The 43504-nt window shown below is 63.1% G+C and carries 39 protein-coding genes (1 of these 39 running past the window's edge); 12 read left to right on the top strand and 27 right to left on the bottom strand.

Annotated features, from left to right (window positions below; all coding sequences use genetic code 11):
• Positions 1-223 precede the first annotated feature (223 nt).
• Positions 224-787: a glutathione S-transferase C-terminal domain-containing protein gene (locus POF53_RS12070; protein ID WP_498967850.1), complete on the top strand. Its 564-nt coding sequence runs from the start codon at positions 224-226 to the stop codon at positions 785-787.
• A gap of 194 nt (positions 788-981) precedes the next feature.
• Here POF53_RS12070 and POF53_RS12065 read toward each other — a convergent pair whose 3' ends face one another.
• The gene (locus tag POF53_RS12065) at positions 982-1887 is read right to left on the bottom strand and encodes a DMT family transporter (protein WP_254463814.1); all 906 of its coding nucleotides are present in this window, start codon (positions 1885-1887) and stop codon (positions 982-984) included.
• Positions 1888-2020: 133 nt separating this feature from the next.
• Between POF53_RS12065 and POF53_RS12060 the strand changes: the two genes are divergently transcribed.
• The 3 genes from POF53_RS12060 to POF53_RS12050 all read left to right on the top strand — a co-directional run bounded on the left by POF53_RS12060 (position 2021) and on the right by POF53_RS12050 (position 5237).
• A complete protein-coding gene (locus POF53_RS12060; RefSeq protein WP_050706624.1) occupies positions 2021-2458 on the top strand; it encodes an Lrp/AsnC family transcriptional regulator in 438 nt (145 codons plus the stop codon).
• 497 nt (positions 2459-2955) lie between these two features.
• Positions 2956-4491, top strand: a complete 1536-nt coding sequence (locus tag POF53_RS12055) for an NCS1 family nucleobase:cation symporter-1 (protein WP_203651711.1) — start codon at positions 2956-2958, stop codon at positions 4489-4491.
• A gap of 17 nt (positions 4492-4508) precedes the next feature.
• Complete coding sequence (locus tag POF53_RS12050; protein ID WP_028692810.1) at positions 4509-5237, top strand: aspartate/glutamate racemase family protein; 729 nt, start codon at positions 4509-4511, stop codon at positions 5235-5237.
• A 109-nt stretch (positions 5238-5346) separates the two neighbouring features.
• On the opposite strand, the gene POF53_RS12045 is transcribed toward POF53_RS12050, so the two are convergent.
• From POF53_RS12045 to POF53_RS12020, 6 genes are all read right to left on the bottom strand, one after another.
• Positions 5347-6540 (bottom strand): D-amino acid dehydrogenase, encoded by a 1194-nt coding sequence (locus tag POF53_RS12045; protein WP_498967847.1) that lies wholly within the window; start codon positions 6538-6540, stop codon positions 5347-5349.
• A 137-nt stretch (positions 6541-6677) separates the two neighbouring features.
• A complete protein-coding gene (locus POF53_RS12040) occupies positions 6678-6845 on the bottom strand; it encodes a hypothetical protein (protein ID WP_232856558.1) in 168 nt (55 codons plus the stop codon).
• 87 nt (positions 6846-6932) lie between these two features.
• Positions 6933-7415: a hypothetical protein gene (locus tag POF53_RS12035; RefSeq protein WP_232856557.1), complete on the bottom strand. Its 483-nt coding sequence runs from the start codon at positions 7413-7415 to the stop codon at positions 6933-6935.
• A 331-nt stretch (positions 7416-7746) separates the two neighbouring features.
• Positions 7747-8409: a histidine phosphatase family protein gene (locus POF53_RS12030; RefSeq protein ID WP_232856556.1), complete on the bottom strand. Its 663-nt coding sequence runs from the start codon at positions 8407-8409 to the stop codon at positions 7747-7749.
• Between the two features lie 213 nt (positions 8410-8622).
• The gene (locus POF53_RS12025) at positions 8623-8961 is read right to left on the bottom strand and encodes an FKBP-type peptidyl-prolyl cis-trans isomerase (RefSeq protein ID WP_203651705.1); all 339 of its coding nucleotides are present in this window, start codon (positions 8959-8961) and stop codon (positions 8623-8625) included.
• A gap of 73 nt (positions 8962-9034) precedes the next feature.
• On the bottom strand, positions 9035-9448 hold the full coding sequence (locus POF53_RS12020; RefSeq protein ID WP_203651704.1) for a GFA family protein: 414 nt from the start codon (positions 9446-9448) through the stop codon (positions 9035-9037).
• A 255-nt stretch (positions 9449-9703) separates the two neighbouring features.
• On the opposite strand from POF53_RS12020, the gene POF53_RS12015 reads away from it, so the two are divergent.
• The 4 genes from POF53_RS12015 to POF53_RS12000 all read left to right on the top strand — a co-directional run bounded on the left by POF53_RS12015 (position 9704) and on the right by POF53_RS12000 (position 18565).
• Positions 9704-11500 carry a hypothetical protein gene (locus tag POF53_RS12015; protein WP_498967844.1) on the top strand — a complete coding sequence of 599 codons (1797 nt, stop codon included), beginning with the start codon at positions 9704-9706 and terminating at the stop codon, positions 11498-11500.
• Between the two features lie 258 nt (positions 11501-11758).
• On the top strand, positions 11759-13981 hold the full coding sequence (locus POF53_RS12010; RefSeq protein WP_232856553.1) for an autotransporter outer membrane beta-barrel domain-containing protein: 2223 nt from the start codon (positions 11759-11761) through the stop codon (positions 13979-13981).
• Positions 13982-14190: 209 nt separating this feature from the next.
• Positions 14191-16221 carry a hypothetical protein gene (locus tag POF53_RS12005; RefSeq protein ID WP_232856552.1) on the top strand — a complete coding sequence of 677 codons (2031 nt, stop codon included), beginning with the start codon at positions 14191-14193 and terminating at the stop codon, positions 16219-16221.
• Positions 16222-16519: 298 nt separating this feature from the next.
• The gene (locus tag POF53_RS12000) at positions 16520-18565 is read left to right on the top strand and encodes a hypothetical protein (protein ID WP_498967842.1); all 2046 of its coding nucleotides are present in this window, start codon (positions 16520-16522) and stop codon (positions 18563-18565) included.
• Between the two features lie 62 nt (positions 18566-18627).
• On the opposite strand, the gene POF53_RS11995 is transcribed toward POF53_RS12000, so the two are convergent.
• The 12 genes from POF53_RS11995 to ccmA all read right to left on the bottom strand — a co-directional run bounded on the left by POF53_RS11995 (position 18628) and on the right by ccmA (position 27973).
• Positions 18628-19416, bottom strand: coding sequence for a PhzF family phenazine biosynthesis protein (locus tag POF53_RS11995; RefSeq protein ID WP_498967840.1), 789 nt, complete (start codon positions 19414-19416; stop codon positions 18628-18630).
• Positions 19417-19544: 128 nt separating this feature from the next.
• Positions 19545-20483, bottom strand: a complete 939-nt coding sequence (locus POF53_RS11990) for a 2-hydroxyacid dehydrogenase (RefSeq protein ID WP_498967838.1) — start codon at positions 20481-20483, stop codon at positions 19545-19547.
• Positions 20484-20630: 147 nt separating this feature from the next.
• Positions 20631-21053, bottom strand: coding sequence for a hypothetical protein (locus POF53_RS11985; protein ID WP_028691025.1), 423 nt, complete (start codon positions 21051-21053; stop codon positions 20631-20633).
• 12 nt (positions 21054-21065) lie between these two features.
• The gene (gene ccmI / locus POF53_RS11980; RefSeq protein ID WP_498967835.1) at positions 21066-22253 is read right to left on the bottom strand and encodes a c-type cytochrome biogenesis protein CcmI; all 1188 of its coding nucleotides are present in this window, start codon (positions 22251-22253) and stop codon (positions 21066-21068) included.
• On the bottom strand, positions 22246-22722 hold the full coding sequence (locus POF53_RS11975) for a cytochrome c-type biogenesis protein (RefSeq protein ID WP_475859151.1): 477 nt from the start codon (positions 22720-22722) through the stop codon (positions 22246-22248). Before POF53_RS11975 ends, ccmI begins: the two co-directional genes overlap by 8 nt.
• A complete protein-coding gene (locus POF53_RS11970) occupies positions 22719-23255 on the bottom strand; it encodes a DsbE family thiol:disulfide interchange protein (RefSeq protein WP_498967833.1) in 537 nt (178 codons plus the stop codon). Before POF53_RS11970 ends, POF53_RS11975 begins: the two co-directional genes overlap by 4 nt.
• Positions 23252-25225 carry a heme lyase CcmF/NrfE family subunit gene (locus POF53_RS11965; protein ID WP_234560352.1) on the bottom strand — a complete coding sequence of 658 codons (1974 nt, stop codon included), beginning with the start codon at positions 25223-25225 and terminating at the stop codon, positions 23252-23254. The genes POF53_RS11970 and POF53_RS11965 overlap by 4 nt, the downstream gene beginning before the upstream one ends.
• Positions 25226-25236: 11 nt before the next feature.
• The gene (ccmE, locus tag POF53_RS11960; RefSeq protein WP_028691020.1) at positions 25237-25692 is read right to left on the bottom strand and encodes a cytochrome c maturation protein CcmE; all 456 of its coding nucleotides are present in this window, start codon (positions 25690-25692) and stop codon (positions 25237-25239) included.
• Positions 25689-25865, bottom strand: coding sequence for a heme exporter protein CcmD (ccmD, locus tag POF53_RS11955; protein ID WP_011534872.1), 177 nt, complete (start codon positions 25863-25865; stop codon positions 25689-25691). The genes ccmE and ccmD overlap by 4 nt, the downstream gene beginning before the upstream one ends.
• On the bottom strand, positions 25862-26629 hold the full coding sequence (locus tag POF53_RS11950; protein ID WP_232856545.1) for a heme ABC transporter permease: 768 nt from the start codon (positions 26627-26629) through the stop codon (positions 25862-25864). Before POF53_RS11950 ends, ccmD begins: the two co-directional genes overlap by 4 nt.
• 46 nt (positions 26630-26675) lie before the next feature.
• Complete coding sequence (gene ccmB / locus POF53_RS11945; protein WP_028691018.1) at positions 26676-27344, bottom strand: heme exporter protein CcmB; 669 nt, start codon at positions 27342-27344, stop codon at positions 26676-26678.
• Positions 27341-27973 carry a cytochrome c biogenesis heme-transporting ATPase CcmA gene (gene ccmA, locus POF53_RS11940; RefSeq protein ID WP_232856544.1) on the bottom strand — a complete coding sequence of 211 codons (633 nt, stop codon included), beginning with the start codon at positions 27971-27973 and terminating at the stop codon, positions 27341-27343. The genes ccmB and ccmA overlap by 4 nt, the downstream gene beginning before the upstream one ends.
• A 267-nt stretch (positions 27974-28240) precedes the next feature.
• Between ccmA and fliK the strand changes: the two genes are divergently transcribed.
• The 4 genes from fliK to POF53_RS11920 all read left to right on the top strand — a co-directional run bounded on the left by fliK (position 28241) and on the right by POF53_RS11920 (position 35797).
• On the top strand, positions 28241-29803 hold the full coding sequence (gene fliK, locus POF53_RS11935) for a flagellar hook-length control protein FliK (protein ID WP_234560325.1): 1563 nt from the start codon (positions 28241-28243) through the stop codon (positions 29801-29803).
• Positions 29800-30144 (top strand): EscU/YscU/HrcU family type III secretion system export apparatus switch protein, encoded by a 345-nt coding sequence (locus POF53_RS11930; RefSeq protein ID WP_203651676.1) that lies wholly within the window; start codon positions 29800-29802, stop codon positions 30142-30144. Before fliK ends, POF53_RS11930 begins: the two co-directional genes overlap by 4 nt.
• A 123-nt stretch (positions 30145-30267) precedes the next feature.
• Entirely contained in the window at positions 30268-32976 is a 2709-nt protein-coding gene (locus POF53_RS11925) for a dermonecrotic toxin domain-containing protein (protein ID WP_498967828.1), read from the top strand.
• Positions 32977-33091: 115 nt separating this feature from the next.
• A complete protein-coding gene (locus tag POF53_RS11920; protein WP_475859158.1) occupies positions 33092-35797 on the top strand; it encodes a dermonecrotic toxin domain-containing protein in 2706 nt (901 codons plus the stop codon).
• A gap of 32 nt (positions 35798-35829) precedes the next feature.
• On the opposite strand, the gene POF53_RS11915 is transcribed toward POF53_RS11920, so the two are convergent.
• From POF53_RS11915 to POF53_RS11880, 8 genes are all read right to left on the bottom strand, one after another.
• Entirely contained in the window at positions 35830-36225 is a 396-nt protein-coding gene (locus POF53_RS11915) for a DUF2802 domain-containing protein (RefSeq protein ID WP_023630608.1), read from the bottom strand.
• Between the two features lies 1 nt (position 36226).
• Positions 36227-36706: a chemotaxis protein CheW gene (locus POF53_RS11910; protein WP_003254393.1), complete on the bottom strand. Its 480-nt coding sequence runs from the start codon at positions 36704-36706 to the stop codon at positions 36227-36229.
• A gap of 67 nt (positions 36707-36773) precedes the next feature.
• Positions 36774-37694, bottom strand: a complete 921-nt coding sequence (locus tag POF53_RS11905) for a CheW domain-containing protein (protein ID WP_498967825.1) — start codon at positions 37692-37694, stop codon at positions 36774-36776.
• Positions 37694-38482 (bottom strand): ParA family protein, encoded by a 789-nt coding sequence (locus tag POF53_RS11900; RefSeq protein ID WP_203651672.1) that lies wholly within the window; start codon positions 38480-38482, stop codon positions 37694-37696. The genes POF53_RS11905 and POF53_RS11900 overlap by 1 nt, the downstream gene beginning before the upstream one ends.
• 78 nt (positions 38483-38560) lie before the next feature.
• Positions 38561-39418 (bottom strand): flagellar motor protein MotD, encoded by an 858-nt coding sequence (gene motD, locus POF53_RS11895; RefSeq protein WP_203651670.1) that lies wholly within the window; start codon positions 39416-39418, stop codon positions 38561-38563.
• Between the two features lie 3 nt (positions 39419-39421).
• Positions 39422-40162, bottom strand: coding sequence for a flagellar motor protein (locus tag POF53_RS11890; RefSeq protein WP_186735477.1), 741 nt, complete (start codon positions 40160-40162; stop codon positions 39422-39424).
• Entirely contained in the window at positions 40162-41286 is a 1125-nt protein-coding gene (locus tag POF53_RS11885) for a protein-glutamate methylesterase/protein-glutamine glutaminase (RefSeq protein ID WP_203651668.1), read from the bottom strand. The genes POF53_RS11890 and POF53_RS11885 overlap by 1 nt, the downstream gene beginning before the upstream one ends.
• Positions 41287-41331: 45 nt before the next feature.
• Positions 41332-43504 carry the 3' portion of a chemotaxis protein CheA gene (locus POF53_RS11880; RefSeq protein ID WP_203651666.1) on the bottom strand. It continues 53 nt past the right edge of the window, so 2173 of the gene's 2226 nt are visible here — the last part of the coding sequence; its start codon lies off the right edge, out of view — the gene reads right to left on this strand; its stop codon occupies positions 41332-41334.

The following is a 43504-nucleotide window of genomic DNA, read 5'->3' as shown; positions in this document are numbered from 1 at the left end:
CCCCCCCCCCCCCCCCCCCCCCCCCCCCCCCCCGCCCCCCCGCCCCCCCCCCCCCCCCCCCCCCCCCCCCCCCCCCCCCCCCCCCCCCCCCCCCCCCCCCCCCCCCCCCCACGACCAGGGCTGGGAGTTCGACGAGCACGACCAGGACCCGCTGCACAAGGACGTCACCCTGCTGTCGAGCCTGTACGAGCGTTCGCGCCCGGGCTTCACCGGCAACCAGTCGGTGCCGGTGCTCTGGGATCGTCAGCAGAACCGTATCGTGCACAACGATTCGGCGGAGCTGGCGCTGCAGATGGCCACCCGCCTGCTGCCCCTGGCCAAGACCCCGATCGACCTGGTGCCCGACCGCTCCAGCTGCGACATCGTCGAGCTCAACCAGTGGCTGCACACCAACATCAACCGCATGGTCTACCACATGGGCTTCGCCCCGGACCAGGAGAGCTACGACCAGGCCTTCCAGCAGTTCTTCGCGGCCATGGACACCCTCGAGCACCGGCTGCGCAAGCAGCCGTACCTGGTGGGCGGCAAGCTGAGCCTGTCGGACCTGTTCCTGCTGCCCACGCTGATCCGCTACGAGGCGGTGTACTACGTGCACTTCAAGACCAACCACAAGACCCTGGCCGAGTACCCGGCGCTGTACCAGTACCTGGTGCGCCTGACGCAGATCCCGGCGATCTATCGCACCATCGACATGGCGCATATCAAGCTGCATTACTACTACTCGCACAACCACATCAACCCGACCCGGATCGTGCCCCAGGGGCCGGCGTTGAGCTGGTTGAACTGAGCAGTCGGCGTTTGCGGTCTTTTCGCGGCACAAGGCCGCTCCTACAGGAAGCGCATCCCCCTGTAGGAGCGGCCTTGTGCCGCGAAAGGGCTGCCTCGCAGCCCCGGCGGTTGAAGCCGAATACCGACTCCGGACGACTTCAACACCTTGAGGCTGTTACACGCCAAGACCACGCCGATCTTACAAACTGAACCTCATTCAGGCCTTGCCACGCCGCGGCCGCTGGCCGGCCGGAACCACCAGCCCTGCTGCATGCCCGCCGCCGCCAGCAGGATCAGCCCCACCCCCAGCCACTGCACCGCCGCCAGGCGATGGTCGAAGGCCACCCAGTCGACCAGGATCGCCGCGATCGGGTAGATGAACGACAGCGCCCCGGTCAACGCCGTGGGCAGGCGCTGGATGGCGCTGTACAGCAGCACGTACATCAAACCGGTATGCACGATCCCCAGCGTCACCAGGCTGCCGAGCGCCGGCAGTTCACCCGGCAGTCCACCGAGCTTAACCCAGGGCGCCAGCAGCAATACGCCGGTGCTCACCTGGATCAGCGCGATCAAGTGCGGTGGCGTGCCGGTCAGGCGCTTGATGATCAACGCCGCCACGGCGTACAGGAACGCCGCGCCCAATGCCAGGACAATGCCCAGCAGGTACTCGTCGCCACTGGCCTGCCCCGCGCCATGGGCACTGACGATGGCCAGCATGCCGAGGAACGCCACGCTCAACCAGGTCAGCTTGGCCGGGGTGATCTTCTCGCCGAGGAACAGCGCGGCCAAGCCCACCAGCATGAACGGCTGAACGTTGTACACCGCCGTGCCGATGGCAATCGAAGCCCGCGAATAGGAGGCGAACAGCAGCACCCAGTTGCCGACGATCGCCACCCCGCTGGCCACCGCCAGCAGGAAGGTGGCGCGGGTCAGCACGCCCGGCTTGAGAAAGCCCATGGCCGCGCAGATCAGCAACAAGGTGCCGGCGCCGAACACGCAGCGCCAGAACACCACTTCCAGCACCGGCTGCCCGGATATCAGCACGAACCAGCCGATGGTCCCGGATATCAGCATGGCGGCGATCATTTCCAGCGAGCCACGGCGCAGCGAATTGTCCATCTCACACCTCCTGTCGACGATGGGCACAGTATGCGGAGGGTCGAGGGCGACCTTCCAGCGGATAACCAAGGCATATCTGTGCTCTCGCCTTTACTATCAAGGCATATCTTGAAAATCACCTAACGAGGCAGCCATGACTGATGCCATCGACCAGTTGCTGATCAACGCCCTGATGGAAGACTCGCGCCGCTCGCTCAAGGCCCTGGCGCAGATCAGCGGATTGTCGGCGCCCAGCGTCAGCGAGCGCCTGCGCCGCCTGGAAGAGCGCGGCGTACTGCGCGGCTATACGGTGGAGGTGGACCCGCGCTGTTTCGGCTACCAGTTGCAGGCCATCGTGCGCATTCGCCCGCTGCCGGGGCAGTTGCAGGAGGTGGAGCGGCAGATCATCGCCATTCCCGAGTTCACCGAGTGCGACAAGGTTACCGGCGAGGATTGTTTCATCGCCCGCCTGCATGTGCGCTCGATGGAGCAGCTGGACACGCTGCTCGACCGCCTCAACGTGCTGGCCGAGACCAATACGGCGATCATCAAGAAGACGCCGGTGAAGCGGCGGTTGCCGCCGATGGCGTGAGGGAGGTTTTGCAGTTGCAGGCCTTATCGCGGGGCAAGCCCGCTCCCACGCAGTCGGCCCGGCCAAAACTTGTACACATGAATGTCACCATAAGTGCCATTTTTGTGTGCACTTTTGACCGGTAACGCCCCATTAAGTTACATACTCCAATCAACTAAATCTGACCATTCGATCAACTAAAATGTCGAGCAAAAAATATTACCTGTTCATTTGGTCAGCTTATATTTCCTTTATTTCATCCACTTATCTTTCAAATAGATAGATTCAAAATAGTAGCAACCTGAAAGCGAGTTGATCGCTGGCATGGAACTGGCTTTTATGTGTTTGCGTTTTGTATACAAGTTTGACGAAACATAAATACACAAGAACCCGCAGCGTCGCCCCACCGGCGACCGTTGCGCCCAGAACCCAGTGATGCCAACGCCTGCACCGACGAGATGGCGAGCCCGTGCGCCAGCGCCCGCTCATCGCAGTCACACGCATCAGGAGCCGCCGGAATGAGTAGCAGCCTCCCCCTTGCCCCTGAACTTTCCGTTGCCAGCACCCATCCCTCGACCACCGCCCTCGAAGGCCTTCCGGCCGATCTCGAACTGAGCCCGCGCCTGCATAACCGCGACCTCGCCCCGACCAAACTGGCAGGCCGCCGCTGGGGCGGCTACAGCATCTTCGCGTTGTGGACCAACGACGTGCACAACATCGCCAACTACTCCTTCGCCATGGGGCTGTTCGCCCTCGGCCTGGGCGGCTGGCAAATCCTGCTGTCGCTGGCGATCGGCGCGGCGCTGGTGTACTTCTTCATGAACCTGTCCGGCTACATGGGGCAGAAGACCGGCGTGCCGTTCCCGGTGATCAGCCGCATCGCCTTCGGCATCCATGGCGCGCAGATCCCGGCGCTGATCCGCGCGGTGATCGCCATCGCCTGGTTCGGTATCCAGACCTACCTGGCCTCGGTGGTGCTGCGGGTGCTGTTGACCGCCGTGTGGCCGCAGGTGGCCGCCTATGACCACGACAGCATCCTCGGTCTGTCGAGCCTGGGCTGGGTGTGCTTCGTGGCGATCTGGCTGGTGCAGCTGGTGATCCTCGCCTACGGCATGGAGATGGTGCGCCGCTACGAGGCCTTCGCCGGGCCGGTAATCCTGCTGACCGTGGCCAGCCTGGCAGTGTTCATGTACTTCAAGGCCGATGCGCGCATCGCCTGGTCGGTCGCCGAGCCCCTGAGCGGCTACGAGATGTGGCGCAACATCTTCGCTGGCGGCGCGCTGTGGCTGGCGATCTACGGCACCCTGGTGCTCAACTTCTGCGACTTCGCCCGTTCCTCGCCGTGCCGCAGGACCATACGCGTCGGCAACTTCTGGGGCCTGCCGGTGAACATCCTGGTGTTCGCGGCGATCACCGTGGTGCTGTGCGGCGCGCAGTTCCAGATCAACGGCCAGGTCATCGACAGCCCGACGCAGATCGTCGCCAGCATCCCCAGCACCGCATTCCTGGTACTGGGCTGCCTGGCCTTCCTGATCGTCACCGTGGCGGTGAACATCATGGCCAACTTCGTCGCCCCGGCCTTCGTGCTCAGCAACCTGGCGCCGCGCCACCTGAACTTCCGCCGCGCCGGGCTGATCAGCGCCACCCTGGCGGTGCTGATCCTGCCCTGGAACCTGTACAACAGCCCGCTGGTGATCGTGTACTTCCTCTCGGGCCTGGGCGCCCTGCTCGGCCCGCTGTACGGCGTGATCATGGCCGACTACTGGCTGCTGCGTAAGGGCCGCATCAACGTGCCCGAGCTGTACAGCGAGAACCCCGCCGGCGCCTACCACTACACCCGCGGCATCAACCTGCGCGCCCTGGCCGCGTTCATCCCGGCCGCGCTGCTGGCCATCGTCCTGGCCCTGGTGCCCAACTTCCACGGCATCGCGCCGTTCTCCTGGCTGATCGGTGCCGGTATCGCCGCCGCCGTCTACCTGCTGATCGCGCCACGCAACCGCCAATACCTCGATGTCAGCGGCGAATGCATCGCCGTCGACCACAGCAGCCACTGATTTCAGGGAGATCCGTCATGCGTATTCTGATCGCCAACGTCAACACCACCGAGGCCATCACCGAGGCCATTGCCGAGCAAGCGCGCAGCGTGGCCGCGCCCGGTACCGAGATCGTCGGCCTGACCCCGTGGTTCGGCGCCGAGTCGGTGGAGGGCAACTTCGAGAGCTACCTGGCCGCCATCGCAGTGATGGACCGGGTGCTGGCCTACGACCAGCCCTTCGATGCCGTGATCCAGGCCGGCTACGGCGAGCATGGCCGCGAAGGCCTGCAGGAGCTGTTGGACGTGCCGGTGGTGGACATCACCGATGCCGCCGCCAGCACTGCCATGTACCTGGGCCACGCCTACTCGGTGGTGACCACGCTGGACCGCACCGTACCGCTGATCGAGGACCGCCTCAAGCTCTCCGGACTGTATGAGCGCTGCGCCTCGGTGCGCGCCAGCGGCTTGGCGGTGCTCGAGCTGGAAAGCGACCCACGGCGCGCGGTGGAAGCCATCGTCGAGCAGGCCGAACGGGCTGTGCGCGAGGACAAGGCCGAAGTGATCTGCCTGGGTTGCGGCGGCATGGCCGGGCTCGACGAGCAGATCCGCCAGCGCACCGGGGTGCCGGTGGTGGACGGTGTGAGCGCGGCGGTGACCATTGCCGAATCACTGGTGAGGCTGGGGTTGAGCACCTCCAAGGTGCGCACCTACGCTACGCCGCGGGCGAAGAAGGTGGTGGGCTGGCCGATGCGCTTCGGCCGCTGATCTACCAGTAGAGCCCGTCGCAGGGCACGCCCACTCCCCTGGCGTCAAAAGCAATCCGTGGGAGCGGCGATGCGGCGACCCGACTTGCCCCGCGATGAGGCCAACAAGGTCAGCGCAACAGCCTCGCCAGCCGCTCGCCACTGCCACACGCCAAGGTGAACCCCAGCGCACCATGCCCCAGGTTCAGCCACAGGTTGCGATACCGTGTGGCCTCGATGATCGGCACTCCGGTCGGCGTCGCCGGCCGCATCCCAGCCCACTCCACCGCCTGCTTGTAATCAGCGGCCTCCGGCAGGGTCTCGCGCGCCAGCCGTCGCATGCTCGCGAGCCTGCCGGCATCCACCGACTCGTCGTAACCGACGATGTCCACCATCGCCGCCACACGCAGCTGATCCTCCAGCCGGGCATAGACGATCTTGCGCTCGTAGTCGGTGATACTCACATCGGGCGCCCGATGCGCGGCGCCAATCGGCGCGGTCAGGCTGTAGCCTTTCAAGGGATAGACCGGCAAATTCAAGCCCGGCAATGCCAGGCCGGCGCTACGGTGCCCGGCGCAGAGCACCAGGTGCTGCACTTCCAGCCGTTCGTTGCCCAGCTCAAGGGCCAGCACCTGATCATCGTGCGCTATCAGCCGTGTCACCGGTCGCCCCAACAGCAACCTGCATTGTCCCGACGCCTCCAGGCGCTCGGCCAGACGCAGGCAAAAACGGTGGCAATCGGCGACCTCTTCGTCCGGGGTGAACACGCCGCCAACGAACGGTGCATCGAAAAGCGCCGGGTCGAGTTCGCGCAGTTCGGCGGCATCCAGTGTTCGCTGGCTGTGGGAATCAAGCAAGTTTTGGCGCCCGTGGTCGAATGCACGCTGGGTACGGAATGCGACCAGCTTGCCATTGCGCCGCCAGGCGAAATCATCGAGGCCGTCCTGCTCGCGCCAGCGCCGCAAAGCCGCCTGGCTTTCGAGCGCCAGACTCAGCAGCCGAGCGGCATTACGGCGATTGACGGAGGTACGGCAGGCCATGACGAAAGCCGCCAGCCAACGCCACTGCGCTGGGTCCAGACGCAACCGAAGGCGCAACGGCGAGTCCCCCTGCAACAACCAGCCAAGCGCCTGCCACGGCACACCGGCATCGGCCAGTGGCGCCACGTAGCGGTACGAAAGCTGCCCGCCGTTGGCAAAACTTGTGGCGCTGGCCAGGCTGTCGCGGGCCTCGACCAGGTCGACCTGCCAGCCGTCGCGCACCAGCGCATAAGCCGTCGCCAGGCCGACCACCCCGCCGCCGATCACTGTCACCCGCTGGTTCATGCATCCATTCCCGTCCAGGCCTGATGGCCAGACAGTAACAGCAGGTCAGGTCGGGCAGCCAGGCTTGCATCCTTGGACAATAGAAAATGCCGCGGAAGCGACGCGAAGGCTTGAATCAGCGCACTGCGCGAACGCTGTCATTCCACATGCTTATAGCGGTCACGATAGACAACCAGGCACACACCCAGCACGATGGCGAAGGACTTCCACAACACCACATCAACCCCATTGAGCGTTTCACGGTGCAAGAACAGCATGCCGAGCGCCCCGGCAATGAGCAGACTCACGCCAAGCCAGGTACGCATGCGGGGTGACCTCAGCCAACGATCAATGGCGAAGCCTATGAATAGCGACAGGATGATCTGAACAGGATCCTCGTACATTAACGATTCTCACGCTGTGACGATCATCGAGATCGAAGTGTGTTGAGGGCCAATACCACCTTTGACCTTGGCATCGATTGAAACCAGAACATCACCCGAGTGATAGGTTGGCAGACGATCCGCCACAAATGCAGCAGTAGCGGTTTTGGCAAGACCACCCGATATGAAACCGCCAGCGAGCAACCCGACCGTCGAACCCACGGCCGCCGACACCAACCCGGTTACAGTCCAACGCTGAGCATTCAACGCATCGCCCTGAATGCGGTTCAGAGGCAGCGATATAGCGACTGAGACGAAACACGGAAGTACTCCCGCTTGCATCCGGTCATACACCTCCATCACCTTTCTGACGATTTGATAGTTGTGCTGACGTGCTGTCGAAAAGCACAGCTCATTGAGTCGACAACGCTCAAGAGGTTTTACGGTGAACTCGAATATATTGAATGCCACGCCGTGGTGTGCGACGACGTGATAGGTCCTTTCAAATGGCATGCGGAGCATTTCCTGCGTAAGGCTCTGGACAACGATCCAGGTGAACTTGCGACGATAGCTCCGGACATACCTCTTAAGGCACCAGTTGACGTCTGATATTCCGGTGGGAAACTTCCTAAATCAAACAATTAGCACCGCGGCGCCAGGCCTTCATAACCCGGTTCCTTGGCATGGCGCACATTGAAGGGCTGGATGCCCCAGATTTTCTACCTTTTGTTCAACCGGTAGGAATGCATTGGCTATACCGAAGACCGCCTGCCAACGCCACTGTCACCCGCTGGTTCATGCATCCGTTCCCGCCCAGGCCTGATGGCCAGACAGTAACAGCAGGTCAGGTCGGGCAGCCAGACTCGCCGTGATCGAGCCCCTGGCGCAGGTTACGGCTGAGCAGGGTCGCCTTGCCATCGCGCCAGGTCAGCGTGAGCACGTACAAGGTATCGAAGTCGTCGCGATGCCAGTCTTCGGTGAGCACCCGCTCTTCGCCCAGGGCCTTGCCGGCCACGGTGTTGATCAGTTCCGGGAGATAACCGCGGGACCAGGCGGTGTAGACCGTCGCATTGCGGTATTTGCTACTAAGCAGCTCGTCCGCCAGATCCTCGGTGTCGTTGGCGCCATAGTCGATGTTCACCGGCAAGCCGAGGCGGATGGCGCTGGGGCTGATGGTCATCAGCGGGCGGATATAGCTGTAGCGCTCATCCAGGCTACCTTCCTCGACACCCCGCGAAGGGTTGGCGGCGAATACGTAGTCAGCCTCGCCAAAACGCTCGGGCAGCAAGGTGGCGAGATCCAGAGCGCGGTTGAGCCCCTGGCAGTTCAACTGCCCCAGCCCTTCGCCGGGCTTCTCGGCGTGGCGCAGGAAAACCAGGGTCTGGGTGCCATCCACGGGTTGCGCGCGGCTCTCGACCACTGCCAAGGCCAACGGCACGGCCGCAGCGGCGAGCGTCAGGCTCAACAACAGGTGACGACGACGGCGAAGGAAGGTGGGCAGCTTCATCTGGGACGGACTCTTGTGGCAAGGGGTACTGGGTTGCCCCGCCACATGGTCCGGCAGCCCTGGCTGCTGGTCGTCCCTGTCGTGAATGCCATCCGTGGCAGCGAGTGAGGCTCAGAGTGCCTTCGACCCGTTTGGTTCCTCCCTGGGCGCATATGCCGTTCCATGGACAAGGCCACGTTAACGCCTGTGTGTTGCTGAATTATTGCTCGCAGCTCAATCGTCGCGGGTCAGTACTTCCAGCAACTCGATCTCGAAGGTGAGGTCCGAATTCGGTGGAATAGAACCGACCGAGCGCTCGCCATAGCCCAGGTGCGCCGGCACCAGCAACTTGCGTTTGCCGCCCACGCGCATGCCCATCAGGCCCTGGTCCCAGCCCTTGATCACCCGGCCGGTGCCGATCACGCACTGGAACGGCTTGCCGCGCGACCAGGACGAATCGAACTCGCTGCCGTCGGCCAGGGTGCCGCGGTACTGGGTGGTGATCAGCGCGCCCTTGACCACGGACTTGCCGTCGCCTTCGTGTAGATCGATGACTTGCAGCTCACTGCTCATGGCAGGTTCCTCGAGACGGTTTTGGTGGGCGCCCTTTTCTCAGGAATGCTTGAGTTTGGCAAGGCGGGTCGGCTCAGGACGGGGCGAACTGTTCGAAGATCTGTTGGCCGGTGAGGTTCTTGGTCTCGTTCTCGAAGCAATACCAGGCGGGTTTTTCGTCGATGAAGATCTGCTCGGTGAAGGTCCAGTTTTCCGTGCCGTCCAGCAGGCCGACCGGCACGACATAGAGGTTGCCCTCTTTCAAGCGGTAGAACAGGTGCGTACCGCACCGGCCGCAGAAGCCGCGCTGGGCCCAGGGGGAGGAATCATAGACGCTCGGGGTTGGGCCCTCGAATTTCGGGGGCTCGGTGCAATGGACCGCCAGCAGCGGGCCACCGGTCCATTTTCGGCACATGCTGCAATGACAGGCGCTGACATGGGTGTTGTCGATTGTTGCACTCAGGTGAATTGCACCACACAGGCAACTGCCTTGTTTTTCCACGGGCATCTTAGGGCTCCTTGCGGTTGTTCCGGGGAGTTGCAGTATAGGCGCAGGCTCCAGGCATGTCCGGCATCACCCTGCCTCAGCCCAGCATCCTGGCCAGGCGCTCGTAGGCAAGTGTGCGTGGCCGTACCCCGGATAATTCAGGCCCGCTCGTGCCCATTCGACCTAGCATTTTTGCCAGTTGTTACATAGCAGCACAATTCCTAACTTGGAAGCTCCGGCAATGCCTGTCCCCCGCGCCGGCCAGGAGAAGCACCTATGAGCAGCACGTCCAATACACCCGCGAAAAACACTACAACATCCGCCACTCATATCACAACGACAACGACAACGACGTCAACACCAACCACAACTACAACCACAACCACCACAACCACCACAACTGACACCAGCACCAACCCCACTCCCTACGCCAACTTGATGCCTCCGAAAATGGTGGATGCCGACGACGATGGCCAGGGGAATGGTGGACTCGGTTATTATGATTTGTTGCACAACCCGAAGAAGATTCTTGAAACGCGTGTTGGCCCGTACCTCGACGTAGCGGATGGCGATGACATTCAGTTATTTCTGGACGACACCATGATATACAGTCGATTCGTCAAAAAAGACGAGACCGGTGTCATAGTGTTAGAACCTACTGCAGAACATTTTATAAATACAAAAGAAGGTTTGCATGGACTCTGGTACAAGTTCATAAGTTTCCCAGGCGGAATAGAATTCCCCTCGGATGAAACCGCACTACTCATCAAGACCACGATCCCCGGGGACCCTGATAAAGACCTGCCGTTCCCAGAGGAAAACTATAAGCTGGAAAAAGCCTCAATTATCCCTGAATGGCTGGCAGGAGACACCGAGAAGGTCACCATAACGGTCCCCAAATGGACTTATCAATCCGGCTACGACACCTTGACGATACATTGGTCCGGTTTCGAACACAGTATCCGAATTGATGATATCGATAATGACACGGTGATCGTCCTCGACGACTTGCAATCCAAGATCCCTGGCGGTAGAACTTCGCTGCGCTACAGTATTACCGACGATGCAGGCAATTACTCCCTCCTGGCCCCGTCCACGACGGTGGATGTAGACTTCGACTATCCCGAACAGCCCGCCGCGCCGCGCCTTCTTGTCGATGGGCATGAAGACGAAGAGATCGACATGAGGTACCTGTTGACCGCCGACCTGGCGGTGGTGGTGCCTGCGAATGAGAATCTGCAGCCGGGACAAGCTGTCGTCGTCGAGGCATACGGTCGGAACGCCGACGGCGAAGACATGCCTTTTACAAGTGAACCCCAGAACGTCGGCTCTCCGGTTGAAGACATGTTGTTCAAGATTCCCAATGGCTTCGTAAAAGCATTGGTAAAAGGTTCGATCCGTGTCGCCTACCACGTGGACGGTCAACATCTCTCGAAAAGTACTTCCCGGCCGGTCACCCACACCGTCATTGCAGCCCCAAAACTTCCCCAAGCCAAGAACGACAAGCTGGATTACCTACGTGATGTGCAACCCGATCAGCATCTCAAGGTCGATGTGGAGCCTTACCCCGGTATGCGAGCTGGACAAAAGGTCACTGTAGTGTGGAAGGCAACGGGCGTTGTTGAATGGCGCAGCGAGGAGAAAACAGTCCGTTCGCGGGAGACCCTGAATTTCTTGTTGCCGGACTCGCTGGCGATGGGGGGCTACTCAACTGAGGTCTTGGTGACCAGTTTCGTCAATGGCATAGCCTCGACGCCCCGCAAGGTGACTATCGAGCCCCAGGCTGTGGGTACACCGGCCATCAAGATCACCTCGAACGGCGACAAATACACCGCCGATGTGGACTTTCCGTACAGAAAGGATGGTGACCATGTCAACATCATTATCAATGGCCGCGTGAGAAAACAAATTTCTCCCTACCACCCACTTGAGGATACAGGCCAGGCAACAATCCAGGTCTCGGATTCCTGGATTACAGAGAACCGAGGCGGTGCCGTCCTGTTCAACTACAGTATCTGGCATCGCGAGGAGAGAACCTACTTATTCTCACCTCCCGAGTTCATTCAACTTTGAACCAGCGACCAGGGCCCAAGCCGGGCCCTGGCCATCCATGCTGCAGTCCTGGCACCTGAAAACTAGCATTTTTGTCAGGTTACTTCCCATCACCCTTGGCTCAAGCTACCCGCACGCATGAGCCAGGAAGTGACGCCCATGTTCACCTTTTCCCGCACCACGCTCAGACTATTCCTACAGCCTCAGTTCACTTCTTCCCGCACTCTTCAGCGCTCCCCGAATGCCTGTCCCACTTACTTATTCGCGTCGGAGTCCACGATGAAAAAAGAACTGCGCCTGCGTGTCCGCAGGCCGTATCGATTCGCCTGTGTCCTGCTGCTCGGCTGCACGCCCCTTGCCACAGCGGGCGTCCTTGAGGGTCGCAGTGAACAGGCTACTGTCGAGGCCGGCAGCCCTGCGGAGTCCTGGCAGGTGAGCAATGGCGCTACCCTGAACATGAACGCCGGCAGCCAGGCCGATGCCTCGGATTCGTCTTCGGGTGTGGCGATCTCACTGACCCAAGGCGGCAACCTCAACGCCACGGGCGCCACCATCAGTGCCGCCGGGCGTGCGATTCTCAACAACGACAGCAACGTCACCCTGGTCGGCAGCCGTGTGACCGCCACCGATGATGGCACCAGTGCCTTGTCCGGCGTCGCACTGCAGATGTACGGCGGCACCAGCACCGTCGTGGGCTCGGTGCTCGATGGCGCCCGTCACGCAATTGCCATCAGCTCGGACAGCCGGGGCGACAACGCCGGTGATCAAGTGGCCACCCTGGATATCGCCGGCAGCCAGCTGATTTCGACCACCGGCAGCGCCATCCATGTCGGCAAGGCCTTCGACGCGGAGCCGATTGCCCCAACAGCCCATATCACCCTGCGCGATGGCACCGTGGTGCATGCGAACAATGGCACCCTGCTCGAGGTGGAGGACGACGCCAGCGTGTTCCTGACCATCAAGACCAGCGAAATCGAAGGCGATATCATCTCTGCCGACACCGCCATGACCCATGTGGCACTCGGTGAAAAAGCCATCTTGCGTGGCGCAATGCAGGGTGTGGACCAGCTCGATGTCGGCGCCTCCGCGCAATGGATCGTCACCGCTGACTCCTCCATCGACGAGCTTCTCACCAACAGTGGCAGGATCACCTTTCAAAGCGATAGGGAAGGCGACGAAGCCGGCCGGATTCTGACCGTGCATGGCGACTATGTCGGCGATGGCGGCAGCATAGAATTCAACACCAAGCTGGAGGGCGATGCCTCGGTAACCGACAGGTTGATCATCGAAGGCGATACCAGCGGCACCACGTCAGTCAGCGTCAACAACCTCGGCGGGTCCGGTGCCAAGACCTTGAATGGTATCGAACTGATCACCGTCGGCGGCGCCTCCAACGGGGAATTCACCCAGGCAGGTCGTATCGTTGCCGGAGCCTACGACTATCAACTGGTACGGGGTGAAGGCGACAACAGCGGCAACTGGTACCTGCGAAATGAATTGATCGATCCGGGCAACCCTGACGCGCCGATCCTGATCGTCCGTCCCGAAGGCGGCGCCTACGCGGCCAACCTGTACGCGATGAGCACCTTGTTCGACGCCAGTGTCGGCCAGCGCGGCGGCGACACCGAACGTGCCGACACCCTGGCGGCCGACGGCCGTTCGACCAACCTGTGGATGAAGCACAGCGGCGGGCACCAGCGCAGCACCGACAGCAGCGGGCAACTCAACACCCACGTCAGCCGCAACGCCACGCTGTTCGGCGCCGACCTGGCCGGCGGCTCGACCCGTGCCGGCGGCGCCTGGCGCACCGGGGTCTTTGCCGGCTACGGCAACAGCCATGGCAACAGCACCTCGCAGCTGACCAATCACTCCGCCAGCAGTCAGGTCAAGGGCTATACCACCGGTGTCTATGGCACCTGGTTTGCCAACGGTAACAGCGAACAGGGCCTGTACACCGACGCTGTGCTGCAATACAGCTGGTTCGACGCCCAGGTCTCCGGCGACGACGTGGCCACCGAGCGCTACAGTGCCAAGGGCGTCTCCACGTCACTGGAAGCCGGCTATGTGTTCAGCGACCGCTTCGAAGACGGCGATGCCTGGTACCTGCAACCCAAGGCCAAGGTGGTCTGGTCGGGTGTGACCCCCGACGATCACCGCGAAGACAACGGCACCGTCGTCTCCACCCAAGGCAGCGATACCCTGAGCGTCAGTGTCGGCGCCCGCGCCTCGCTCAAGCTGAACTACACCGGCGATGACACCCTGGCCGACAGCTTCAAGCCCTTCGTCGAAACCAACTGGATTCACAACAATCGCCAGGCCGGCGTCAACCTCGACGGCGTTAGCGTGACCCAGGCCGGCACCCGCAACATCGCCGAATTCAAGGTCGGCGCGGAAGGTCGCATCAACCGCGACCTCACGATCACCGCGTCGCTGGCCCAGCAAGTGGGCAGCAACGACTTCTCCGACACCGCGGCTTCACTGGCCGTGCGCCTGTCCTTCTGATCGCCTGGGCATGCGTCGGCCAAACCGACGCATGCCCCCTCCCGCCAGCCCGACCTAGTAATTCTGTCAGCTTACAAGTTCGCGCTTTTTCCCGACTATGAACCTGCGTTCGTTTGCACCGTACTCGGTATCGGAACGACTTGGAACACTGCCGAGGCCCGTCACCGCCAGCCCCAAACCTGAAGCCCTGACAGCACAGGAAAACAACCATGTCTGAACGTTATTTCATCGCCGAGTATCGGCCTGCCACCCTGCCGGCCAAATCCATTGCCTCGCAATGTGGTTGCCATAGCCGGCACGCCTACAAGGCGGTTCGAAAACCTGCTCGCATTAACGCCACGTGGGGCTTTGATGAGGAACTGGTGTTTCCCAAGGATGCGCTCGCTCCGACCCTCCCGGGTGTCGAGGCAGACAACCTGTTGCTGGCAGACTTCAGGAACTACCCTATCACGCTACGGTTCAGAATCCCGGCTAAGGTTGTCGACCCAACCCGGGATGCCGTACTGCTTCTCGTGGACGGGAGCGCGTTCAGCATCCCCATCACCTTCGAGGGCTACAAGGCGGGGGACATCTTTTCCATCGAACTGCCCGCCAGCGCTCGCCAAGAAGGCATCCATACGATCCAGTACCGCATACATTACTCGAACAATCGATCGGAGGACGGTCCCCTCCAATCCTTCAAGGTCGATCTGACTGCACCTGGCCTGCCGTCACTGGCCGAATTGAACGTCGATAGCGACATCATCAAAGGCGGGGTCACCTCGGCCACCCTCGAAATCCACAATGGCAAGCACTATCTCAAAACGACCCTCAATGGCTACAACGGCCTTGGAATAGGCGACAGGATCCGTGGCGTGATCGCCGACCTCGACGGGTTCGGTAGCACAACGGATGTCGAGCAAGAATACGGGCCTGGAGACGAGATCATCTTGCGGTTCCTGAGGGAGGACATCGAACGTGCAGGGGATGGCCTTAAAACATTCGCCTATACCGTCACCGACCGCGCCGGCAATATTTCGCTCCCTTCGCGCCCCGTGACTCTCAAGGTACTGCTCGACGGCGAGCTGACCAATCTTCCGGCACCAGAAGTGGCAGACAGCGCCGATGGCATCATCAACGATGAAGAGGCGCGCAAACCGCTGGAAGTGATCATCCCCGCCTATTCGGACAAACCCATTCTGCCAGGCGACGCGATCGAGCTGATCTGGGGCGATGCCCACCACGAACCACTACCCATCCCCGATGGCGAGGAAGGTGCTCGCCTGCCGATCTACCCGGACTATGCAGCCCTTTACGACACCTGGAAGGCGCAATCGCAGGGGCGCGATGAAACCGCCCGCATCACCGTAAGCTATCGGATCATTCGCGAAGGCATGGTGGCCGGCACCTCCGCAGGGTTGGACGTGGTCATCAACCTGCACCAGGTGGGTGGCGATCCAGAGCCAGAGGTACCGACCCACCCGAACCTGCGTCCAGCCGTGCTGATGTCCTGGTCAGGGCAGCTCAACTACATCCCCAAAGATGACTATGCCAAGGACGCCAGGCTCTTCGTGCCATGGTTCGACCGGCACTCACCGACGGCACCGGTGCTGATCGAGGGCGATGTGGTCCAGCTCAGATACGGTACCTATGCGTTTCCCCCACGGACCGTCAGCGACGCTGACGTCGGCAAGAAGGCTGACCTCGAATTTCCCCTCACGGCCGACCTGATCGCAGAGCAAGCGGGTGGCACACAAGCCCTGGTCTATGAGGTGGAGCGCCCTGTCCAAGGCCCGACCCACAACACGTCACAGGGGCCGGTCCAACCAGTGCTCGTGGACGCTGATGAGCAACTGCCTGGCGATGGCGACCTGGGAGAAGGTGAATACGCGCCCCTCAAGTCCGCCTGCTGCATCATCCCGGCTGATCTCGAAGATGGCAAGATCGTGTATTTCGTGACGCCGCCGTACAAGCACAAGCGACCTGGCGACCTGATTGAAATCAATCTGGTCCAGGTGGAGACTGATAGACACACCGAAAATGAGGAGCCTATCGAGGTATCAAGAATCAAGGACTCGTACACGGTCGCCGATGCCAGTGAGGAGACCGAGGAGTACCGGTTTCCCCTTCCGCGCGCCCAACTAATCGCCCCCAGTAAACGTTGCCATATTCATTCCACATGGCAAGTCACTAGGAATGGGAAAACGGTAGCGAACGACACCACCGCCCTGCTCATCGTGGATCTGCGCGGCATGCGATGAGGAAGGCAGCACTGCAGCCCTAACCCACAGGCGCCCGTCGATTGATATCGAGGGGCTCCTCGAAGCGCGCGATGACAACTCGTCCCCTTGCGCCCATCCCGCCGACGGCCACCGCCTGCCAGTGGCGACCTGGCAATTCTGTCAGGTTACAAGCGCGCGCTTTTTTCCGACCATGACTCTGCGATCGCATCGGCTGCGCCAGGTACCGGGACAGCCAGTAGGACTGCTGTGGCAGTGCCTGACGGGGCACGTCGCCCAGCAGCAACCCTGTGAATCCCCTAGCCACTGGAATGCAACCATGTCTGACCAATCTTCTCGCATCGACGTGCACACACCCGGCAAGGTGCCAAGCCAATCCATTACCCACTCCGGGCGTTGCAAGTGCCCTATGTTCTACAAGCCAACACGCAAACGGTCGCCAGGCATACTGGGTTTTACTGATCCCTTGGTGTTCCCGGCAAACGCCCTGGCGGAATTGCCGCCGTCCGGCATTGCAGACAATTTACTGTTGGCAAGCGTCAGCTCCGACCCGCTCAAGCTCACATTTCCAGTGCCGGACTCGATCAAGGACCCGGACGGCGATAGCGTGCAACTGATAGTAGATGGTGCTCCATTGGATCCGGCCGTCACGTTCAAAGGTAAAAAACCTGGGGACACTTTTGAAATCGACCTTCCTGCGTCTGTTCGCACGGAAGGCACCCACACGATCATCTACCGAGTCATATACTCCGGCAGTGGTAACGAGAGTGGCCCAGCACAATCCTTCATTGTCGACCTGACCAAACCTGGCGAACCCTTGCTGGCCGAGTTGATTGTTGATGAGCTAATCAAAAAGAACGGGCTGACCTCGGACAAGCTCAAGGAAGAGGACGGCGAGCAATACCTGGAATGCACCCTTGCCGGCTATGGCGGCCTAGCGCCCGGCGACATCATCGAGGGAGCGATCAGCAGCACGTTACGTTCTCGACGCATAGCCCGGGGGAGCATGCGTCGTCCCAAGGACGGATTGACGCTGCGCTTCCTACGGGCAGATATCGAGGACCTGGGGGATGGCACCCTCGTTTTCACCTACGAAGTCACGGATCGGGCGGGCAATGTTTCGGAGACGTCCCTTCCACTGACGCTGAAGGTACTCCTCAAGGGGGAACTGAAAGGCCTACTCGCCCCGCTGATTGCTGCACACAATGACGGTCTCATCATCGATGCGGAGGCACGCGAGCCTCTGGAACTGGTCGTACCCGCCCATACTGGTACGCCGGCTATCCAGCCGGGTGACAAGATCGAACTGGTGTGGGGTGACGCCGTGCATGAACTGGTGTCTATCCCTGGTGGCGAAGAAGGCAACCCGCAGACTTTGAATCCCTCCTATGCAGCCCTCTACGATACGTGGAAGAAGGCAACGGCAGGTGCCAACCAGGTCGCCAGTATCGACGTGTTCTACCGCATTATTCGAAACGGTATTGTTGCCGGCACCTCGCAGACCACCACAGTGGCGGTTAACTTGTTCCAGGTTGGGGGCGATCCAAATCCAGATCCGGAAGATCCAGTGCATCCGAACCTGCGCCCCCCTTACCTGGAGACCGCAAGCAATAAATACAATGAAATCCCCAGTGATGAATTCGACCAGGACGCCACGATCTACATACCGTTGTACGATCGAAAATTCCCACCCAAGAAGGTCTTGGAGAAGGACGACAAGGTCTTGGTCTTCTATGGTGAGATAAAGTTTCCTGTACGTACTGTCACCGAACAGGAAGCGGACGGTACGGACGATCTGCAATTTACGCTGACTGCCGCCCAGATCGCGCAAGAAGGCTCTGGTACAAAACCGCTCCACTTCTTGGTAACCCGAGCGATCACAGGGGGGAAGGAGAATACTTCGCGGTCCTATGAGCAACCGATCACAGTGCACGGAAACGATGAGCTTCCGGGTGAAGGAAGCCTCGACGATGGCGAATATGACCCTCTCAATGCCTCCGGCAGAATCACAAAGGACGAGATCAATCGAGGGGTCAAGTTCATTACACCGTACTATAAAAAAAAGGTGCCGGGTGACATTATTTCGATCGAGCTGTACCAGGCCGTTGAGGGTGAACACGACGATGGCGAAACGCCAATCGACGGGAGCAGATACTCCTTCTCGAAACCCGTTGGCGAAGACGATAAAGACACGGCAACAGAGTTTGCAATCCCGGCACATCACCTGTTGTTCCCAAATGACTTTTGCCATATGCATGCCACATGGACCGCGAGAAATGGATCTGGCCTTGTGTCAAATACCACGACTCCCCTGGTAATTGTCGACACCCGCGGCGATAACGCTGAGTCTGAAAACAAGTCCTGACTACAGTAGACAATGGCAAGCTCGCACCATCAGCGTACCCCTCCGGGGGTACGCCCTCTTCGTTACAGATTCACTATGCCGCGCAAATACAATGCAGCATGGCCGCAGATGATTACCCGGCCATTGCCCGGTGACTCACAGACCAACTGCCCCTTGCGCGCACCACCCTGCTGGCAATGAAGCCGTGCCTGCCCGAGCCGCTCGGCCCAGTAAGGGACCAACGAGGTATGCGCCGAGCCGGTGACCGGATCTTCATTGACCCCGACCCGAGGCCCGAACCAACGTGTGACGAAATCGAACCCTCCCCCCGGCGCCGTCACCGCGATGCCACGCACGTCGAAGCGAGACAAAGCGACGAAATCGGGCTGCAAGGCCGCAAGCTCCGCCGGGTCATCGATCACCACGATGTAGTCGTCGGTACGATACAAGCCTCGCGCACTGGCCAGGCCCAAGGCCTCCAGCAACCCCGCTGGCATCTCCACTGCCAGCGGCTGCTTGGCCGGAAAGTCCATCGCCAGCAGGCCCTCGGCGCCGCGGCTGACCCGCAGTTCACCGCTGCGGGTGTTGAAGCGCAGCTCTTCGCGCTGCTCGCCCAACTGCTCGTACAGCACCCAGGCCGACGCCAAGGTGGCGTGGCCGCACAAATCAACTTCGACCGTCGGGGTGAACCAGCGCAGGTCGTAGCTTTCACCATTGCGAACGAAATAGGCAGTTTCGGACAGATTGTTTTCTTCGGCGATACGCTGCAGCAGCGCATCGGGTAGCCAGCTGTCCAAAGGGATCACCGCCGCTGGGTTGCCGCCGAACGGCTTGGCGGAAAAAGCATCGACCTGGAAGATCTCGAGTTGCATGCATGCACTCCTTCAAGTGAGAGTTATGGGCTGACTGGGGCTGCTCTGCAGCCCATCGCCGGCGAGCCGGCTCCCACAGGGAATAGAGATGGCCTGTGGGAATTGGCCTGCCGGTGACGGGTATCAGGCTATCCGCGCACCGGTGTAAGCACCGGCTCACCGGCAAAGAACGCCTGCAGGTTGCGCAGCACCAGGCTAACCGTGTCGCGGGCGGCCTCGGGCGACTGGCCGGCGACATGGGGGGTGAGTACGGTATTGCCGAGGGCCTTGAGGGCATCGGGCACGCCGGGTTCGCCATCGAACACATCGAGCGCGGCACCGGCAATCCGCCCCTGGGCCAGGGCGGCGACCAGCGCCTGGGTATCGACCACGCTGGCGCGGGCGATATTCACCAGGTAGCCCTCGGCGCCCAGCGCGTCAAGCACCTGCGCGTCGACCAGGTGCTGGGTGCCGGCCCCGCCCGGGGTGGCGACGACCAGAATATCGACGGCATCGGCCAGGTGCAGCGGGCTGTCGTACCAGGTGTAGGGCACATCGTTGCGCGGGCTACGGCTGTGATAGCTGACGGGCATGTCGAAGCCGAGGCTGGCACGCTTGGCGATTGCCAACCCCACCGCGCCCAGCCCCAGGATGCCCAAGCGTTTACCGCTCACCGACGGGCTGATCACCCGCTGCCATTCGCCACGGCGGGTGCTGGCATCAGCACGAGGAATGTCGCGCAACAGGGCCAGCAGCAGGGCCAGGGCGTGGTCGGCCACGGCGGCGGCATTGGCACCGGCGCCATTGGTCACAGTGATACCGCGGGCGGCGGCGGCGGCCAGGTCGACCTGTTCGTAGCCGGCACCGATCACGCAAATGATCCGCAGGTTGACCAATGTGGCGATTTCGCCGGCTGTCAGGCCAAGCGGACCACGAGTGAGCACGGCATCGATCTCCCCGGCATGACGGGCGATGGCGTCGGCGCGCAGTTGCGGCGACGGTGCGCGGATCAGGCGGTAGCCGGCCCGTTCCAATAACGGCAGGTAGTCATCGACGGTTTCCACCAGCACCAGGACTGTCTTGCTCATGCCACCCTCCGGTTGAATGCGAAGGGGGATTATGCCAGCTGTTGGCGCGGCCGGCCCTATCGCGGGGCAAGCCCGCTCCCACGCAATTGACGATGAGCATTACTGGCGTGGGAGCGGGCTTGCCCCGCGATAAGGCCTCAACGGCAATTATTGCCCAAACGCCCTGCCCAACCCGCCCGGCACACCACTGCTGTCGGTGTCCTGCCACGGCCCGTTGGGGCTCAGCGACCAGCTCCAGCCGTTGTTCCAACGGTAATAGGTGCGCTGGCGGTAGAAGGTGTTGGGCTGCTTCTCCAGCACATAGACCCCAAGCTTCGGGTCCCAGTGGCTGGCGCCCCCCGGCGGCGGCGCGAAGCTGGCGGAGGTGCGTGGCATCGGCTTGGGAATCGCCGCCGGCTTGCTCGGCTGGGTGCCGGGCTGGCCACCCGGCAAGGGCTTGACCACCGGTCCTTTGTGCGGCGGCGTGGTCTCGATCGGCGGCAGCGGCTCACGCTCCCCGGGCTGATGCACCGTACACGCGGAAAGACCCAGGGCCAGGGAAATCAGGGTCAGGCGGACGGTGCTGTTCATGGAGGTGCTCTCTTATGAGTCGGGGCTGTCGATGGTCACATGCTGTGTGCCCCGGGTGCCGGTAGCCAGCGGGGCGCTCTGGCCCTTCCATTCACCGTGGGTGGGCTGCCCGGCGCGCGAGACTCGGGCAACCAGTTGGACTTCGGCAAAGTCCGACAGTTTCATCTGCGGCATCATCGCGTCGGCATCCGACAGCTCCACCTCGATCGGCAGCTGCGCCACCGTCACCCGCTTGGCCGCCAGCGGCATGGGCGGGCCATTGCTGGCGCGGGCGAAGATGAACACGGTGTCGTCGGGGCGCACCTTGTCCTTGAGCGCCGCGGCCAGCTCCACCCGCACCTTCAGGCGCGCCGTCTCGGCCACCTTGCCGCCACCGGCCTTGAGCTTGTCGGCGGCGCGGTCGATGCCGCCCTGCAGCGCGTCGCGGGACGCGTCGCCCTGCGGCAACTGCGCCAGCAGACGCTGCCAGAAGTCGATGGCCTCCTGGTAGCGCTCGCCCTCGAAGGCGGCGATGCCGCGCAGGCCGAGGCTGGTGACCTCTTGCGGGTCGGCCTTGAGCGCCTCATCGGTGAGTGCCTGCAATTGCGCCGACCACTGCTTGTCGGCGGCGAAATACAGTGACTGCGCCCACTGCCCGAGCAGCTCGGGCTGACGCCCGGCCAGGGCCACGGCGCGCTCGAAGGCCTTGGCCGCATCGGCCGGCCGTTGCTCGGCCATATAGGCACGACCGAGGAAGTAAAGGCCTTCGGCCGAGTCGGGCTGGGCCTGCACCGCACGCTCCAGGCGCGTGGTCATCTCCGTCATCGACTGCGGCGCGCTGGCGAACTCCTGGGTCAGCTCGACCTTGTCCGCGGCGCCGAAGTGCAGGTACAGCCCCAGGGCCATGGCCGGCACCAGCACCGCCGCCAGCAGCGGCACGGCCTTGCCCAGGTGGCCCTGACGCGTCACCTCGCCGCGCTCGGTGTCGGCCAGCAGCTCGCGGGCGGCCTCGTCACGACCATTGGCCAGTTGTTGTTCATCAAGAACGCCGGCCGCCTGCTGGGCAACCAGTTCGGCGACGCGTTCTTCATAGAGCGCCACGTTTAGGGCGGTACGATCCTGTTCGGCCTGCTGGCGGCGGTGACCGCGCAGGATCGGCAACAGCAGGAAAGCCAGGGCGGCGAGCAGCAGCAGGCCCGCGCTAAGCCAGAATTCAGTCATGGGTACGTTCTTTATCCAGCAGTTTGGCCAGACGCTCGCGTTCGTCGGCGGACAGTTCGGTATTGCCGGCCACGGCCTGGCCACGGCGACGGCGCACGATCAGCGCCAGCACCACGAAGCCTGCGCCCAGGAGGATCCCCGGGCCGAACCAGAGCAGCCAGGTGCGCCCGCTGAGCGCTGGCTTGTAGCGCACGAAGTCGCCATAACGATCGACCATGAAATCGACGATCTGCTGGTTGTCCTTGCCCTCGCCCAGCATGCGGAAGATCTCGCGGCGCAGGTCGGCGGCGATAGGCGCGTTGGAGTCGGCGATGTCCTGGTTCTGGCACTTGGGGCAGCGCAGTTCCTTGGTCAGTTGCTGATAGCGCTCGCGCTCGGCGTCGTCGCGGAACTGGTAGGTGTCGATGGCCGCCTTGGCCACGCCGGCCAGGCTCAGGCCGAGCACGGCGGCCGTCAGCCAGCGCCTCATGGCCGGACCTCGTCGACCAGGCCCTGGTACAGCGGCGCCAGCTGTTCGCGCCACACCGTGGCATCGACCACGCCGACGTGCTTGTAGCGGATGATGCCCTTGGCGTCGATCAGGAAGGTTTCCGGCGCGCCGTACACGCCCAGGTCCAGGCCCAGCGAGCCTTGCTGGTCGGCGATGTTCAGCTGGTACGGGTTGTGGAACTCGGCCAGCCACTTCAGCGCGGCGGCGTTGTCGTCCTTGTAGTTGACGCCGTGGATCACCACGCCCTGCTCGGCCAGCTGGTTCAGGTACGGGTGCTCGACCTTGCACGACGGGCACCAGGTGCCCCACACATTGACCAGCGCCGGGCGACCGACCAGGTCGGCCTGGGTGAGGCTGCGATCGCCCTGCACACTCGCCAGCGCGAACGTCGGGAACGGCTTGCCGATCATCGCCGAAGGCAGTTCGTCGGGTTTGAGGAACAGCCCCTTGTAGAGAAAGACCGCCACCAGCAGGAACACCGCCAGCGGTACCACCATGATCCAACGCTTCATGCAGTTGCTCCAGACACGCCCAGGGCCTCACGCACCCGGGTCTTGACCTTGACGCGGTAGCGTCGGTCGAAGGCCGCCAGCAAGCCGCCCAGGCCGGTCAGCAGACCGCCCAGCCAGATCCAGCGGACATAGGGTTTGATATGCACCCGCACCGCCCAGGCGCCGTTTTCCAGCGGCTCGCCCAGGGCGACATACAGGTCGCGGGTGAAACCGGCGTCGATGCCGGCCTCGGTCATCATCGACTGCTGCACGGTGTACAGGCGTTTTTCCGGGTGCAGCACAGACACTTCGCGGCCATCGCGCGAAACCCGCACGGTGCCCTTGTCGGAAATGAAGTTCGGACCTTCGAAGTGCTTGGCGCCCTCGAACAGGAAGTGATAGCCACCCAGTTCGACGGTCTCGCCCGGCGCCATGCGCAGGTCGCGCTCGGCGCTGTTGTTGCTCGACAGCACCACGCCCAGGGCGCACACCACCAGGCCCAGGTGCGCCAGGTGCATGCCCCAGTAGCTGCGGCTCAGACCCGCCAACCCCTTGACCAGGCCTTTGTGACGTGTCTTGTCGAGGATGTCGCGCACGCCGCTCAGGACCACCCAGGCGGCCAGGGCGAACACGCTCAGGGCCGGCCAGTCGAAGTCGTCGACGATCAGCCCGGCGACCGGCGCCAGCACTGCACTGCCGACCAGCACCGGGGTCAGCATGCCGGCCAGCCATTTGCCGGGAGTGTCCTTCCAGCGCACCACCACGCCCACGCCGAGCACCACCATCAGCAGCGCCATCAACGGCAGGAACAGGGCGTCGAAGTAAGGCGGGCCGACCGACAGCTTGGCCCCGGTCAGGGCGTCGAGCACCAGCGGGTAGAGGGTGCCCAGCAGGATCATCGAGGCCGCCACCACCAGCACCAGGTTGTTGGCCAGCAGCAGGGTTTCACGGGACCACAGGGCAAAGCCCACCTGGCTCTTGACCACCGGCGCGCGCAGGGCGAACAGGGTCAGCGAGCCACCGACCACGAACAGCAGGAAGATCAGGATGAAGATACCGCGCGACGGGTCGGCGGCGAACGCGTGCACCGAGGTCAACACGCCGGAGCGCACCAGGAAGGTACCCAGCAGGCTCAGGGAGAACGCGGCGATGGCCAGCAGCACGGTCCAGCTCTTGAACACTCCGCGCTTTTCGGTGACCGCCAGCGAGTGGATCAGTGCCGTGCCCACCAGCCAAGGCATGAACGAGGCGTTCTCGACCGGGTCCCAGAACCACCAGCCACCCCAGCCCAGCTCGTAATAAGCCCACCACGAGCCAAGGGTGATGCCCACGCCGAGGAAGGCCCAGGCGACGATGGTCCAGGGCCGCGACCAGCGCGCCCAGGCGGCATCGAGGCGCCCGCCGAGCAAGGCGGCGATGGCGAAGGCGAAGGCCACCGAGAAGCCCACATAGCCCATGTACAGCATCGGCGGGTGGACGATCAGGCCGAAGTCCTGCAACAGCGGGTTGAGGTCGCGACCATCGCCCGGCACCTGCGGCAGCAGGCGCGAGAACGGGTTGGAGGTGATGATCAGGAAGCTCAGGAAGCCCACGCTGATCATGCCCATCACCGCCAGCACTCGGGCCAGCATCACTTGCGGCAACTGACGCGAGAAGATCGACACGGCGAAGGTCCAGCCGCCGAGGATCAACGCCCACAGCAGCAGCGAGCCTTCGTGGGCGCCCCACACGGCGCTGAACTTGTAGTACCAGGGCAAGGCGCTGTTGGAGTTGCTGGCGACGTAGGCGACCGAGAAGTTGTCGGTCATGAAGGCGTGGGTCAGGCAGGCGAAGGCGAACGCCAGGAAGGCAAACTGCCCCCAGGCCGCCGGCCGCGCCAGGCCCATCCACAGGCTGTCGCCGCGCCAGGCGCCGAGCAGCGGTACAGTGGCCTGCACGGCGGCGAAGCAGATCGCCAGGATCATCGCCAGCTGGCCGAGTTCGGGGATCACCAGGGCCGCATTCATGGTTTGGCTCCCGCGTCGCTGGCGGCCTGGCCGCTTTCCTTCAGGGCCTTGGTGACTTCCGGCGGCATGTATTTCTCGTCGTGCTTGGCCAGCACCTCGTCGGCCACCACCACGCCGTCGGCGTTGAGCTTGCCAAGGGCGACGATGCCCTGCCCTTCGCGGAACAGGTCGGGGAGGATGCCGCGGTAGGTGATCGGCACTGATTTTGTGTAGTCGGTAACCACGAAACGCACATCGAGCGAATCGGCCGAGCGCTGCACCGAACCTTTCTCGACCATGCCGCCGGCGCGGATGCGGGTATCCAGCGGCGCCTCGCCGTTGGCGATCTGCGTCGGGGTGTAGAACAGGTTGATGTTCTGCTGCAGCGCGCTCAGGGCGAAGCCCACGGCGACGCCGACACCGGCCAGCAGGCCGAGGATGATGAACAGGCGTTTCTTGCGCTGCGGATTCACGGTTTGCTCTCCCGGCGCAGACGACGCGCCTCTTCTTGCAGGTAGCGGCGACGGGCCAGCAGGGGCGCGGCGACATTCAGCGCCAGCACCGCCAGGCAGATGCCGTAGGCCGACCAGACGTACAGGCCATGGTGGCCCATGGCGAGAAAATCACTGAAGGACGCAAAGCTCATCGTACCGCCTCCCGTCCGAGTTGCCCCAGCACCTCATCCTTGACCCAACTGGCGCGGGCTTCGCGTTTGAGCACTTCGAGGCGCATGCGCAGCAGCAGCACGGCGCCGAAGAAGCAGTAGAAACCCAGCGCGGTGAGCAGCAGCGGCAGCCACATTTCCACCGGCATGGCCGGCTTTTCGGTCAGCGTGAAGGTGGCGCCCTGGTGCAGGGTGTTCCACCACTCCACCGAGTACTTGATGATCGGGATGTTGACCACGCCGACGATCGCCAGCACCGCACAGGCCTTGGCCGCGCTGTCGCGATTGCTGATGGCCTGGCCCAGGGCGATGATGCCGAAGTACAGGAACAGCAGGATGAGCATGGACGTCAGGCGCGCATCCCAGACCCACCAGCTACCCCAGGTGGGCTTGCCCCAGATCGCCCCGGTAACCAAGGCTACCGCGGTCATCCAGGCGCCGATGGGCGCCGCGCACTGCAGCGCGACGTCGGCCAGTTTCATCTTCCACACCAGCCCCACCACCCCCGCCACCGCGAGCATCACGTAGCACGACTGGGCGAGCATGGCCGTCGGCACGTGGATATAGATGATGCGGAAACTGTTGCCCTGCTGGTAGTCCTGGGGGGCGAAGGCCAGGCCCCAGGTGATGCCGACCAGCAGCAGCACGACAGAGGAAACGGTCAGCCACGGCAGCATGCGGCCGCTGATGGCATAGAACCATTTGGGGGAACCCAGCTTGTGGAACCACGTCCAACTCATTTTCATCAGGGTACATCCAGGGTATTGGCCGGGCTGCGGTGCCCGAGACTCGTTATTCGCCGACGCTGATCTTCAGGCCGGCCGCGATCGCAAAGGGTGCCAGTGTCACCGCCAGGGCCGTCAGGCTGGCGAGCCAGAGCAGATGGCCGGTGGCCGGCATATTCTGCAACGCCGCCTGCAACGCACCACTGCCCAGGATCAATACAGGGATATACAACGGCAGAATCAGCAACGCCAGCAGCAGGCCGCCGCGCTTCAGACCGACCGTCAGCGCCGCGCCCACCGCGCCCAGCAGGCTCAGCACCGGCGTGCCCAGCAGCAGTGAGGCGAGCAGCACCGGCAGGCAGGCGCTCGGCAGGCCCAGCATCAGCGCCAGCAGTGGCGCCAACAATACCAGCGCCAGCCCGGAAAAGATCCAGTGCGCCAGCACCTTGGCCAATACCAGCAGCGCCAGCGGGTGCGGCGAAAGCACCCACTGTTCGAGCGAACCGTCCTCGAAATCGCTGCGGAACAGCCCGTCCAGCGACAGCAACACCGCCAGCAGGGCCGCGACCCAGACCAGTCCCGGCGACAAGGTTTGCAACAATTGTGTCTCAGGACCGACCGCCAGCGGAAACAGGGCGACGACAATGGCGAAGAACACCAGCGGATTGGCCAGCTCCGCCGGGCGGCGGAACAACAGGCGCGCCTCGCGGCGCAACAGCAGAAGGAATACGCTCATGCCGCCCATTGCCCCAGGTTCAGCTCACGGTAGCCGGATGGCTTGCGCTCGAGCGTATGGTGGGTGGTCAGCACCACGGTGCCGCCCCGCTCGCAGTGGGCCGCGAGGTGAGCTTCCAGCTGGGCCACGCCCTGCTTGTCGAGGGCGGTGAAGGGTTCGTCGAGGATCCACAGCGGCGGGCTGTCCAGGTACAGCCGTGCCAGGGCGACCCGGCGCTGCTGGCCGGCGGACAGGGTGTGACAGGGCACGTCCTCGAAACCGCGCAAGCCGACAGCCTCCAGTGCCTGCCAGATCGCCTCGCGGCCGGCCGGCCGGTGCAGGGCGCAGAGCCAGGCGAGGTTCTCTTCGGCGGTAAGCAGGTCCTTGATCCCGGCGGCATGGCCGATCCACAGCAGGATGCTGGCCAGGGCATGGCGTTGTTCGGCCAATGGCTGGCCGCCGAGCAGGATCTGCCCGGCGGTGGGTTGCATGAGCCCGGCCAGCAGGCGCAGCAGGCTGGTCTTGCCGCTGCCGTTGGGGCCGCTGATCTGCAGCATGTCGCCAGCGCCCAGCTCGAAATCGAGCTGCTCAAACAGCAAGCGCCAGTCGCGCTCGCAGGCCAGGCCTGCGGCTTGGAGGTGAAGGGTCACGGTTTCGCCTTATCTATGTAGGGCTTCGGGGCGGTGTCGCCTGCTTCGCGGGTGAACCCGCTCCCACAGGGTCTTGCGCGGCATCTGAAAGCTGCGCCGTACCTTGTGGGAGCGGGTTCACCCGCGAAGCAGGCAACGCCGCTCCAAAGCCCCTATGTCTCAAGTCGCCCGCCGCGCTGCCGTTATACTGGCAACAATGGGCGGTCGGCATTATTACACGCGTCACCGCGCTGCCAAGAGGCCGAGTTCGACAGGTTGTATACAATCATGACTGAAATCAATAGTCTCGGCGCACAAACCGTGCCAGGCCCCCAGGCGGCCAAGGCGGCCATGACCGGCGAGCTGCTGCGCCTGCTGCAAGCGCAACCCGGCCTGCTGGCCCCGGGCGAGACGGCACGTGCCGAAGTCATGTCGATGCGCCAGGTCGGCGTGGATTTCCAGCTGCTGCTACGCCTGACCCAGGGCAACGGCAACCAGACCCAGTTGCAGGCCAATGCCAGCCAACCCCTGCCCCAGGGCAGCCAGATCACGGTCACGCAGACTGAAAGCAACCGCCTGGCGGTCATGGTGCAGCAGGTCAACGCCAACAACATCACTACCCTCACCCGCCTGGACACCAGCCAGGTTCCAGTCGGCACACTGCTGCAAGGCAAGGTCCTGACCAGCCAGCCCCTGGTTCAGAACGCCGGCGAGATCGCCAGTTTCCGCTCGCTGGTAAGCCTGCTCAACAGCAGCCAGGCCGGCGCCACCCTGGCCATCGACAGCCCGCGGCCACTGCCGATCGGCAGCCTGCTCAGCGCGCTGGTACAAGGTGACCAGTCGCTGCGCTTCGTTCCCTTGAGCGGCCGCCAGGATCAACTGGCCATTGCCCAGCAGCTGGTGACCCAGCAAGGCCGACAGGCCTCGCTGCCTGGCTTGCTCAATGCCCTGCAGCAGGTCGCCACCTCCGGCGACGCTGGCACGCAACTGCGCGCCAGCGCCGAACGCCTGCTGGCCAGCCTGCCCGATGCCCGCCAACTGGGTGATGCGAAAAATCTGGCCCAGGCCCTGAACAACAGTGGCGCCTTCCTTGAAGCCAAGCTATTGGGTGGCCTGGCCAGCGGCGTGGCGCCCGACCTGAAGACGCAACTGGTCAGGCTGATCGCACAGTTGCCCAATCCCCCCACGGGACAGATGCTCACGCCCGCACAGACCAGTACGTTGGCCCATGCCCTGCCCGGTTTCGCCCGCAGCGCCCTGGGCATGCTCGGCCAGGTCAGCCCGCGCCCGCAACCTGGAGCCTTCCCCCTGCCCTCGCGGCTGTTGCAGAGCCTGGAAAACGAAGGCGACCTGCAGCAATTGCTGCGCCTGGCCGCCGCCGCCATCTCGCGCCTGCAGAGCCATGCGCTGTCCAGCCTGCAGCAATCCGGACCACTGGAGAACGGCAACCAACAGACCACCTGGCAGACCGAGATCCCCATCCGCCATGGCCAGGAGTTCATTCCCCTGCAGGTCAAGCTGCAGCGCGAGGAAACGCCGGAGCAGCAAGCCGATCGCGAACGTGAAGGGCGTGATCCGCTGGAGGCCATATGGCGGATCGAACTGGCCTTCGACCTGTCACCACTCGGTCCGCTGCAGGTCCAGGCGCAACTGCTGCAAGGACGTCTGTCGGGACAGCTGTGGGCAGAGCAGGAACAGACCGCCCGCCTGATCGACAGTCAGCTCGGCACGCTGCGCGAGCGCCTGCTGGCCCGCGGCCTGGATGTCGGCGACCTGGAGTGCCACCCCGGCACGCCACCGCAAGGCCCCCGCACACGCCTCGAACAACGCTGGGTGGATGAGACCGCATGAAGCACAAGCAGCCACGCCAGGCCATTGCCCTGAGCTACGACGGCCAGCAGGCCCCGACCCTGAGCGCCAAGGGCGACGACGAACTGGCCGAGGCCATCCTCGCCCTGGCCCGTGAACATGAAGTGCCGATCTACGAGAACGCCGAGCTGGTACGCCTGCTGGCCAGGCTGGAACTGGGCGAGCAGATCCCCGAGGCGCTGTACCTGACCATCGCCGAGATCATCGCCTTCGCCTGGCAATTGCGCGGCAAAGTGCCGGTGGGCTTCGACGACCAGCCTGCGCCGCCACGGGATATCACGCCCGAGCAGCTGTTCCTGCCGGCAGGCGTGGATACACGCTGACCCTGCGTGTGGCACCACTCCCAAAGGGGCAATGCCATGCTTGCGCGATAATTCATTACCGCTCCCCGACATAAGGGTTGAGTCACCGTTGTGCCTGGTTTCTCCACACAGGTCGACTCAATCATGCCTCCAACCTTCATCACCAACCTGGGCGTACAGCTCGTTCGCGATCACCTGCAGACCATCCCCCGCCCCGACAAGCACGCCGCACAAGCCATCCGTGACTGGGCCAAACGCCAGGGATCGGACCTGGATCCGGATCAGACCGACGTCGTCACCCTGCACTACCGAGGCCACCAGGCCGTCATCGTCCAGCGCCTGTCACTGACCGAAGCGGTGCTCTCGAACTGGCAAGGCGAGACCGACAAGAACCTGATCGGCCAACTGCTCCCGGGTCATTGGTCCGGTACCCTGCCATCCGGCCCGTTGCAGATCGTCGATCGATTGCCTGCTCGCGAGCCATGGGCGAACGGTGCCGATCATTCAGTATTCAATGGTCTGTTCCGCCGGACCGGTAACGGCCAATACGACAGCACAACGCATCTTGCCGTGGATGTCGAAGCCCTGCAGCGCTTCATCTGGAACCTGGATTTTCACGCCCGCTTCACCGCCATGCTGGACAACTACTGGCAGCGCGCCCTGCATGGCCACCAGCTGTCCATGCGGATCAGCTTCATCACCGCCTGCAACAAGCAGGTAAGCGAAGGCTCATTGAGCGATGGAGCACGCCAGCTGGCCTGGCAGGCTGTCGGCTTGGCCCCTCGGGCGGTTGGCCTGCGAATCAGGCCACTGAACGTCTACGGCTACAGTGCCACCGATCTGCTGTGCATCACCGACAAATCCCAACCGCTCACCCTGCTCTACCTGCCAGGCAACGCCTCCCCCCTTCACGAGTTCGCCAACATGGCGGCGCTTCAGGACTGGTTCGCCAGACAGTGCCAGAACCCCGATAAACGTCAGCGCCTGCGCCAGCATTTCAACTTGGCCGACACGCCAGATGGACTGGACTTCAGCGGCCTGGACACCGCCCTCGAAGGCCTGGGCGCCTACCCGGGCATCCACTATCGCTCGCCAAACCGACCGGGATTCACCACCGACGGCCGCTGGTCACCCAGGGACTACGTCAACTACCGTCCGGACAAATACAGCCCGAAGCTCGATGGCGATCTGTTCGAAGCCCTGAGCCTGCGTCAGCGCAAGCGCAGCTATGCCAACGCTGACTTCATCGTTACCAGCAATCAGGAGGTGAACAAGGCGCGCTGGCGCGGCTATGTCGTCAATACCATCAATCTGCTGGCCCCCTTGGCCGTGGTACTGCCAGAACTGGCGCCGCTGCTTGCTCTGGGTGGCATTGCCCAGTTCGCGGCTGGGATCGATCAGGCAATCAACGGCAAGTCACTTGAAGACAAGGCCGATGGCGTGACGAACATCGAGTTCGGGCTAATGAACGCTGCACCACTTGCCTTGCGCCCATTGGCGCGAGCGCGAGTGCTGTACCCCGCCAAAGACAGGTGTTTTATCTTCCCCAGTCGAGTGAACGACCAACTGGGCTACCCATTGAGCCCGATGACGCCCCCGGCACTGCCCGAACGCCAGCTGGCCGGTCTGTTCGGCTCGACAGTCCCCCCCTTGCCCGGCGGCGACACCGCCATTGCCCAATGGCTGGCGCACGTGCCGGTCTCTGCGGACTCGCAAGCGCAGCTTCAATCCCTGTTGAATGGCTACAACACACTGGTCCTCTACGACAGTGAACATGATGCTTTCATCCTTGAGTCCGAGGCCAACGAGATAAGGCCAAGCTACTACCAGGTATCGCCAGAAGGCCATGGGCTTGTCGAGATGCCCCTGAACGCACGCACAGTCACCGACCCGATGCGCATAAGCAGCCTGCGAGCCATGGGCGTGGATGTGCAACTGCCTTTGGAAATCCCGTCCTTCGAGGCACACCTGCGCCAGCCGATCCCACGGAAGATCTCGAGCATCTGGGTAGGCGACAAGGTGATCGCACCCAAACTGTTGACCACGCTGGTCCGCAATCAGCAACGCCTGACGAACAGTCACTATGCCTACCGACTGTTCCTGTCCAACGCCAATGCCCAGGCCTTCGGCGCGAACCTGAGGCTACTGGCCGCACACGCACCGCATCTCGATGTGCTGACCCTGGAGGAGCAGCCGTTCTTCGCAAGGTTGCGCGAAACCAAATACTTCGAGCAGTATCAAGATGCCGTTGGCGGCGCAGGTGCAAATTTCTCTTCGGCATCCGACATCCTGCGTTATCCCCTGCTCGCCGAGGAAGGCGGATTGTACCTGGACGTCGACGATACCTTGCTTGCCGACCCGGTTTATCCGGACAATCCCAACCGCGCCGCGATCGACTCGGTGACCCTGGCCACCACACCGGACAGCCTCATTTTAGGTGGCCCGATGAACAACGACGCCCTGGGGATGCACTGCCAGTACAACACCAACATGATCGCCAGCCATGCTGGCAACCCGACGCTGCAGGCGATCTCGGACACCATGCACGAACGCTACCTGGCCAACCGTGACTTCTACGGCAACAGGCCAGTAGTGAAGGGCCCCGAATTCGATGCCTATGCCTTGCGCCTGAGCCACATGACCGGGCCCGGCCTGCTGAATGATGTCATCGACCAGCGCCTGCCAAGGCTGCGGGCACTACGGCGGATCATCAACCTGCACGCCTTGCCGCAACACAATCCGATGTACCTGGTGACCCCGATCGAACAGGCCTTGCGGGAAGCCGCGACCGGCGACATTCCGCTCAACCAGGTAGCCGAAGTCGGAAACTACCACTCGTGGGCCAAGCCCTGATGTAACAAGGGCGGCCTGACGGCCGCCCTTGTCATCAGGTGGTAAACATATACGCAAGCTTGGGGCCTCGCCGTCGCTACCGTGGAGCCTCATTTATCCACACGGATCGATTCCAATGGCTTCCACTTTCGTAAATAACGCGGGCAAACAGTTCATCCGCCGCCACCTGCAGAATATTCCCAGGCCTAGCCTATTTGCCGCCAAGGCAATCCGTGAATGGGCTGGGCAAGAGCAACATCAACTCGACCCCGACCAGACCGACGTCGTCACCCTGCACTACCGTGGCAATCAGGTCATGATTGCCCAGCGCCTTTCACTCACCCAGGCGGTGCTCTCGAACTGGCAAGGTGAAAACAACAAGGACCTGGTTGGCCAGCTATTCCCGGGTAACTGGGCAGGTACCTTGCCAGACGGCCCGCTGACCATTGTCGAACATCTGCCAGCGCTCGGACCGCTCGACAACAGCGCACGTTTCTCGGTCTTCGACGGTGTCTTCCGCAGGTCCACCCCGGCCCGCTACGACAGCACCACGCACCTGCCAGTGGATGTCGAGGCCATGCAGCGGTTCATCTGGGATCTGGACGTTCACACCCGCTTCGTCTCGATGCTGGACGAGTATTGGCAAAAGACCAGCAAAACCCATCCACAGTCTCTGCAAATAAGCTTTATCGCAGCCTGCAACAAACAGGTCCAGGAAGGTTCCTTGAGTGACGCTGGCCGTCAGTTGGCCTGGCAAGCGGCGGGACTCATGCCGAGAGCTTCCGGCCTGGAAATCAGGCCTCTGAATGTCTATGGCTACGCCGCCACCGACATCATCCAGATTGCTGACCCAGCACATCAGCCAGTACTGCTGTACCTGCCGGGAAATTCATCACCCTTCCATGAGTTCGACGGCATGAATGCCCTGAAGGACTGGTTCGCTGAACAGTGCCGCACCAGCGAAAAACGCCAGCGCCTGCGTCAGTATTTCAAAGCGGCAGACACCCCCGACGGCCTGGACTTCAGCGGCCTGGATACCGCGCTGGATGGCCTTGGCACCTTCCCGCGCTTCCACACGCGATCGCCCAACCGGCCAGGCTTCACCGTCGATGGTCCATGGCCTCCCAGGGACTACGTCAACTACAAGCCCCACAAGTACAGCCCATTGATAGAAGGCGACTTGTTCGAAGCCCTCACGCTGCGCCAGCGCAAACGCAGCTATGCCGACGCCGACTTTCTCATCACCAGCAGGACGCAAGTGACCAAGGCCCGCTGGCGTGACTACCTGGTGACCTCGATCAATCTGCTGGCGCCCCTGGCGCTGGTAGTGCCCGAACTCATACCACTGCTGGCCGTCGGTGGCATCGCGCAATTTGGCCTGGGGATCGACCAGGCAATCAACGGCAAGACGCTGGAGGACAAGGCCGACGGCGTAAGTAACATCGAGTTCGGCCTGCTCAATGCCGTCCCGCTGGTCTTGCGAGAAGCGACTCGCGTGAAAATCCTGTTCCCTGGCAAAAGCCCACGATTCGTCATGCCAACGCGAGTGAACGATCAGTTGGGTTACCCTCTTAGCCCCATGGATCCGCCCAGGCTACCCGAAGAGGGGGCCGCGCAATTCTTCGCCCCACCTCCAGAGCCAATAGCACTTCCACAAGATAGCCATCTAGGCAACTGGATCACCCGATTCATTGATGGCAATGGCGTAAAGCATATGGAGGCAACCCTGGAAGAAGCGAGGTTCGAAGTACGCTACGACAGTGAACACGATGCATTCGTCCGCAGGCCGAATAGCAAGAATGAATCGCCAACCTATTATCAGGTTTCCGAGCAGAGCAACGGCCTAGAAGTCATCGATGTCACAAACCGCCCAGTCACTGACGCCATGCGCATGAGGACAATGCGCGCACTGGGCGTCGACCTGCAACTGCCCATCAAAATCCCAACGCCCACCAGCGAAATGTTCGAACTTCCCAAGCAGATCCTGAATATCTGGGTCGGTGACAAAATCATCCCCGACAATCTGCTGAAGACCGTGGAAGCCAACGCCAGGGGGTTGCTGCATTCCAGAACCTCCTACCGGATATACCTGTCCACTGCCGATTCGAATGTATACAGCATCAACCATGCCGCGCTGCTCAAGCATGCTGAGAATCTGCAGATACTGCCGCTGGAAGAGCAAGCCTTCTACGATGACTTCCAGGACAGTCCTTACTTTGGGCAATACGAGAAGGCCATCAAAGGTGGAAATTATGCTTCGGCCTGCGACGTGCTTCGCTACCAACTACTCAACAGCGAAGGCGGCGTTTATATAGACATCGACGACACCCTGCGCACCCTTGGCGATCATCCTGACACCGATGCAATGATCGCTTCGACGCCCTTGAAAGCGACGCAAAATGGTCTTGTGCTGGGCGCCCCGATGGACAATGCACGCCTGGGCATGCATTGCGCCTACTCGAACAGCTTGATTGGCAGTCATGCAGGGAACGATACGCTGGACGCTATCTCCGATGAGATACTCAAACGCTTCGAGGACAACCCGAACTTTTATGACAGCAGACCGTTGTATGGCGCCCCCGATCATGAGACCTACGCCAAGAAACTGAACGAGATGACCGGTCCTGGCGTCCTCAACGATGTGATTGACGATGAGGACTACGAGGATCTGTCCAGGCTGCGTATCTTGCGACAAATCACCAAGCTGGAGTCAGTCCCTCAGAAAGACTTCACCTTCCTCACAAGTCCAGCCCACGCCGGCATTTCCGAGGCGCAGCGTGGCGACCAGGCGCTGAGAGACCTTGTGACGGTAGGCAACAACAATTCGTGGGCGAAACCCTGATACAAGCCGGGCGACTTGCGTCGCCCGGATCATCACTCGCCGCGGTGCAGCTTGCTCATCAACTGCGCCTCGGCCTGGGTCAACCCGCAGGTCTGGGTCAGCTCCTCGACGCTCGCGCCCATCCCCACCAGCTTGGCGGCCTGGGCGAAGGTGACGCTGTTGGGGTCGCGCTGCTCCAGTTGCTGGAGCTTCTCGGGCAACGGCGCGACCACCGCGCGCAGTTCATGGATCGCCTCGCCCATGCGCACGGTGCCGTTCTGGTAGTCGTCCAGGCGCTTGGCCAGGTCCTTGATGCGCTGGTCACGCAGCGCATCGCCCTGGGCCTGCTGGGCGGCCAGCTCGCGCTGGCGTTTGCTGTAGTTGAGGAAGAACCACAGGCTCAGCGCCCAGAGCAGCGCCAGGAAGATGACAGCAACCTCGAAGATCAACTCAGATGTTCTCCAGCTCGGACCACTCTTCCTCGGTCATCATCTTGTCCAGCTCGACCAGGATCAACAGTTCGCCGTTCTTGTTGCAGACGCCCTGGATGAACTTGGCCGACTCTTCGTTGCCGACGTTCGGTGCGGTCTCGATCTCCGACTGACGCAGGTAGACCACTTCGGCGACGCTATCGACCAGGATACCGACCACCTGCTTGTCCGCCTCGATGATGACGATGCGGGTGTTGTCGGTGACTTCGGTCGGCATCAGGCCGAAGCGCTGGCGGGTGTCGATCACCGTCACCACGTTGCCGCGCAGGTTGATGATGCCCAGCACGTAGCTGGGTGCGCCCGGAACCGGAGCGATCTCGGTGTAGCGCAGGACTTCCTGCACCTGCATGACGTTGATGCCGTAGGACTCGTTGTCCAGACGGAAGGTTACCCACTGCAGGATCGGATCTTCGGAACCTTGTGCAGACGACTTTTTCATTCCCCTAGCCCTCAAAATCCGCCATCGGCGGTGTGCTCTGTGTTGCCGCGGCAGTAGCGGCGTTGATTCAGTTGTGTTTGGTGTTCATCTGCTTGACCGCGCCACTGGCGATCAGCTCGGCCAGTTCGGCGACATCGAGCAACGCGCACATGTGTTCGATCACCGTGCCGGCCAGCCACGGGCGTTGGCCGCGCTGGCTGCGCCACTTGATCTCGTTCGGGTCCAGGCGCAGCGAGCGGCTGACCTGGTGCACGGCCAACCCCCACTCGTAGCCCTGGACCGAAATCACGTACTGCAGGCCCTGGCGGAAGTCGTCGCGGTAGCGATCCGGCATCACCCAACGGGCCGTGTCGAGCACCTTGAGGTTGCCCGCCTGGCAGCTGAGGATGCCGAGGAACCAGTCCGGCTGGCCGAACAATGGTGTCAGCTCCTGCCCGGCCAGTGTATAGATCGAGCCCAGGCACACCAGCGGTACCGCCAGGGTCAGCCCGGCGACATCGAACAGCAGGCATTCGAACGGTTCGGCGGCCCAATCCGGACGGCCATCGACGCTGGCCGGCGGTGTAGGCGCGGCGGGTGCCACCGTCACATTGAGCTCCACCAGCGGCGCCACGGGCTCGATGGCCTGGGTTTCACTCAGGACCGGGATGCTGGCTTCAGCCACCACCTCGGTCTCGACCACGGCGACCACCGGTTCCACCACCGGCGCGGCAGGCGGCAGCACGGTCGGCAGGACCTTCGCCTGCGGCTCGGCAAAGGGCCGCGCCGCAGGCAGGGCCGGGGCCACCTGACGCTGGGCGTCTCGCGCCTGTTCCTCGCGGACCGCGGCTTCGAAGTCATCGCTGGGGGCCTGCTCGACAGGCTCCTCGACAGGTGCCTCCAGCTCCGCCGGCAGCTCGAACGACTCGGTGGCCTCCTGCAACAGCCCATCGAGATAGGACTGCAAGGCCATCTGTGGCTTGGTGGTGATGTGCCGTGCCTGGTTCATCACGCCACCTGCAATGCGGAACGGTAGGTGAGCATATGCTTGAGCAGCGCCCGGTAGGCCACCACGCCACGGCTCTTGCCGTCGAACTGCGAAGGCGTGACGCCATTGCGGCTGGCGTCACGCAGGCGCGTGTCCACCGGAATGTAGCCCTGCCAGACCTGGTCGCCATAGGTGTCACGCAGCACCTTCAAGGTGCCCAGCGATGCCTGGGTGCGGCGGTCGAACAGGGTCGGCACGATCTGGTAGGGCAGCGCCTGCTTGCGCGAACGGTTGATCATGCCCAGGGTGCTGACCATGCGCTCCAGGCCCTTGACCGCGAGGAACTCGGTCTGCACCGGGATCACCAGCTGCTGGCTGGCGGCCAGGGCGTTGACCATCAGCACGCCCAGCAAGGGCGGGCTGTCGATCAGGGCGAAGTCGAAATCCTGCCACAGCTGCGCCAGACTCTTGGCGATCACCAGGCCCAGGCCACTCTGCCCCGGCGACTGGCGCTCCAGCACCGCCAGCGCAGTGCTTGACGGCAGCAGCGAAATACGCTCGTCGCTGGTCGGCAGCAGCAATTGGCCCGGCAGGCCCTCGGGCACCGTGCCCTTGTGCAGGAACAGGTCGTAGCAACTGTGCTCGAGCGCATCGGGGTTGTGCCCGAAGTAGCTGGTCATCGAACCGTGCGGGTCGAGGTCGACCACGACCACGCGCTTGCCCGCCTCGGCCAGCAGGCCGGCCAGGGCGATGGTGGTGGTGGTCTTGCCGACGCCACCTTTTTGATTGGCTACTGCCCAGACTCTCATCGTGCGTTGCTTCCTCCCGGTATGGCCGCCTGCCCTGCCGGGAACGGTGTGAAATTCAGTGACGGGGATTTGACGAAATCAGCCCCCGGTCGACGGTGCTGGCGAGGCTGGTGCACTTTGTGTGCCAGCCCGGCGCATCGCCGCATCCGGGGTGGCATTGGCGCTGCCGCTGCCGGTCAGGCTGCGGCGTACCTCCAGGTTGCGCGAGATCACCAGCACCACCCGGCGGTTGCGCGCACGGCCTTCGGCGGTGTCGTTGCCAGCCACCGGCTGGTACTCGCCATACCCCACCGAGGCCATGCGCCCCGGGCTGACCCCTTCCATGGCCAGCAGCCGGACAATGCTCGCCGCCCGCGCCGACGACAGCTCCCAGTTGGTCGGGTACTGGGCGGTGCGGATCGGCAGGTTGTCGGTGAAGCCCTCGACGTGCACCGGGTTGGCGAACGGCCTGAGGATCTTCGCCACCTTCTCGATGATCTCGAAGGCGACATCGCTGGGCATGGCGTCGGCGCTGGCGAACAGCAGCGAGGAGTTGAGCTCGATCTCCACCCACAGTTCGTTGCCGCGCACGGTCATCTGGTTGGACTTGATCAGGTCGCCAAAGGCGTCGCGGACATCGTCGGTGATGGTCTTGAGCGGGTCGGCGCTGGTCTGGGCCAGGCCCGCATCGGTCTGCTCGCTGTCCTTGATCAGCGGCTCGGCGGGCTTGACGCTCAACGGCCGCTCGTCACCGATGGGGATCGGCTTCATGCTGCGCTCGGGGTCGTTGAATACCCCGATCAGTGCCTGGGAAATCTGCTTGTACTTGCCCTCGTTGATCGACGAGATCGAGTACATGACCACGAAGAAGGCGAACAGCAGGGTGATGAAGTCGGCATACGAGACCAGCCAGCGTTCGTGGTTCTCGTGCTCTTCGATCTTGCGACGACGGGCCATGGCTTACTCCATGAAGCCTTGCAGCTTCAGCTCGATCGAGCGTGGGTTCTCGCCTTCGGCGATCGACAGCAGGCCTTCGAGCAGCATCTCGCGGTAACGCGACTGCCGCAGGGTGATGGCCTTGAGCTTGTTGGCGACCGGCAGCAGGATCAGGTTGGCGCTGGCCACGCCGTAGATGGTGGCGACGAAGGCCACGGCAATGCCGTTGCCCAGCTGCGACGGGTCGGCCAGGTTGCCCATCACGTGGATCAGGCCCATCACCGCACCGATGATGCCGATGGTCGGCGCGTAGCCGCCCATGCTCTCGAACACCTTGGCGGCCTGTATGTCGCGGGCCTCCTGGGTCAGGAAGTCGACTTCAAGGATGCTGCGGATAGCCTCGGGCTCGGCGCCGTCGACCAACAGCTGCAGGCCTTTGCGTGCATAGGGATCGGGCTCGGCGTCGGCCACGCCCTCCAGCCCCAGCAGGCCTTCCTTGCGTGCGGTCAGGCTCCAGTTCACCACCCGGTCGATACCACCGGGCAGGTCCACCCGCGGCGGGAAGAAGATCCAGCGCACGATCTGCAGCGCGCGCTTGAACGACGACAGCGGCGACTGCAGCAACGCAGCTGCCAGGGTACCGCCCAGCACGATCAATGCCGCCGGGCCGTTGATCAGCGCACCGACGTGGCCACCCTCGAGGAAGTTGCCGCCGACAATGGCGACAAAGGCGAGGATCAGGCCGATAAGGCTCAACACATCCATCAGACGCAGGCCTCGACCAGGTGCTTGCCGATCTCGTCCAGGCTGTACACGGCATCGGCCAGGTTGGCCTTGACGATGGCCATGGGCATGCCATAGATCACGCAGCTGGCTTCATCCTGTGCCCACACGGTGCTGCCACCCTGCTTGAGCAGGCGCGCGCCTTCGCGACCGTCGGCGCCCATGCCGGTGAGCACCACCGAGAGCACCTTGTCGCCATAGGACTTGGCGGCGGAGCCGAAGGTGATGTCGACGCAAGGTTTGTAGTTCAGGCGCTCGTCACCCGGCAGGATCTTCACCGTGCCACGACCGTCGACCATCATCTGCTTGCCACCCGGGGCCAGCAGCGCCAGGCCGGGACGCAGCACGTCACCGTCTTCGGCTTCCTTGACGCTGATCTTGCACAGTTTGTCCAGGCGCTCGGCGAAGGCCTTGGTGAACGCCGCCGGCATGTGCTGGATCAGCACGATCGGCGCCGGGAATCCGGCAGGCAACTGGGTCAGCACCCGCTGCAGCGCCACCGGACCACCGGTGGAGGTGCCGATGGCGACCAGCTTGTACGGCTTGCGCTTGGGCGCCGGCGAATGCGCGGTGGCCGGTGCCGCGGTACGCACCGGGGCGGTCGTGCGCGCAGGTGCGGTGCTGGCGAAGCTGCTGGCCGGCGCATGACTGCTGGCTGGAGCTGGCGCGGCAGTCGGCGCCGGGCTGGAATAGGCGCTGAAACGGCGATTGCTGCGCGAGATGGTGTGGACCTTCTCGCAGAGCATCTGCTTGACCTTTTCCGGGTTGCGCGAGATGTCCTCGAAGTTCTTCGGCAGGTAGTCGACCGCGCCGGCGTCCAGGGCGTCGAGGGTGACGCGGGCGCCTTCGTGGGTCAGCGAGGAGAACATCAACACCGGCGTCGGGCAGCGCTGCATGATGTGCCGCACCGCGGTGATGCCGTCCATCATGGGCATTTCATAGTCCATGGTAATGACATCGGGCTTGAGCGCCAGCGCCTGGTCGATCGCTTCCTTGCCGTTGGTCGCGGTACCCACGACCTGGATCGTCGGGTCCGCCGAGAGAATTTCCGAGACACGGCGGCGGAAGAAACCGGAATCATCCACCACCAGGACCTTGACTGCCATAAACACTCCATTAGGCGGCGCACCCGCCAGGGCGCGCCACCGAAATCAAATACGCCGGGCGGCGTAACGCTTGAGCATGCTCGGGACGTCGAGGATCAGCGCGATCCGGCCGTCACCGGTGATGGTCGCGCCGGACATGCCCGGGGTGCCCTGCAGCATCTTGCCCAGAGGCTTGATCACCACCTCTTCCTGGCCGACCAGCTGGTCGACGACGAAGCCGATGCGCTGGGTGCCGACCGACAGGATCACCACATGGCCTTCGTGCTGCTCCTCGTGCTCGTGGTCCTGGACCAGCCAGCGCTTGAGGTAGAACAGCGGCAGCGCCTTGTCGCGCACGATCACCACTTCCTGGCCGTCGACCACGTTGGTGCGCGACAGGTCGAGGTGGAAGATCTCGTTGACGTTGACCAGCGGGAAGGCGAACGCCTGGTTGCCCAGCATCACCATCAGGGTCGGCATGATCGCCAGGGTCAGCGGCACCTTGATGACGATCTTCGAGCCCTGGCCCTTGGCCGAAAAGATGTTGATCGAGCCGTTGAGCTGGGAAATCTTGGTCTTCACCACGTCCATGCCGACGCCACGGCCGGATACATCGGAGATCTCGGTCTTGGTCGAGAAGCCCGGGGCGAAGATCAGGTTGTAGCAGTCCGACTCGCTCAGGCGATCGGCCGCGTCCTTGTCCATCAGGCCCTTCTCCACGGCCTTGGCGCGCAGGATGCTCGGGTCCATGCCCTTGCCGTCGTCGGAGATCGACAGCAGGATGTGGTCGCCCTCCTGCTCGGCGGACAGCACCACCCGGCCCATGCGCGACTTGCCAGAGGCCTCGCGCTCATCGGGCATCTCGACGCCATGGTCGACGGCGTTGCGCACCAAGTGCACCAACGGGTCGGCCAGGGCCTCGACCAGGTTCTTGTCGAGGTCGGTCTCTTCACCGACCAGCTCGAGGTTGATCTCTTTCTTGAGCTGGCGGGCCAGGTCGCGGACCAGGCGCGGGAAGCGGCCGAAGACTTTCTTGATCGGCTGCATGCGGGTCTTCATGACCGCGGTCTGCAGGTCGGCGGTGACCACGTCGAGGTTGGACACGGCCTTGGACATGGCCTCGTCGCCGCTGTTGAGCCCCAGGCGCACCAGTCGGTTACGCACCAGCACCAGTTCGCCGACCATGTTCATGATCTCGTCCAGGCGCGCGGTATCGACCCGCACGGTGGTTTCCGCCTCGCTGGCGCCGTGCTTCTCGGCGGCAGGCGCCGGAGCGCGGGCCGGTGCGGCAGGCTTGGCGGCGGCAGCCGGAGCTGCGGCGGGCGCGGCGGCCGGTGCCGGCTTGGCAACTGGTTTGACCTCGGCCTTGGCCGCGACAGGTGCGGCAACGGCAGCGGCAGGCGCTTCGGCGGTGACTGCGTCACCGGAGAACTTGCCCTTGCCGTGCAACTGGTCGAGCAGGGCCTCGAATTCGTGTTCGCTGATGCTCTCGTCGCCCGCAGCGGATGCCGCGCTGGCCGCTGGCGCGGCGGCGCCTGGCAGTGCGTCGACGGCGAAGGTGCCTTTGCCGTGCAACTGGTCGAGCAGCGATTCGAACTCGTCGTCGGTGATCTCATCGCTGGCCGGGGCGGCTGCCGCAGGCGCGCTGACGGCGGCATCGGCCGAGAACTGGCCCTTGCCGTGCAGCTGGTCAAGCAGTGACTCGAACTCGGCATCGGTGATCTCGTCACCACCGCCGCTGATTTCTTCACCCTGCAGTTGCTCATGAGCCTGAGCTTCGGCCTTGACCGCATCGAGCGAGTCGAGCAGCTGCTCGAACTCGGTATCGGTGATGTCGGGCTCGGCAGCCGCAGCTTCAACCACGGGCGCGGCTTCGACCACCGGGGCCGGCGCTTCGGCGCCACCGGGCTCGGCCAGGCGCGACAGCGCCGCCAGCAGCTCCGGCGTGGCCGGCGTGACATCGGTACGTTCGCGCACCTGGCCGAACATGCTGTTGACCGTGTCGAGGGCCTCGAGCACCACGTCCATCAGTTCCGCGTCAACCCGGCGCTCACCTTTGCGCAGAATGTCGAACACGTTCTCGGCAATGTGGCAGCACTCCACCAACTCATTGAGCTGAAGGAAGCCGGCGCCCCCTTTTACAGTGTGGAAACCGCGGAAAATCGCGTTGAGCAGGTCCGCATCATCGGGCCGGCTTTCCAGCTCGACCAATTGCTCGGACAGTTGCTCGAGGATTTCG

This window comes from Mitsuaria sp. RG (assembly GCF_028369275.1).
Lineage (GTDB): Bacteria > Pseudomonadota > Gammaproteobacteria > Pseudomonadales > Pseudomonadaceae > Aquipseudomonas > Aquipseudomonas peradeniyensis.
The sequence above is the reverse complement of the archived record's forward strand: the minus strand, read 5'-3'. Positions and strand labels throughout refer to the sequence as shown.

Excerpts from the sequence above, each read along its gene's own strand:
- POF53_RS12065 (WP_254463814.1), bottom strand. The coding sequence starts at position 1,887 with ATGGACAATTCGCTGCGCCGTGGCTCGCTGGAAATGATCGCCGCCATG.
- POF53_RS12060 (WP_050706624.1), top strand. The coding sequence starts at position 2,021 with ATGACTGATGCCATCGACCAGTTGCTGATCAACGCCCTGATGGAAGAC.
- POF53_RS12055 (WP_203651711.1), top strand. The coding sequence starts at position 2,956 with ATGAGTAGCAGCCTCCCCCTTGCCCCTGAACTTTCCGTTGCCAGCACC.
- POF53_RS12050 (WP_028692810.1), top strand. The coding sequence starts at position 4,509 with ATGCGTATTCTGATCGCCAACGTCAACACCACCGAGGCCATCACCGAG.
- POF53_RS12045 (WP_498967847.1), bottom strand. The coding sequence starts at position 6,540 with ATGAACCAGCGGGTGACAGTGATCGGCGGCGGGGTGGTCGGCCTGGCG.
- POF53_RS12040 (WP_232856558.1), bottom strand. The coding sequence starts at position 6,845 with ATGCGTACCTGGCTTGGCGTGAGTCTGCTCATTGCCGGGGCGCTCGGC.
- POF53_RS12035 (WP_232856557.1), bottom strand. The coding sequence starts at position 7,415 with ATGCCATTTGAAAGGACCTATCACGTCGTCGCACACCACGGCGTGGCA.
- POF53_RS12030 (WP_232856556.1), bottom strand. The coding sequence starts at position 8,409 with ATGAAGCTGCCCACCTTCCTTCGCCGTCGTCGTCACCTGTTGTTGAGC.
- POF53_RS12025 (WP_203651705.1), bottom strand. The coding sequence starts at position 8,961 with ATGAGCAGTGAGCTGCAAGTCATCGATCTACACGAAGGCGACGGCAAG.
- POF53_RS12020 (WP_203651704.1), bottom strand. The coding sequence starts at position 9,448 with ATGCCCGTGGAAAAACAAGGCAGTTGCCTGTGTGGTGCAATTCACCTG.
- POF53_RS12015 (WP_498967844.1), top strand. The coding sequence starts at position 9,704 with ATGAGCAGCACGTCCAATACACCCGCGAAAAACACTACAACATCCGCC.
- POF53_RS12010 (WP_232856553.1), top strand. The coding sequence starts at position 11,759 with ATGAAAAAAGAACTGCGCCTGCGTGTCCGCAGGCCGTATCGATTCGCC.
- POF53_RS12005 (WP_232856552.1), top strand. The coding sequence starts at position 14,191 with ATGTCTGAACGTTATTTCATCGCCGAGTATCGGCCTGCCACCCTGCCG.
- POF53_RS12000 (WP_498967842.1), top strand. The coding sequence starts at position 16,520 with ATGTCTGACCAATCTTCTCGCATCGACGTGCACACACCCGGCAAGGTG.
- POF53_RS11995 (WP_498967840.1), bottom strand. The coding sequence starts at position 19,416 with ATGCAACTCGAGATCTTCCAGGTCGATGCTTTTTCCGCCAAGCCGTTC.
- POF53_RS11990 (WP_498967838.1), bottom strand. The coding sequence starts at position 20,483 with ATGAGCAAGACAGTCCTGGTGCTGGTGGAAACCGTCGATGACTACCTG.
- POF53_RS11985 (WP_028691025.1), bottom strand. The coding sequence starts at position 21,053 with ATGAACAGCACCGTCCGCCTGACCCTGATTTCCCTGGCCCTGGGTCTT.
- ccmI (WP_498967835.1), bottom strand. The coding sequence starts at position 22,253 with ATGACTGAATTCTGGCTTAGCGCGGGCCTGCTGCTGCTCGCCGCCCTG.
- POF53_RS11975 (WP_475859151.1), bottom strand. The coding sequence starts at position 22,722 with ATGAGGCGCTGGCTGACGGCCGCCGTGCTCGGCCTGAGCCTGGCCGGC.
- POF53_RS11970 (WP_498967833.1), bottom strand. The coding sequence starts at position 23,255 with ATGAAGCGTTGGATCATGGTGGTACCGCTGGCGGTGTTCCTGCTGGTG.
- ccmD (WP_011534872.1), bottom strand. The coding sequence starts at position 25,865 with ATGAGCTTTGCGTCCTTCAGTGATTTTCTCGCCATGGGCCACCATGGC.
- POF53_RS11950 (WP_232856545.1), bottom strand. The coding sequence starts at position 26,629 with ATGAAAATGAGTTGGACGTGGTTCCACAAGCTGGGTTCCCCCAAATGG.
- ccmB (WP_028691018.1), bottom strand. The coding sequence starts at position 27,344 with ATGAGCGTATTCCTTCTGCTGTTGCGCCGCGAGGCGCGCCTGTTGTTC.
- fliK (WP_234560325.1), top strand. The coding sequence starts at position 28,241 with ATGACTGAAATCAATAGTCTCGGCGCACAAACCGTGCCAGGCCCCCAG.
- POF53_RS11930 (WP_203651676.1), top strand. The coding sequence starts at position 29,800 with ATGAAGCACAAGCAGCCACGCCAGGCCATTGCCCTGAGCTACGACGGC.
- POF53_RS11925 (WP_498967828.1), top strand. The coding sequence starts at position 30,268 with ATGCCTCCAACCTTCATCACCAACCTGGGCGTACAGCTCGTTCGCGAT.
- POF53_RS11920 (WP_475859158.1), top strand. The coding sequence starts at position 33,092 with ATGGCTTCCACTTTCGTAAATAACGCGGGCAAACAGTTCATCCGCCGC.
- POF53_RS11910 (WP_003254393.1), bottom strand. The coding sequence starts at position 36,706 with ATGAAAAAGTCGTCTGCACAAGGTTCCGAAGATCCGATCCTGCAGTGG.
- POF53_RS11905 (WP_498967825.1), bottom strand. The coding sequence starts at position 37,694 with ATGAACCAGGCACGGCACATCACCACCAAGCCACAGATGGCCTTGCAG.
- POF53_RS11900 (WP_203651672.1), bottom strand. The coding sequence starts at position 38,482 with ATGAGAGTCTGGGCAGTAGCCAATCAAAAAGGTGGCGTCGGCAAGACC.
- motD (WP_203651670.1), bottom strand. The coding sequence starts at position 39,418 with ATGGCCCGTCGTCGCAAGATCGAAGAGCACGAGAACCACGAACGCTGG.
- POF53_RS11890 (WP_186735477.1), bottom strand. The coding sequence starts at position 40,162 with ATGGATGTGTTGAGCCTTATCGGCCTGATCCTCGCCTTTGTCGCCATT.
- POF53_RS11885 (WP_203651668.1), bottom strand. The coding sequence starts at position 41,286 with ATGGCAGTCAAGGTCCTGGTGGTGGATGATTCCGGTTTCTTCCGCCGC.